The following is a 57,671-nucleotide window of genomic DNA, read 5'->3' as shown; positions in this document are numbered from 1 at the left end:
AGTAGTATTTCAGCATTTGCAGTGATAGCATAGCGGCAGACCAGTTAGACTGCTCCATGCGTTGTTACCTAGCTACGTTTTAGGAATAATAAAAGCAAAACAGTCCAACTTAGGTTTTTTTAATCTCAAATCTTTTTTGTGAGAGTGATGCCATGTTATTCAAAAAATTTGCTGTTGCTGCTGCTGTAGCTGCTACTTTAGCTTTCGTTGGTTGTTCTAAGAAAGAAGAAGCTCCTGCTGCCGCTGCTGCTTCTGAAGCTGTAGCTGCTGCTTCTGAAGCTACTGCTGCTGCTTCTGAAGCTGCTGTTGCTGTTGACGCTGCTGCTTCTGAAACTGCTGCTGCTTCTGACGCTGCTGCTGCTGCTTCTGACGCTGCTGCTGCTGCTACTGACGCTGCTGCTTCTGCTGCACACTAATCTATAATCTAGATTAGATAAAAAGAGGACATTTTGTCCTCTTTTTTTACGTCTAAATTTTCATTTTCAATTACCAAGTCAATTCAATTTAGCCATAAGAAATGATACAGCGTGGCTATTAAAATAGAATTATATAAAAACCATTTTAATATAGATAAAAAAAAGCAGATCAATCGATCTGCTCATTTCCAACGCGCTGTCTAAACTTTTGACCTGCTCTAAAGGTCACTACCCTACGTGCTGAAATTGGAATTTCTTCACCTGTTTTAGGGTTACGTCCTGGACGTTCGCGTTTATCTCTTAACTCGAAATTACCAAAACCAGAAAGCTTAACCTGCTCTCCTGCAATAAGTGCTTGACTAATTTCGTCGAAGAACAACTCGACCATTTGTTTTGCTTCACGGCGATTTAAGCTGGTTAACTCACTTAAATGATCAGCCATGTCTGCTTTAGTTAATGCTGTCATGAGGCCCTCAATGTCGCTTGATAAGTGTTTTCTAACACTTTGATAATATTGTCCATACCAGATTTAATTTCAGCATCTTCAAGCGTACGTGAAGGATGTTGCCATAATAATGCAAACGCTAATGAGCGCTTACCTTCTTCGACACCCTGCCCCGTATACACATCGAATAACCATGTAGAGTCTAAAAGCTCCCCACCAGTTTGTTCGATTAACTGCTGAATATCTCTAACATTTATATTATCAGAGATTAAAAGCGCAATATCACGTCTAACCGAAGGAAAACGTGATAATTCTGTAAAATTAGATACATAAGATTGCAAAACAGCTGTTTGATCAAGTTCAGCAACCCATGTAGTACTTAAATCAAGCTCATTTTCTAGAGATGGATGCAAACGGCCTAAATAGCCAATTGATTTACCCTCTACTAAAATTTCAGCCGATTGTCCTGGATGTAACCACGGACGTTCTGAACGAACATATTCAACTTTTACACGTCCAGCGGCTAAGATCTCTTCAATCTCACCTTTGAAATCAAAGAAATCCATTGGTTGTGGCTTAGTATGCCAAGATTCTGGTTCTTGCGAACCTACTGCAACTAGAGCCAATGTAGGAGTCTGTTGTAAGTCTTCAATGTTCTTAGCATTTTGATAATCAAAACGAAGCCCGAATTCAAAGAAGCGAACACGACTTTGCTGACGGTTAAGATTATATTGTACGCAAGGAATTAAGCTAGAAAGTAAAGTACTACGCATTGCAGCCAAATCACTTGAAATTGGATTTGCTAACATCAAAGGCTTAACTTCGGGATTTAATTGCTTTTCAAGTTTCGCATCAGCAAAGCTAAAGCTAATTGCTTCTTGGTAACCTAAAGCCACGATCGTTTGACGCAGCTCAGTGAGTTCAAAGCGATCTTGGTATTTAGCAAATTTAACATCCATGCTTGGTAAGCTAATCTGAATATTGTCATAGCCATCAATACGTGCTACTTCTTCAATTAAATCTTGATAAATAGCCATATCGTAACGATGTGATGGTGGCACTACACTCCATTCACCTTCAGCATTAACTGTTACCTTACACCCTAGTCGAGTTAAAGCTTCTGCAATGAACTCACCCGCGACTTGATATCCCAACAACTGGTCTACCTGAACTTGTTTAAGTTCAATTGCTTCACGTTTTGGCAAAATTTCTGCTTTTTCAGCTACAGTAATTGGCCCAAACTCGCCACCTGCTAACTCTTGAATAAGTTGAGAAGCACGATTCATCGCAATTAAAGGTAATTCGAAATCTACACCACGTTCATAACGCTGTGAAGAATCGGTATGCAAACCAAAACGACGAGCACGACCAGCAATTGCAAGTGGAGCAAAGAAAGCACTTTCTAGGAAAATATCAGTCGTATCATCGGTTACACTTGATGCTAAACCACCCATAATTCCAGCAATTGCTAAAGCTTTTTGGTCATCAGCAATCACCATTATATCTTCTTGCAACTCAACTTCTTGATCATTCAAAAGTTGTAGCTTTTCTTGCTGTGTTGCTTGACGAACATGTACAGTCCCTTCGATTTTAGATAAATCGAATGCATGCATTGGTTGACCCAATTCCATTAAGACATAGTTGGTCACATCAACCAAAATACTATGGGTACGAATTCCTGAACGTGATAAAGCCTGTTCCATCCACTCAGGAGTAACAGCTTTTACATTAACGTTTTTAACCACACGTCCTAAATAACGCGGAGCACCTTCAGTACTGATAACTACTTTTCTCTCATCAGCAATAGTGGCATCAACCGTGTTAATTACAGGTTCATTCATTTGTAGCTTATTAATAACTGCAATTTCACGCGCAATACCACGAATACTAAAACAGTCACCACGGTTTGGCGTGATACTGATATCAATGACATGATCATCAAGTTTGAGGTATTCACGGATATTTACTCCTACTGGAGCATCAGCTGGCAGTTCGAGTAAACCATCGATTTTATCTTCAAGATCAATCTCAGAAGCACCACAAAGCATTCCTTGTGACTCAACTCCACGAAGTTTACCTTTTTTGATTTTAAAATCGCCAGGCAATACAGCCCCAATGGTTGCAACTGGAGCTTTCATTCCAGCGCGAACGTTCGGTGCGCCACATACAATTTGCAAAGGTTCACCTGAACCAATATTAATTGTTGTTACACGCAGACGGTCTGCATCAGGGTGTTGCTCAACAGTGAGCACCTCACCAATTACAACACCTGTAAATGGTTTAGCCACAGGTGCCAACTCATCAACTTCAAGACCAAGCATCGTCAACTGATCAGATAAGGTAGCACTATCAATTGTTGGGTTAACCCATGTGCGTAGCCAATTTTCGCTAATCTTCATCTTTATAAACCTTTTTTAATCCTGAAAAACTGTTAGGCAAATTGGCGTAAGAAACGCACATCATTTTGATAGAACATGCGCAAGTCATTAATGCCATAACGCAACATCGCAAAGCGCTCTACCCCTAAACCAAAAGCAAAGCCTTTGTATTTATCAGGATCAATACCCGCAGCACTTAATACATTTGGATGTACCATGCCACAGCCTAAAACCTCTAACCAACGGCCGCGTTCATCCATAATATCTACTTCTGCGCTTGGCTCAGTAAACGGGAAATATGATGGACGGAAACGTACCTTTAAATCTTTTTCAAAAAATTCATTAAGCAGATTAATCAACAAACCTTTTAACTCAGCAAAGCTGGTGTTTTCGGCAACGTATAGACCTTCGATCTGATGGAACATTGGCGAATGCGTCTGATCTGAGTCGCAACGATAAACACGCCCTGGACATACGATACGAATTGGTGGCTCACTTGTTTCCATTGTACGAATCTGCACACCAGACGTATGCGTACGCAATAAATGAGTGGCATCAAAATAGAAAGTATCGTGCATGGCACGCGCTGGATGGTGACCAGGAATATTTAATGCTTCAAAATTGTGATAGTCATCTTCAACTTCTGGACCAGTCGCAACTGTAAAACCAGCTTTAGTGAAGAACTGACAAATTCTTTCTTGTACTTGAGTAACAGGATGTACTGTACCGACACGTTGACCGCGGCCCGGCAAAGTAATATCAATCGTTTCACTTGCTAGCTTTTGCTCAAGTGCTGCCTGTTGTAATGCCGCTTGACGTTCTGTTAAAGCAGTATTAATTGTTTCTCGAACAGCATGAATCGCAGCACCTTGTACTTTGCGTTCTTCAGGGTCCATTTTCCCTAATGCTTTCGATTGTTCTGCAAGCTGGCTTTTTTTCCCTGTAAATTGCACACGTACCTGATCAAGTGCAACAAGGTCTTGAGCTGCTGCAATGGCAGCAAGCGCTTCTGTGGTCAGGGCTTCCAGTGACATATTAACTCTCAAAGCAACAAATTAAAAAAATATAATAAAACACTGCATTCTAACAGTTTTTCATCAGATTGATGAAGTTTATCCATCATGAAAAATGTATTAGGCAACAAAAAGATAAAACGTATAAAATAATACCATCGTCAATGAGATCAACTATTATGGCGCTCAATCAAATTTGGAAACAACAACTTACGCTTGTGGCGTATGGTAATGAATACCTCCGCCAAAATTTAAGCTTTACCCAATGGCGACAACATCACATTTTTGACCACCATAGTTTTCAGTTTCGTGACTTAGCTTCTCAGCATTTACTCGCCCAACATTTTCAAGTTTGGCTAGAAGCACTAAAAAAACAAGGTACCACTCAGCTCAGTTTACATTTATCAAGCCTTCTCAATGAAGAGCAAAACCCAAACAATAATGTTGAGCTTTTACCTTACACCCACTTTATCGTTAGCCATCAAAATGATAAGAAATTTGCATGGATTTTTGGCCATGAACTTGCTGAATGGTATAACAATGACAATGAGTTTGAAGCCCCTCCCTTACAAACCTGTGAGCTTCGTTTAGAAACGTTCTGGCGTTTTGAACTAAATGAAAAATTATCGAAAAAAATTGAAGCTGATTTGAAAAATCCACCCTGGCAAGAAATAGCTGACTTTATGGATAGTGAATTATTTCGTAGCAAATATGCAACAGGGTTTGAAGAACCAGAATTTCAAAAAGCTCATTTTGATGGTACAAGCATTACGAGCCAAGAATCAAGACTTGCTTTAATTCCAGAGAATTATCCTGCCGATTATGCTCATCAGCTTTTATCTCGTACTCAAGCATTAGCCAATTATTTAGAACAAAAGAAACGTCTTGCAAATGATCCGTTAGGAGAAGAGCTAGACCAAGAACAACTCATCAATTTAAGAAATTTTACGCAAAAAACTGATGATTTGTTTGCCAAACTTATTGTGAAAGTTGCTAACCATTATCAGACAGCCCAGGTCGTACCTGTAATTAAAGCCTCCCCATTCGAGCAATCAAATGAAAATCCACAACATTTGAAATCTCACCACCATAAAGGCACTGGTTCAGGCGTTATTAAGCTGATTATTTTGACCATTATTATTTGTGCTTTGGCTTATTATTTCGGGCTTTAATCAAGATTACAGTTCCCATTGATAAAGTAACTCTGTTATTTCGAAGCCGAGCTCAGGAAGTTCGGCTTCCCCTATTAATTTGGCTCCCATTTTTTCATAGAAAAAACGACTTGGATTTTTATTAAAAACTTTAAAACGAATAAAAGAGTATCCTTTGTTTAAAGCACATTGATAGAATTTTTGAAACAGATCACGACCTACACCCTGCCTTTGAATTTCTTTCAATAGATAAAAAGCAAAAATTTCAGCAATATTATTATCCGGGTTTAAGTATCCATCGAGAAAGCCTTTCACTATGCCATTTTCAGTATAAACAAATAACTTATGATCGGGACTCGTGACTACTTCTTTCCATAACATTTCTTTATCTAATACATTAAGCCCATCTAATATTTCTTGCTTAAGCATACCTGTATAGGTTTCTTTCCAACACTGGACATGCACTTCTGCAATAGATAATGCATCCTTAAAAGTAGCTATACGAATTTCTCTTTCATTTAGTGATTCCAATTCGTTCCCCTCATGTCACTACTTTTAAAGTGAAGCACCAATTTTTTTCATACAAACTTATTGAGCTAAAAGCTGCTCTCGAACATGCATTAAAGCAAAACCTAACAAATTTAAGCCTTGCCATTGAGATGGATCTTGAATGTGTACATGGTCTTGCGCCAGGCCAATTCCCCAAATTTTATCGACTGGAGATGCTTCAACCAAAATACGGTCTTTCGTTGCTAATAAGAAATTTTTCAATTCAGGATGTTGGGAGAATTTAGCAAAGTTCGCCTGTACTACAATATCAAAACGTTTTTCTTGCCATAACTTTTCATCATAATTACGCACTTTGCGGCCTAGCTGTTTCGCTTCATTCGGATGTTTAACTTGCAAAATCCGTGCAAAAATTTCTTCATCATTAAATAATTTTGCTTTTTGCGCCATCATATAGTGCTCGGCAGTAAAGTATTCATCACCCTCAACTTCAAATTGCGCAGGAAACCACTGGCTAAAACAGCTTTTATCAACAAGATTTGTCTGCTTAGGAGTATGCCCCCAGAAATATAAATATTTAAACTGGTGACCTTGCTGCACTTTTTGAATTAAATCATTTAAAAAATTTTCGTCTTCCATAATTTATCTCTGATTATTATCTCTTTTTAAAATAGAACCATAAAATAAAAAAAGACCGCTAAAAAGCGGTCTTTTTTTGAATCTCTAAGCTTATGCAGCTAATGCGCCTTTAGCTTTTTCAGCTAAAGCAGCAAATGCTACTGCATCATGCATAGCGATGTCAGCTAATACGCGACGGTCGATGATCACTTGAGCTTTTTTCAAGCCATCGATCATACGGCTGTAAGACAAACCGTTTTGACGAGCACCAGCATTGATACGCGCAATCCATAAAGCACGGAATTGACGTTTCTTTTGACGGCGGTCACGATAAGCATATTGACCAGCTTTGATTACCGCTTGGAACGCTACGCGGTAAACGCGTGAACGAGCACCATAGTAACCTTTAGCGCGAGCAAGAATTTTTTTGTGACGACGATGAGCCACTACACCACGTTTTACACGAGCCATTTATAATCTCCTTAGATGTATGGGCACATACGACGAACTGAGTTCACGTCAGAAACATGAACCATTACACAGCCGCGTAATTGACGGATACGTTTAGCAGATTTTTTGGTCAAAATGTGGCGCTTAAATGCTTGTTTGCGCTTGAAACCGTGTGCAGTCGCTTTGAAGCGTTTAGCAGCACCGCGGCGAGTTTTCATCTTAGGCATAACAACCTCTTTTGAACACCTGTTCGGAACGTTTGCACCATTGCAAAAACGACCTGCAGGTAAGGGAGCCGATATTCTAAAGCATCCCAACTTAAAACAAAAGTAAAATGCTCATTTTTTGATAGTAAATTGTCTATTTTATATAAACGTTATTTTCTATAATCAATTATCAAATTACGAGAAAATCCACAAAATCATCGCCTATAATAAGTACAATCTCTTAAATTCAAAAGAATATGAATATACAAAATGATGCTTTCGCTGCATTAAGGTATCGAGACTTCTCTATCGTTACGATCAATCAATTTTGCTTAACGCTCGCAATTTTGATTCAAGAAATTATTGTTGCCTATTCATTATATCAAATCACCAAAGACCCACTGACTTTAGGTTTAATCGGACTTGCAGAAGCCATTCCTTTTATTGCCCTTTCTCTTTGGGGAGGCTATTTTGCAGATAGGTTTAATAAACAGATTATTATGAAAATCTGTTTATTTTTCTCGGTTCCCCTGCCCTTGATTTTATGGTTACTTTTCCACTTACATGGTTTAGGGCATATCAGTGTTAGCTTCCTTTCTTGGGGCATTTATGCTGTTATTTTTGGTTTAGGAACAATTCGCGGTTTCTACAATCCTTCTGCAACATCTTTAAAACCATTTTTAATTCCACGCGAACTTTATGCAAATGGTGCGACATGGACAACCATCGGCTGGCAAAGTGGTGTAATTATTGGACCAATGCTGGGTGGTTTTATGCTTGCTTATTTAGGCAGAGAGACCAGCTTATTTAGCGTTGCTGTTTTGCTTGGTATTTGCTTTATTTTAATTAACTTATTGCATAAACGTGATTTCCCCAAAATTGAAACGGACAATATTTTAGAAAGCCTAGGAGACGGTTTCCGTTTTATCTGGAAAACCAAAATTGTTCTTTGGGCGATTTCTCTTGATTTAGCTTCTGTTTTATTTGGTGGCGTTATCGCGTTATTACCAATTTTCGCAGAAGATATATTAAAAGTCGGTCCGGAAGGGCTTGGATATTTGCGAGCTGCTCCATCTATTGGCGCACTTATTACCATGATTGCTTTGACTCGCTTTCCACCAACTCAGCATGCATGGCGTAACATGTTACTTGCTGTAGCAGGTTTTGGAATATTCACGATTCTATTCGCCTTTTCGAACAATATGTGGTTATCACTCTTTGCTCTTGCTATGACCGGTGCTTGTGACAGTATTTCTGTTGTTGTAAGACAAACAATTTTGCAAATTTTCCCACCAGAAAATATGCGAGGTCGAGTTGCAGCTGTAAATGGAATGTTTGTGTCTTCGAGCAATGAATTAGGAGCTTTTGAGTCTGGTTTAGCGGCTAAATATTTAGGCACAATTACCGCTACAATTTTTGGAGGCTGCATGACTCTAGTTGTTGTGAGTTTCTGTTGGCTTAAAACTAACGATCTATTTAAGGTAGATATTACCAAAAGCTCGGAAGATTAATTATTGATAAATCAAAGCATCTTCGGATGCTTTTTTTATTTTAAATAAAACCCATTACTACCCAGTAAATAAACAAATAGCGCCCTGCTTTGGCAATAATAACTATGCCAAGGAAGCGCCAAAAATTTTCTTTGAATAGGCCTGCAACCAAAGTAATGGGATCGCCAATGATCGGTGCCCAACTCAAAAGTAAGGAGTAAAATCCATATTTATGATAAAAGCTTTGCGCTTGTTGTAAACGCTTTTTAGAAACGGGAAACCACTTGCGATGTTTAAATTGTTCTATCTTTAAACCTAGCCACCAATTGACACAGGAACCCAATACATTACCCAAAGTCGCTATGCTAATTAAAAGCAAAGCTGAATATTGTCCCTTTAACAATAAGGTTACCAATACCGCTTCAGACTGTAGAGGCAATAATGTCGCAGCGCCAAAAGCACTAATAAAAAGCAAAAAGTAACTCAGCATAATCAATTATACCAAACGACTTTTTGCTTTAAGTATTTACTAGATCCAAGCAAGAAATTAAACCACTTTAATTGATAGTGCTTTCTGAACTGCAGGGCGTGCTGTTAAGCGCACAATATATTCTTGTACGTATGGATAGTCTTCAATCTGAATACCTTGCCATTCATAACGTAAAATCCACGGTAAAATCGCCATGTCAGCAATAGAGTATTCACCAGCAACAAACTTCTGACCAATTAACTGTTTGTTAAGTACACCATACAAACGTTTAGTCTCATTTACATAGCGCTCTATCGCATAGGGAATTTTTTCTGGGGCGAAACGATTGAAATGATGATTTTGCCCTAGCATAGGTCCTAACCCCCCCATTTGCCACATAAGCCATTGCTCAACTTCAACTCGCTCTTGCTCATCAGCTGGGTAAAATAATCCAGTTTTTCTACCTAAATATTGCAAGATAGCGCCCGATTCAAATATAGAAATTGGCTCACCACGAGGTCCATTTTGATCAACAATTGCAGGAATTTTATTATTTGGAGAAATTTTCAGGAAATCTGGTTGAAATTGATCATTTTCTAAAATATTAATTGGGTAAAGGGTGTAATCCAATCCCATTTCTTCTAAGGCAATTGTGATTTTATGTCCATTGGGAGTTCCCCAATAATATAGATCAATCATTCTATTTTCCTATTCATCGTTATCATGACTGCGTCTTGCGTTATATCATGTTTTCAGAGAGACGATGAGATTTCCAACACTAAAAAACACATAAAATTCGTGAATTGAATTTTTTAAAAAATATACTAATTGTCTTAAATAAAACTAAACAAAGAAAAGTTAAATGATCTTTTTTTATTGATATGGGGATAAAAAAAAGCACTGCTTTTGCAGTGCTTTTTTTGAGTATTACTTTTTCTTTTTCGGTCCAAGTAACATACCCATTTGACGGCCTTCCATTTTTGGTGCTTGTTCCACAACCCCAAACTCAGCCACATCTGCTTCAATTTTTTGTAATTGAGCTAAGCCAAGTTGTTGGTGAGCCATTTCACGACCACGGAAACGTAAAGTAATCTTCACTTTGTTTCCTTCTTCAAGGAATTTCAAAATAGCACGAAGCTTAACTTGATAATCACCAACATCAGTTGCAGGACGCAGTTTGATTTCCTTCACTTGCACTTGATGCTGTTTTTTCTTCGCATCTTTTTGCTTCTGCTTCAGGTCAAACAAGTGCTTGTTGTAATCCATAATTTTACAAACAGGCGGCTCGGCGTTTGCAACGATCTCAACAAGATCAAGTTCTACCTCTTCAGCAGCACGCAGTGCTTCACTTAATGAAACAATTCCTTTTTGCTCACCTTCAGCACCGACGAGGCGTACTTCTTTTGCACGGATCTCATCGTTAATTGCTGGACGGTTGCTTTTTGCACCTTGTTGTTGGTTACGGTCAGGCTGTTTAATCTTTCTTACTCCACAATATACCGGCCACGTTCGGCGACGGCAGACTTCACTAAGTCAATGAATGCATCTACTGACATAGTACCTAAATTTTTTCCTGAGCGTGTACGTACATTTACTGTACCTTCTTCAACTTCCCGATCACCAAGAACTAACAGGTAAGGAATACGCTCTAGAGTACGCTCACGAATCTTAAATCCGATTTTTTCATTTCTCAAGTCAGAAATAGCACGAAGACCATTTTCTTTGAGTTTTGCTACGACTTTCTCACAAGCTTCAGCTTGAGAGTCAGTGATATTCATGACACATGCTTGTAACGGCGACAACCAAGGTGGCATGAACCCAGCGTAGTGTTCAATTAGTATACCAATAAAACGCTCAAAACTGCCAAGAATTGCACGATGCAACATAACAGGCTGATCACGATCATTGTCTTCAGTCACGTAAGACGCATCTAAACGTTCTGGTAAATTGAAGTCACACTGAATAGTACCACATTGCCACACACGTCCGAGACAGTCTTTCAATGAGAATTCAATTTTCGGACCGTAGAACGCACCTTCACCTGGCTGTAATTCCCACTCCAGACCCGCTGCATCTAAAGCATCTGCTAAAGATTTCTCAGCCATATCCCAAAGTGCATCATCACCCACACGTTTTTCTGGACGTGTAGAAAGTTTCATTTGCACTTCTTCAAAGCCAAAATCTTTATAAACATCTAAAGTGAGCTTAATAAAGTCTGCAACTTCTTGACCGATCTGTTCTTTAGTACAGAAGATATGAGCATCATCTTGTGTAAAGCCACGTACACGCATAATGCCGTGTAAAGAACCAGATGGTTCATTACGATGACAAGAACCGAATTCTGCTAAACGAATTGGCAAATCACGGTATGACTTCAAGCCTTGGTTAAACACTTGCACGTGACATGGGCAGTTCATTGGTTTAACAGCATAATTACGACTTTCTGAATGAGTCGTAAACATGTTGTCTGCGTAGTTCGCCGCATGACCTGATTTTTCCCAAAGCGTAAAGTCTACGATTTGTGGAGTTTTAATCTCGAGGTAACCATTGTCTTGCTGAACTTTACGCATGTATTGTTCAAGAACTTGGTAAATCGTCCAACCATTTGGATGCCAGAACACCATACCCGGTGCTTCTTCTTGCATATGGAACAAGTCTAAGGCTTTACCAATTTTACGGTGGTCGCGTTTTTCAGCTTCTTCGATACGCTTAATGTATGCAGCAAGCTGTTTCTTATCAGCCCATGCTGTACCATAAATACGTTGAAGCTGTTCATTCTTCGCATCGCCACGCCAGTAAGCGCCAGAGATTTTTGTTAATTTAAACGATTTTAAGAATTTGGTGTTTGGTACGTGAGGACCACGACACATATCCAAATAGTCTTGATGGTAGTACAAGCCCATTTGAGTTTCTTCAGGCATGTCTGCAATCAAGCGTAATTTGTATTCTTCGCCACGTGCAGTAAATTCAGCAATTACTTCATCACGCGGTGTCATTTTTTTAACGACATCATAATCTTGATCGATGAGCTTTTTCATGCGCTCTTCGACAGCTGCCATATCGTCTAATGTAAAAGGACGAGGCATCCAGATGTCGTAGTAAAAACCTTCTTCAATGACTGGACCAATCACCATCTTAGCTTCAGGGAAAAGCTGTTTAACAGCATGCCCTACAAGGTGTGCACAAGAATGGCGAATGATTTCAAGACCTTCTTCATCTTTTGGAGTGATAATTTGTAAGGTCGAATCTTCAGTAATTAAGTCACATGCATCAACTAAGCGATCATTAACTCGTCCGGCAACAGTATTTTTTGCTAAACCGGGCCCAATACTCTGGGCAACTTCCATAACAGATACGGCGTGATCAAAATTCTTTTGATCGCCATTTGGCAATGTGATAATTGGCATAAAAAAATCCTTAAGGAGTGATGCCCTATACGAAGGAGCATTTCACCGCGAGATTATGATCGAGGCGAACCTCAAAATATAAAAACGGTGTAAAACAAAATTAAAAAACCTGAAAGATTTTACACTTGTTCAAGCAAAGTGAAAACCTTTGATCCCATAAAATCATAAATACATTTTGCTTATCAGGTAAACAGCAATAAATGACTTAAAAAATATATTGGGAAGATTTTTTAAACACGTTCAACGCAAGTGGTTTAAGATGAAGAAAATAGCATTTCTGCTCATTTCCTGACTGAAGGGTCTTTCTCTTTAAGACTAAAGCATAGATGCGTTGATTAGTATTAAATCATATTTTCAAAGAATGAATTAAAAATAGAACACGGAGTTGTTTCCCATGGTTAGTGCTTATGATGAATTACCACGCACACCCGCAAACTTTGTTGCATTATCACCTCTACGCTACTTAGAACGTGCAGCTTATATTTATCCAAATCATGCTTCGATTATTCATGGTAAGCGCCAAATTTCATGGAGAGAAACTTACCAACGTTGCTGCCAGTTTGCATCTCAACTTAAACAACTGGGAATTGAAAAAAATGATACGGTATCGGTCTTGTTGCCAAATATTCCAGCCATGATTGAAGCACATTTTGCAGTTCCAATGGCGGGAGCTGTACTCAATACGCTCAATACACGTTTAGATGCAAAAACAATAGCTTTCATGCTAGAACATGCTGAAACTAAAGTGCTTTTGGTCGATCCAGAATTTGTTAATTTAGCAAGAGAAGCTCTCTCTCTTATTCCTGACCAACATATTATTGTGATTGATGTAGCTGATGATGAATATGACGGTGAAAACCAGTTTATCGGCTCTTTTGAATATGAAGAATGGATAGCCCAAGGCGACATTGATTTCGTATGGAATTTGCCCGAAGATGAATGGGATGCGATTAGCTTAAGCTATACATCAGGCACAACGGGTAATCCTAAAGGGGTGGTCTACCATCATCGTGGGGCATATCTCAATGCTGCAAGTAATATATTGGCCTGCGGAATGAAACCTCGCGCTGTATATTTATGGACTTTACCGCTTTTCCATTGTAATGGCTGGTGTTTTGCATGGAGTATCGCAGCCAGCGGTGGAACCAATATTTGTCTACGCAAGGTCGATCCAGAGTTAGTCATGCAACTCATTGCAGAACATAAAGTTGATTATTTCTGTGGTGCGCCTATTGTTCTTTCAATGATTATTAACTTACCTAAAGAAAAACAAACTAACTTTGATCACCATGTTGAAGTAATGGTTGCCGGGGCAGCTCCTCCCGTTACTATCATTGAAGGTATGCGAAATATGGGAATTAACGTAAATCATGTTTATGGTTTAACAGAAACGTATGGTCCTTCAGCTTTATGTGCTTCGCAATCTGGATGGAATGAGCTTTCAATTGCAGAACAAGCTCAGCTTCATTCTCGTCAAGGCGTACCCTATCCATTGCAAGACAGTATGCGTGTGTTAGACCCCGAAACAATGCAACCTGTACCGAATGATGGACAGACCATGGGAGAAATTATGTTCCGTGGAAATATTGTCATGAAAGGATATTTAAAGAACCCCCAAGCAACTCAAGAAGCTTTTGCTGGTGGATGGTTCCATACAGGCGACTTAGCCGTTTGCCACCCAGATGGTTATGCAAAAATTACTGATCGCTCGAAAGACATTATTATTTCGGGTGGAGAAAATATCTCATCTCTAGAAGTAGAAGATGTGTTGTATAAGCACCCAGCTGTTTTAACTGCTGCGGTAGTTGCTAAACCCGATGCTCGTTGGCAAGAAGTACCATGTGCATTTATTGAATTAAAGATGGGTGCGACAGCAACGCCTGAAGAAATTATTGCACATTGTGAAAAAGAGTTAGCGCGCTTTAAAGTTCCTAAAGATGTGGTTATTACAGAAATTCCTAAAACATCGACCGGTAAATTACAGAAGTTTATTTTGCGTGAATGGGCAAAAGAACGTGCTGAGAATATATAAATAAAAAAGCGACGCCTTGAGCGTCGCTTTTTTATTTAAGCGCATTTAGCCTTGATCGGACAATAAGGCAATTTGCTGCACATAGTTAACAAATTTAACTTTTGATGCTTCAATATCTGCTTCACTCGCCTGTTGAGTTTTATCACGGTTGATTCTCAACACATGCTGACGCAAGGTGTGACGTTCCGATGCATTATAAATTTTACTAAATTCAGTAATTGCAGGATCACCCTGTTCAATCATGCGGTCAACCCAACGCATTAATTGAGCCTGTTTTTTTGCGCCTTGCTGCGGAGTTAAATAAGACAAAATAATGGTCTCATCTTCATTGCGCAATAACTTACCAATACGTTGAAATTGGCGACGACGTGCCTCAAAAGAACTAATGTTCTGCACTTCCATTAAAGCATCAATTAAACGCTCATCAACTGGAAGTTTCTGAATTTGCTTAATAGAAAGTTGTGCTAATTGCTCACCTAAAGCAGCCATGCGTTGCACTGCTTTTTTCTGTTCGGTTTTACTTGCACGTCCTTCTAAAGAACCAAAATCTTCTTCAGTATAACGTTGGGAACCACGTGCCACGATTAATCTGCCTCATAAAATTTTGCTGCGAATAACGCCTGTACTTCACTTAATGCCTGTTCTTCGTCGGTACCATCAATGACCAATCGCAAAGTGGTCCCTTTACCGGCACCTAACATCAGCAAAGACATAATATTTTTTGCATCTACCAAATGATCGCCTTTTCCAATCTGGATCGACGAACGAAACTTTGTAGTGACCTCTATCAGTTTTCCTGATGCACGAGCATGTAAACCGAGTTTATTAATTACATCAACAGTTGTGTCTATCATGACCAGTGCTTCATTTCTCTGTGTAAGACCTGAACAGACCATTCTGCCTCAAGTGCTTGTTTTAGTCTATCTACGATATAAACCGAACGATGTTGACCTCCAGTGCAACCAATAGAAATCGTCATATAGTGACGATGTCCTTCAGCAAATGCTGGGAGCCATTTTTTTAAGAAGTGAAGAATATCATCAAACATTTCGTTTGCTTGCGGACTTGCTTCTAAAAATTGTTTTACTGGCTCATCCAAACCAGAAAAACGTCTTAATTCTAAATCCCAATGCGGATTTGGTAAATGCCGTACATCAAAAACATAATCTGCATCTAAAGGAATGCCATGTTTATATCCAAAGGATTGCAATATGACAATAAGCTTATCTGACTGCCCTAATTTAGACAGTAGAATATGCTTTAAATCATGAACGCTTTTATCTGTTGTATCTATATGAACCGTAGCACGGAACTGAATTGGAAGCAGTAACTGCTTTTCTTCATGAATACATTGCAACAGACTTTTAAAACGATTGGCTAATGGATGTGGACGACGAGATGCACTAAAACGCGCAATCAAATCTTGATCTTGCGTAGTCAGGTAAATAACATCAACAGTCCCATGTCTTTGTAATTGCTCAAAAACATGATCGAACTCTTGCATATCGGCCCGAGTACTTCTCACATCTACACCTAAAGCCAATTGCTCCAGATTATTTTCATGATCTAGCTTTGCCACAATTTCAGGCAGCAATGCCAAAGGCAAATTATCAATACAGTAATAGCCCAAATCTTCTAATACTTGGAGGGCTGAAGATTTTCCTGAACCAGACTGTCCTGTCACGATAAGTATACGCTTCATGGCATGGCTGTCCTTTGATCTCTTTATTGGGGTGTAAAGGCAACTTCTAAATTATCAATCAAACGGGTTGCCCCCAGTTTTGCCGCGACAAATAATACAATGTCACGATCAAATTGAGTAGCAGGCAACAGATTTGTCTGACGAGCTTCAACATAATCAACAACAAGACCATTGTCTGTCAACTGAGTTTTGATATCTTCTACAACTTGTTGCAAATCTTTGCCTTGATGCAACTGTTGTTCAGCCTGTTTCAAACTTTGATAAATAACCGGAGCGACCTGACGATGCTCAGGGCTTAAATAACCATTTCTCGAGCTAAGTGCTAAGCCATCTGGTGCACGAACAATTGGCACACCAATCACTTCTAACGGAATATTTAGATCTTGTACAAACTGGCGGATAACTGCTAGCTGTTGATAATCTTTTTGTCCAAAGAAAGCATAATTAGGTTGCACAATATTAAAGAGCTTAGTTACAACCAAAGCCACACCATCAAAGTGTCCCGGACGTGAACTACCGCATAAAGCGTCTGTAATCTGGCTTACACTGATGTTCGTTAAACGCGGTTGTGTACCGTACATTTGTTCAACTGATGGTGCAAAAATAATGTCGCAGCCTACATCAGCAAGTAGACGACTATCTTGCTCTAAAGTACGAGGATAGTTATCAAAATCTTCGCCCGGTCCAAATTGGGTCGGATTTACGAAGATGCTCACAACCACAACATCACATAGCTTTTTCGCTTCACGAACAAGTGTGAGATGTCCTTCATGTAGATTTCCCATTGTTGGGACAAAACCAATAATTTTACGTGCAGCTCTAGCCGGATTTAAAGAAGCTGCAAGACCTTGTATGGTGGTTTCTGTTTTCATGAATTACAGCTCAACGTGAAAAGTATGTTCTTTGGCAGGGAATGACTTATCCTGCACAGCAGCATGAAAAGCTTTAAAAGCATCTAAAATGGCAGTTTCACCAGATTGTTCTTTCATAAAGTTGCGTACAAAACGCGCAACTCGACCAAAAGTTAAACCTAACATGTCCTGCACTACAAGCACCTGACCATCAGTCGCATTACCCGCACCAATACCAATTACAGGTGTATTTGGGAATAATTCAGCAATTTCTTGTCCTAACTGAGCAGGAACACATTCAAGCAAGAGAACTGCTGCACCCGCTTCAACCACTGCTGTACAGTCGGCAATAAGCTGATCTGCAGCTTCACGCGTTCTAGCTTGTAATTTATAGCCACCAAATACGTGTACCGATTGCGGTGTTAAACCTAAATGTACACAAACAGGCACGCCATTACGGGTTAAAACCTGTACGGTTTCACTTAACCATGCGCCGCCTTCAATTTTTACCATTTGAGCGCCAGCCTGCATGACTGTTCGTGCATTTTGCAAAGCATCATTTAAGGTTGCATAACTCATAAATGGCAAGTCAGTCATAATTAAGGCATGTTGGTTACCACGACGAACTGCTGCCGTATGATAAGCCATGTCTTCAACAGTTACTGGTAAAGTTGAGTCACGACCTTGAATTGCCATTCCAAGAGAATCACCAATTAAGATAGTATCAATTTCAGCAAGTTCCATTGCTTTTGCCATGCTTGCATCGTAACAAGTTAGACAAGAGAACTTACGTCCTTCGGCTTTAAATTTTCTTAAGTCACTTAGACTAATCATGATGGTATCCTCTACAGGAGTTCGCAGAACATAATGAATCGAGAGCTTAAGCCCAAGACTCATCCGCAAGTACAGTCAGCATCGGCTGCTGTATCAGTTCTAAATTTTTAAGTGGCTGATCATTAATATGTAAATCAGCATCTAAATCTAATAAAGGAATTACAACGAAATCTCGCTCTAGAATTCCAATGTGAGGCACTGTTAAGCGCTCATTTTGAATTTTTTCATTGCCATATATGAGCAGATCCAGATCTAAAGTACGCTCGCCCCAACGACGAAGACGCACGCGACCCGCTTCTTGCTCAAAACGTTGTAAATGATCCAGCAAATCTAAAGGCATGAGATCCGTATTTAATTCTGCAACTGCATTTAAATAATTTGGCTGGTCTTGAGGCCCCATAGGTGGGCTTTGATAAAGTCTAGAGACTTTCACCGCACCTAAAGTTTTAAGCTTAGCAATAGCTTCAGATAAGATTTGACGTGAATCGCCCAAATTACTACCTAAGCCAATATACGTCTTCGTTGTCATTGCGTTGGCCCAAAAACAACTTGGCTTAAATCGCGTTGTACCCGCTTACGTTTTAAAATTGGATGATCGCCTGTCACACCTGCTTCAGAAGTAGTCGCTTTTTCAACAAATCGGCCTACTGCCTGATCTTGTCTAGTACGTTCTTTTTTCCCACGGCGAGTACGTGGTTCCGGAATATCAACCAAAGGTTCAATTTCCGTCTCAACTTTATTATTTTCAATAGGTTCAGCAGCTACCTTACGGCGACTTCTAGCTTTCTGACGATTATATTGGCTAATAACAGCTTCTTTTTCGTCATTTGACATTTCTTGGTAGGCTTCCCACCAGCTTCCCATTCCTTGTGTTGCGTCATCACCTGACTTTTCACGAAGTAATAAGAAGTCAAAACCAGCACGGAAGCGAGCATGTCCTGCCAATGCTTCTATTTGTTGTGGTTTTGGATTGAGCAAACGAGTCTGCATCTCCCAAACTTCACGAATAAAAGTTTCTGCAAAGCGAGGAATCACGGTACGTGTTGCTTGGCGTTTTAAGACATCTAAACCAGCCTGCGCACGTGCTTCAGCCGGCACAATACCTTTAGATAAATAGAATTCACAACGCTCTAAAAATGGTTGCCATAATAAAACTGCATAGAAAAATGCAGGATTAATAGTTTTACCCACTTGTATGCGTTGATCTGTATTCTTTGCTGCTCTTAGAATAAATGGGGTGAGATTAGGCTGAATATCGGCAAAAAGTTGCTTCCAGACTCCAAACTCAATCAACATTGGCAAAACACGCGCCAAATGTCCCATTGTGAATAGCTTTTGAGATTCATCATATAAACGATGCGGAGAGACATCACGCAATAATTGCGTCATTTCAGCATCAAATATATCGAGAATATTTGAATCAATTTTGAAATTTAACTTGGCTGCAAAGCGTAGAGTTCGCAGCATACGTACTGGATCTTCTTCAAAACGCTGTGCTGGATCACCCAATAAGCGCAAAGTTTTGTTTTTAACATCGTCAATCGCTTTGCAGAAATCGAGCACAATACTCTTACGCGGTTGGTAATATAGCGTATTGATAGAAAAGTCACGTCGAGCAAAGTCTTGTTCGATTGTACCCCAGTTATTGTCACGTAAAATCATGCCTGAGGCACTCGTAACTGCTTTTTTAGGAGGTGCACGGAATGTTGCAACTTCAATTAGCTCACGCCCTGAATAGACATGTGCCAATTCAAATCGCCGACCAATAATTCGGCAACGTCGGCCAAAAACTTCTTTAATTTGAGAAGGTGTCGCATTGGTGACTGCATCGAAATCTTTAGGATTAAACCCTAGCATTAAATCACGGACACCACCCCCAACAATATAAGCTTCATAGCCAGCTTTAGTCAGGCTATCGATCACATCTAAAATCGAAGAAGGAAGTTGGGCTGTGGACAAACCACATTTTGACGCTCGCAAGGTTTGCAAAAGACGCTGTCTCCTACGTCAGGACGTAAATAACAAGTTGTCGCTAATCATAGCTCTAACGCACACAAAGGGCAATTTGATTCTCTGTAGTTTGCGCATGAAATGACAATTGACAAACAGAGGATTTATAAAGCCAAACGTGTTTTATTCTTTTCAAAAATGGCTGGACCAATGCCTTTTACGTTTTTAAACTCATCAATATTTTTAAAACCACCGTTCTTTTGGCGGTATTCTACAATCGCCTGAGCCTTTTTCTCACCCACTCCTTTTAATTGCTTAAACTCATTTACGGTGGCCTTATTCAAATCAACTTGCTCTGTAGAGTTATTAAATTTCTTAGTCTGAGAAATTTTAGAACCATGAGAATGAGAAGACTTAGAGACGTTTAACTTTTTATCGTATATCTGCTGTTTAGCCTTCCACTCCTTAAAATTTTGATCAAAAGATTGAGCCTGAACAAAGGTTGAAGAAATCAGGCTCCAAAATAAAACAATAAAAATATAAGACTTATTTTTCCAAAGATTCCTGCTGAGTTGCATGCGTTTTTTCCCCTAACTTGAACTGCCGCTTTGCTTGATTCCACAATTCATCCATTTCAGACAAGGTCATGTCCTCTAATGTTCTTTGCTGTTTTTTCGCTTGGTCTTCAATAAAAGCAAAACGGCTTCTAAATTTATGTATTGTTGATAAAAGTGAAATTTCACTTGAAAGTGCAAGTTTACGTCCTACATTCACCAATGAAAACAGACAATCCCCAAATTCTTCTTGTATTTCATCCTCATTTTGATTTTTTAGCGCCTGCTTGAACTCATCCAATTCTTCTTCTAGTTTTGTATAAGCATCTTGTACCGTTTCAAAATCGAAGCCGACTTTTGCTGCATTTTTTTGAATCTCTTCAGCTTGAGACAATGCTGGTCCATGTTTAATTTCATCTAATCGTGACTGTACTTTTCCTTGTTTTTCTTGTTGCTTAATCTGTTTCCAAAGTTCTCCCACTTGTTCTGGGCTTAGATTATTAAACTGATCTGGCTGAAAAACATGAGGATGACGACGGATTAGCTTTTCACAGATTGCCTCAACAACATCATTAAAATTAAAAGCACCTTGCTCACTAAACATTTGTGACTGAAACACCACTTGTAGTAAAAGGTCGCCAAGCTCGTCTCGAATTTCCTTAAGGTCACCTTGACGAATGGCCGCCTCGACTTCATATGCCTCTTCAATCGCATATTTAGTCAGTGACATTGGGGTTTGCGCCTGATCCCACGGACATTTTTCTCGTAACTCTTGCATGATTTTAAGCAGCTTATCCATGGTAACCCTCAAATTTAAAAATTCGGTCAGTAAAACTAAGTTTTTAATTTGCTATGATCAAAATCAAAGCGAGTAAAACAGTCGCTCTATTGTACTAATAAAGAGAAAAAAAGATGAAATACAGTATTCTGATTAGTGGTGCTGCTCAAGGTATTGGGGCAGAAATTGCACGTGTATTTTACCAACAAGGATACAAAGTAGGCATTTATGATATTAATAAGTCTCTTGCCCAAGAATTAGCAAAGGACTTAGGACCCAATGCATGTGCTGGCTATCTAGATGTAAGCGATTACAGCCAGTGGCAACACACATTAAAAGAATTTACAGACTGGGCAGGCGAGCTCAATATTTTGGTAAATAATGCTGGTATTTTATATTCTGGTGCATTTGAAATGACTGATATTCAAGCTCATCAAAGAACTATAAATATTAATGTAAATGGCGTTATAAATGGTTGCCATGCTGCTCTACCCTACTTAAAACAAGCCTCTTTTGCACGCGTTATTAATCTTTCTTCCGCTTCTGCAATTTATGGACAGGCTGACCTAGTTTCTTACTCAGCCAGTAAGTTTGCAGTTAGAGGAATTACTGAAGGCCTAGATGTAGAATGGAAAAAATATGGGATCCGCGTTTTAGACGTAATGCCGCTATTTGTACAGACTGCAATGGTTAACAATATGAATGCCGGCAGTATTCAAAACATGGGCATTGATTTAACGCCTAATGATATTGCTCAACAGGTACTTACGTTGGTAGAGAAAAAGGCCCATTTCTGGACGCCTACTCATACTCCAGTTGGTATAAAAACCAAATTGCTTTATCAACTCTCAACAATAAGCCCACAGTTTTTAAATCGTTTAACCAATATTTACTTATCGAGAAAATAGCTTATAAAAAAGGCCGTCAATTGACGGCCCTTTCACTCAATTTAGTTAGACACCTTGAATCATACGACGTGCGCTAATAATTCCAGGTTGCTGCTCTAAGCGAGCCAACAAACGAGAAAGCTGTGCCAAACCCTTAACCTCAATTAACAATTTCATATTGGCAATACCATCTGCCTCAGAAATTGTATTGACCTGACGAATATTGATTTGGTCAGAGAAAATCACTTGAGTTAAGTCTTTAAGCAGACCACGGCGATCATATGCTTCAACGACAATCTGAACGCTTTGACCACGTGTTGGCTGCATTTCCCAATCAGCTTCAACAGCACGCTCTGGCTCTTGCTTAATCATACGCTGATAATCTGAACAAATGACTTTGTGGATACTGACACCACGGTTCAAAGTAATATATCCAGCGATTGATTCACCATGCACGGGCTGACAGCACTGAGCAATGTGCAGCTCTACATTGTCTAAACCATCAATTAAAATTCCATGAGCCGATAACGTATGGCTAGCACGCGGATTTAATGCTGGTTTAAGCACTAGTTCAGGTTCATCCTGATCTAGATGCATTTGACGGTTCACCTGATTAATCAAGGCATGTAAGCTAATATCACCGCTTACCAGACTCACCAAAATGTCATCACCCGTTTTCACATTAAAATGTGATGAATAATCATTTAGGTCGATGCTTTTTGGGTGAATCGCTAGACGAGCTAACTCTTTATTGAGAAGTTCACGGCCTACTTCAAGATTTTTACTACGATCTTGCTGTCTAAACCAATGACGCAGCTTGTCACGGGCACGAGAGGTTTTAATATAACCTAAAGAATTCACCAACCAATCTCGGTTTGGATCACGATCTTTTTTAGTTAAAATCTCAACCTGCTCACCCGTTTTTAAAGTATAGGTTAATGGCACATAGCGCTGGTTAACTCGCGCTGCGTAACACTTATTCCCTACTTCCGTATGCACATGATAAGCAAAATCTAAAACTGTTGAGCCGCGTGGCAACTCCTTAATGTCACCATCACGACTGAAAACATAAATCTTCTCAAAGCCTTCAAAATCTTGTAGTTGATCAAAGCCTTCTGTTTCATCTTCGTTTTGATGTACCGTCGTTTCATTGCGTTCTTGGTAGTGCTCTAGAACCGCACGCAACGAATGCAAACGATGGTTAAAGGAATGGTCTGTATTCTTTGAACCTTCTTTATAGTTAAAGTGCGAACATACGCCTAATTCTGCTTCGTCATGCATCTCATGAGTACGAATTTGTACTTCAAGCGATTTATTTTCGGCAATTACAGCAGTATGCAAAGAGCGATAACCATTTGCTTTCGGGTTGGTAATATAGTCATCAAACTGATGTGGGATATGACGCCATATCTGATGAACAATACCCAAAGAGTGGTAACACTCAGGAACACTATTCACCAATACACGTAAGGCACGAATATCGTAGAGCTGATCAAAACTCAGGTTTTTGCTTTTCATTTTTCGATAAATCGAATAAATGTGTTTTGCTCGACCTGTGATTTCCGCCTCAATTCCGTAAGACGCCAACTCATTTTTTAAACGGTCAATAACGAACTGAATATAATGTTCACGCTCTAAACGTTTTTCATTCAGTAATGACGCAATTTCTTTATAACGATCTGGAGCTAAATAGCGAAAAGCTAAATCTTCAAGTTCCCATTTAAGCTGAGCAATACCAAGTCGATGTGCCAATGGCGAGTAAATAGTAAGAATTTCACGTGCTACGCGTTCTTGGCGTTCACGAGATGAATTTGCCAGCTCTCGTAAAGAATAGGTACGTTCAGCAAGCTTAATTAAAACAACACGAACATCTTCGGTGACCGAAATCAGCATTTTATAAATGCCACTTAAATGTTCTCGTTGATTATTATTAAAGTGGTCTTCTAACCGCTTATTTTTTTCAATGAGTTCAGATAGTTTACCCATTGCCAAAGCGCCTTTGACAAGGTTATATACCTGATCTCCAAATTTCTTTTTTACTTCTTCTATATCAGTAATGTCTTCACGCACACTACGATAGAGCATAGCTGCCGATAGAGTATCTTCATCTACATGGAGATGTGCCAAAATGTCGGCCATTCCAACGCCAGTAGCGAAAGTATTGGAGCGATGATTAACCGTTGAGTCTAACTCTTTTTGCAGGGTTTCATTCGCAACCTTTTCAAGCTGTTCAAGCTTCGCCCCATCTAATATTTCACGCACCCGATCCAACCATGAGGCTAAACCGATTTGCGTTTCGGCGGCATGCTCTACAGTCGTTTCCTCGGACAACTCAGTTAGTTGTTCAGGTAACTGTTCACGTACTGTGACCATACCATTCTCCTCAATATGTAACTCATGTTTTTAATCGTTTATCTCTTGAATTTTTTCAAATAGTGCAATGGATTCAACATGTTCTGTATGTGTAAACATGTCCATCACCGCTGCTTTTTTTAACTGGTAACCATGTTGGACCAAAACACCCGCATCCCTTGCTAGTGTAGCTGGATTACATGATACATAAACGATTCTTTTTGCTCCAAAATTTGATACATACTGCATAATTTCATATGCACCAGCACGAGGAGGATCTATCAATAATGCATCAAATCCTTGATTTGCCCAAGAATGATGCGAAAAATCTTTTGTTAAATCTTGTGAAAAGAAGGTTGCCTGCACCAAACCATTGCATTTTGCATTAGCTGTTGCCCGTTGCACCATTTCTTCACTCCCTTCCACACCAACAACCTGACCACTCTCACCAACACATCGTGCTAATGGGAGCGAGAAATTACCTAAACCACTAAATAGATCAAGTACTTTTTCACCTGATCGCAATTGAAGCAATTCACATGCCAATTGAACCATTTGTTCATTTACTGTGGCATTGACCTGCGTAAAATCCAATGGCGAAAAAGCAAAATTTACATTAAACCTCTCTAAAGCATAATGTAAACGCGAAGCACCTTTTTCATCATCAATACGATGAATACTTTCCGGGCCCTTAGGTTGCAAATACAACTGCCACCCCTTGTCTAACGCAAATTGCTTTAATTGGTTGACATCAGAATTGTTTATTTTTTCTACATGACGAACCAATAAAGAAATTTCATGATCACCTTTTGCTAATTCTACATGACCAATGTGTGCTTTGCCTTTTAGACTTTGGAGTAAAAGACGCAACTCAGGCAAACTATTTGATAGTTTTTCATCCAAAACACTACAACTATGGATAGAGATTAACCGGTTACTATGATGTTCACGAAAACCCATAATTAAGCGATCAGGCTTTGGCAAATAGCGCACACCTATTCGTGCTCGACGACGATAATCACTTTGTAAAGACCGAATCGGCTCTAGCCACTGTTCAGGTTGAATACCTGCAAAGTGCTGTAAATGTGACTGGAGCACACTTTGCTTTAAACGGATTTGTTCATCAGGATGGATATGCTGCATGCTACAACCACCACAGATACCATAATGAGGACAAATTGCTTCTACACGATGAGTTGAAGGTTCTCCTAACAACTGCACCATCTCGGCTTCTTCAAGACGTTTCGCTTGATGGGTAATCTGAGCCTTTACAGTTTCTCCGGGCAAGGCATAACGAATAAAAACTTTTTTGCCATGCTTATCTGCCGGATGATCAGGGTGAGAACCATAATGCGCAATTCCCCGCCCCTCATGAGAAAGTGTTTCAACTTGAAAAATATATTCAGGTTGTTGGGGCTTGCGAGATTTGGCGTGTTGTTTCAAAGGATGAACCTAAAAATCTGAAGGATTAAAATAGTGAGAAGTAAATTCAGTATGTTTCGAAGTACGTTCCCATACTTCAAGAAAATCAGACTGCTGTGGCATGGTCTGTAAATATTCAATACTTGAGCTAATCCAGTGGTTATGTTCATCTGCATTCAATTGGCCTTTTAGCACGAGCCAACGCAAATAAATAAACCATGTATTGAGTACATCTCCCTCACAATAGCTAGTCAATTTTGACCACTGCTGATTACGGACATATTCTGGTACATGATAACCCGATTCACCACGTTTACCCGGTAAACCTAAAATACAGGCAATATCATCAAGCTTTTGAAAATTACGACCATTAAACATTGCCATGACATCCATTAAATCAATGTGGCGATGGTGATAACGGTTTTGGTAATTATTAAAACGCTTCTGGCTATCGATCTCACCTTGATCAAATAAGCCCGGTGCAGAAAGCCCATGATACATCGCGCGAAATAGAATAACGGGTAAATCAAATTGCGAACCATTCCAACTCACTAAAGTCGGATGACGCTTATCAAAAATTGATAAGAACTTCTGCAAAATCTCAGCTTCAGAATATTGTTCCCGACTAAAAGAAAACAATCTAAAACCCGACTCATCAATCCAAAGGCCAGAAATACACACAATTTCATGTAAAGGTAAGCGCTGAAAATCCATGCCTGAGTCTTGACGGCGCAGTTTAGTCAATGCTTGCTCTACATCAGCCTCTGGTAAATCAAGATGATATAAATGCGCTCCCGCTTTTAAATCAGTTAAAGTTTCAATATCAAAAACTAAGGTTGGGAAACGCATTATTTCTCTCAATTATGAATTATCGTCCTGCACTGAAAACAGTCCTGTAGACAAGTAGCGGTCGCCACGGTCACAGATAATGCAAACAATAACAGCATCTGGATTTTCTTCTGCAATCTTGATGGAGGCCCATACTGCACCACCTGAAGATGTACCAGCACTGATGCCTTCCATACGTGCTAATTTACGCATCGTTTTTTCAGCATCAATTTGTGGAATATCAATAGTACGATCCACACGGCTACTATCAAAAATAGTCGGTAAATATTCTTTTGGCCAACGGCGAATACCAGCAATACTTGATCCATCTGCTGGTTGCAAACCAATAATCTGAATATCTGGGTTTTGTTCTTTTAAATATTTAGAAACACCCATAATGGTACCAGTTGTACCCATTGAGCTTACAAAATGGGTAATTTTCCCACCTGTTTGTTTCCAAATCTCAGGCCCAGTCGTTAAGTAATGAGCTTCAACATTATCAGGATTACCAAACTGATTTAAAACGTAACCCTTTCCTTCTTTTTCCATTTGCAAGGCTAAATCACGTGCACCTTCCATACCTTGCTGTGGCGTTACTTCAATTAGCTCTGCACCATAAGCCATCATCGCATCTTTACGCTCCTGACTCATATTGTTCGGCATAATAAGTTTCATTTTATAGCCACGCATTGCAGCAACCATTGCTAAAGCAATACCAGTATTCCCACTGGTTGCCTCAATCAAGGTGTCTCCGGGCTTAATTTGACCACGTTTTTCTGCCTGCATAATCATGTTATATGCAGGACGGTCTTTTACAGAACCTGCCGGATTATTACCTTCCAATTTTGCTAAAACTGTCGCTTGCGTATGAGAAGCTAATCGCTGCAAACGAACTAGAGGTGTCTTACCTACATAGTGATCTAACAAAAATTCGTCGGCTAAAAAATCAGGTTGTGTATTACTCATGATCAACACCTATATCGAGGTGGGCCTATTGTATGAAAAAATGCTCGGTACTGCACCCATTTCAATATGCTTTTTCATGAAAGCGATTAAAGCTCGGTCATTTATAAAATGCCGTCTGTTTTAAAATAAAGCGTGATAAGATGCCGAACAGAGAGATAAATCTGATGTAGCCATGTCTAATTTCAATAAAGCCTTATCGAAACGCTTACGTCTGAATCATGCATACGGGCAATTGATTGCTCTAATTTTTGTGCCGATTATGATTTTAACAGGAGTCGGTGCTTTTCTGGTTTTAACTGAAACGTCACATTCGGTAAAACAACAACAACTACATCATGCCTCAGCAATTTTAGCTCGCTACAATCAAATTGCGAAAGATTTGTACACACTGGTCGAACTACAGCCCGATCAATACGATCATGCCCAGCACATCATGCAAAGCATGTTTAGCGAAAAAAATGTAAAACGCGCGGTACTAATCGATAACAATGGACAGACTTATTTAAGTATTGGTTATCGTGACAATCGTTATTGGCCTAGCTTTCCAAATAGTAATAGTTTTTTTGGCCCTATTTCCCATAATAAAAATAACATTTATGGTCTTCGTATCATTAACAGCCCAGGAAAAGCGCCAGTCTGGTTAGTGATTGAAATGGATAACCAACCTCTCGAGCTGGCACGTTATCGTATTCTGATTGCTCTCGTCATTACTGGATTAATGACCTTACTGTTACTTTTACTTTGTTTGAATTTTTATTCTCGTCGCTGGATTGCACCGATGTATGAAATTCGGATGCAGTTACAACGTTTAAATGCCGATACTTTAGACCAACATCTCGTCATTAACAGTACTGGGGAGTTACGCTTACTACAGCGCGATATTGCAAATGTTGTTAAGCGATTGCACTTTAGCTTTTTAGAGCTAAAAGAACACACTGAACAAACAGAAGAAGACTTACGCAGAACACTCGACACCTTAGAAGTCCAGAACATTACCTATCGTCAAGCACGTGACCAAGCGATTTCATCAAACCAAGCAAAGTCAGTTTTCCTTGCCAATATTAGTCATGAGCTTCGAACACCTCTAAACAGTATTGATGGCTTCATTCATTTATTACTCCGTCAACAAAATTTAAGTAATGAACAAAATCTTTATTTACAAACCATTCGCAAGTCATCTGCCCATTTATTAGCATTAATTAACGATGTATTAGATTTCTCAAAAATTGATGCAGGTAAATTAGAACTTGAAACAGCACCTTTTGATTTAGAAGAAGCCATTTTTGATGTCATGGATATGCTATCTCCTTTGGCCGCTCAAAAACATATTGCCATGGCTTTTTACTATGCGGACAATATTCCACAACAAGTGATTGGCGATGCCTTACGCTTCAAGCAAATTTTGACCAACTTAATTTCTAATGCAATCAAGTTCACTCCAGATGGTGAAATTATTGTTCGTGTGCGTATGGAACATGATGATATTGGGCAATGTCTACTTCATTTTAGTGTTCAAGATAGTGGTATTGGTTTAAGTGGCACAGACCGTAAAAAATTATTTGAATCATTCTCACAAGGCGATGCATCAGTTACACGTCAATTTGGCGGTACTGGTTTAGGTCTTGCTATTTCTAAACAGCTTGTTCATCTCATGCATGGTCAAATTGGTTTTGAAGATAACCAAGAACGTGCACCAACAGAAAAAGGCTCAACCTTCTGGTTTACCGCACAATTTGTAGTAGATGAAGATTACGAAATCGAACACCCACACTTTGAGCATTTACAAGTCGTGTCTTATCTTGCTCATCCAGCTACAGCAAGTGTTTTACGTTATTATCTTGAAAATTATCAAGTTCCTCATATCGAAACACAATCGATTCTGGACTTGTTTAGCCGTTTAAAACATCTTGATCAGAAAGATAATACATGGCTTATCGTTGATCATAGCGGTGACACGGAAGCGTTATTAAAAGAAATCCGTAGCCGTTATCAAGGCAATTTAGCAGTCTATGGCTATCAAATGACGCTTGAGCCAAACATGCTCAGTGAATACCGTGCTCGCCCTCTCTATCAACCATTAAGTCGAAGTGGACTCATTCAATTATTAAATGATCAACCTATTTTTGAAGAAGAACAACAAGACTTCAATGGTCAAGGGCTGCACATTCTGGCAGTGGATGACCATTTGCCTAACTTAATTGTTTTAGAAGCCTTGTTAGGCGAACTAAACGTTAAAACAACTAAAGCAATCAGTGGACAAGACGCACTTAACCTCATTCAAGAGCGAATTGATCAAAAACTTAAACCATTTGATTTAGTGTTCATGGATATTCAAATGCCTGTCATGTCAGGCATTGATACAACTCGTGCTATTCGTTCTTTAGAGTCAACTTTAGACGGTGAAATGCAGCTACCAATTATTGCACTAACCGCCCATGCGCTTGCTGATGAAAAACAAAAACTCCTTAAAGTAGGCATGAATGACTATGTCACCAAGCCAATTCAAATGGAGCAAATCATCCAGATCTTAACGCAATGGACCAAAAATAACTTTACAGCAAAAGCCTTAGATAAAGATCACCATGTCGTTGCAGAAGCTTTAGATCCACAAATTTTAAACTGGCAACAAAGTTTGCAGCTCGCAGCAAATAAAGAAGACTTGGCACAAGATCTACTTAAAATGTTAGTTGATAGTTTTCCAACTGAGCTAGACGAAATGCAGCAGCTCATTGAGCTTGAAGACTTCCCTCAACTTGAGCATGTTTTACATCGTCTGTATGGTGCCACTCGCTATGTAGGCGCCCCGAAACTACAGCAAGTGACTGGTGACTTTGAGCAATTTATTTCAATGCTACGTAAAGAACGCCGTATAGCAGATGAAGGCTTCATTGAAGAGGTTATGCAGCGCTTTGATGAATTAGGTCTTGTCGTTAAAGAGGTTGAAAGTGCTGCTCACCAGATCTTGGTAATACCTGACTAACATATCTATTAAATAGGTATGACTGAGCTGTCATGTTTCCAAATTACAGCCATGTTATGCTCCGTTCATCTATAAAAAAAGAAGCGGGAATCTCATGGCACTCTTACGTATTGAAAAAAATAATGGCATTGCAACGGTATATTTAAACCGTCCAGACAAACGCAATGCGATGAGTTTTGCCTTATTAAAAGAGTTAGTTTTAACTGCAAAAGCAATTAAAAAAGATAGAGATATTCGCTGTGTTATTTTGGCAGGTGAAGGAAATGTGTTTAGTGCTGGCATTGATTTATCTGACCTCAACAATCCCAAAAACTCTGCTTTTGCAATTTGGGAACTTGTAAAACCTGGACAAAGCCTTTTTCAAAAAGCATTTCTGACTTGGCAGAATTTACCTGTACCTGTTATTGCAGCATTAGAAGGATATTGTTTCGGCGCTGGTATGCAACTTGCCTTGGCTGCTGACATCCGAATTTCTCACCCAGAAACAAAAATGTCGATTATGGAAAGCCGTTGGGGTCTAGTCCCTGATATGGGACTTACTCGCTCATTAAAAGGTTTAATTAGCTTTGATCTTGCAAAAGAACTCACCTTAACTGCCCGTGTTTTTGATGGGAATTATGCAAAAGAAATTGGTCTTGTGACCCATTTAAGTGACTCTCCTCTAGAGAGAGCACGTGAGATTGCAGCTGAAATGTTGCAACGTTCACCTGATGCCCTCACTGCAGCAAAACGTGTACTTGACGCCATGGAACACCAACCAGAAAAATCGTTACGTCTAGAAAAAATCTGGCAACTTAAATTATTACTTGGCAAAAATAGCAAACTTGCTCGTAAAAAAGACAAACATCCTGAAATTAATTTTTTACCACGCCAATATAAATAAGAGCTTAGATTATGAATTTTGATCGCAACACTCCTATTGCTTTTTTAGGTATAGGGCTGATGGGAAGTCGGATGGCAACCCGCCTTATTCAAGCTGGCTTTCAAGTTGCCGTTTGGAATCGAACCTTCTCTGCCTGTGAAGAACTTATTGATATCGGGGCACAAGCTTTAGAACTTTCAAATGTTGGTGAATATCCAGTTATTTTAATCTGTCTGGCAGATGACAAAGCAGTAGAAGCGGTATTTGAAAAAATTCAGCCTAACTTAAAAGCGAATCAGGTTATTGTTGATTTCTCAAGCTTATCTGTTGCTATAACAAAAACGCTTGCTCAAGAAGCGGCTACACACCATGTGACATGGATTGATTCACCTGTATCAGGCGGAACTGCTGGTGCAGAACAAGGCACACTTGTCATTTTTGCAGGCGGTGATAGTCAAACTATTACCAACCTCACTCCTATTTATAATGTTCTATCCCAGCGTGTGACTCGAATGGGGGGCACAGGTACTGGCCAAGCCACCAAAATTTGTAATCAACTTATTGTTGCAGCCAATAGCGCTCTGATTGCAGAGGCTGTCGCACTTGCAGACCGAACTGGTGTAGACACGACTTTACTGGCTCCTGCTTTAGCTGGTGGATTTGCTGACTCCAAACCTTTTCAAATTCTTACCCCACGCATGGCAACTCACACATTTGAACCAGTTCAGTGGAAAGTTCAAACATTATCTAAGGATCTTAACAACGCAGTAACATTGGCTAACAATGTTAATTTAGATATCCCCGTTGCACAAAAAGCTCTATTACAGCTACAAACTCACCAAAAAAATGGCTTTGCTGAGAAAGATTTAGCTACTATGATTCAATTAATAGAGCAAAAATAAACGGAGTTTGAGTATGAGTCGTCTTGCAGTCAATTTATCCATGATTTTTACCGAAGTTCCTTTAATTGAACGCTTTGCTCTAGCCCATGCACAGGGCTTCGAATATGTAGAAATTCAATTTCCTTATGAATTGGCTATTTCAGATATTCAAACTCAACTCGAACGCTACAACCTTGGTCTCTGCCTAATCAATGTGCCCGCGGGTGATCTGATGCAAGGTGGAAATGGTTTAGCAGGCATCCCCGGTCAAGAAACAGCTTTCCGTGAAGCCTTAGAATTAGCGATTAGCTACGCTACTGCTTTAAAAGTTCCTCGCATTAATATTTTGGCAGGTAAACAACCTCTTGATGCTGACTTACTACCTTGCTTAAAAACATTAGCAGCTAATTTAAAACTTGCCAGCAACTTACTCGATGAACACGGCATAGAACCCGTTTTTGAAATGATTAACGGTACAGATATGCCACGCTTTTTAGTACAGAATATTGCGCAGGCACAAGAAATGCTAGAAGCAGTTAATCACCCATCTCTAAAAATGCAATATGACTGCTACCACATGGCGATGATGGGCGAAGATGTGCTTGAGGGTTTACAAGAGAATATTAACTCAATTGGTCATATTCAATTTGCAGACTGTCCGGGTCGCCATGAACCAGATACAGCTCAAATTCCATATGAGCAAATTTTTTCTTGGTTAAAGCAAAGTTCTTATCAGAACTACATTGCAGCGGAATATAAACCAGAGAATGGCTCAAATCAGTCATTTACGTGGAAGAAAAAATACTTTTCAGATGATGTAAATATATAAACTGTTACGACTTCTGTTTGAAATTTAGCGCAAAAACCACTATATTAGATAGTGAGTAATTGTCAGGAAAATATACCCTATATGAATTTAGAACCATCGCCCAGCGTGTCTAATTCTCACGATTTCGCAATGAATGCCTCAAATAAAGACGTACAAACTTGTCTCAAAGTCGTCCACGACGCTTTAGTTGATGTAAAAGCAAAAGATATTCTCCAGTTAGATGTTAGCTCAATTAGCAACGTCGCTGATGCTATTGTAATTGCGAGTGGTACTTCTACTCGCCATGTCAAAGCACTTGCAGACAATGTTGCAGAAGAAGCTCGAAAAGCCGGTTTCCGCCCGATTGGTGTTGAAGGTGAACGAGATGCAGAATGGATCTTGATTGATCTCGGCTTTGTTGTAGTACACGTGATGCTACCAACTGCCCGCAAATTCTATGATTTAGAAAGCTTATGGCGCACTGCTCCAGAGTCAGTGGCATAAAATTTTGCTTTTTAAAAAAGCGGCTCTTTTGAGCCGCTTTTTTATTTGTATACAAATAGAGAAATATTCCGATTAGCTTTACTCTTTAAAGCAACAGAACTCCAAACCTTCCCAAAACCTGATATCTAAAACCAGTCATCACCCTTTTCCAAATTTGACATGACAAATTGTCAGATTTGAAGCACTATACATATTCTTGAAGTCCCCACCAATAAATAGCATAACCGGAGTACAGAAAGTGAAGATATTAATTACGGGTGCCAACACAGGGATTGGTTTCGCCACAGCAGAACAACTCGTTAAACAAGGGCAACATGTTATTTTAGCGTGCCGAAATCCAGCAAAAGCGCAAGATGCGCAAAACAAATTACTTTCGCTTAATCAAGGACAAGTCGATTTAGTTTCTCTCGATCTAAACAGCCTTGAGTTAACCCGAAAAGCAGCCAATGAAATTGCAGATCGATACGGTAGTCTTGATGTACTCATTAATAATGCTGGGTTATTTGCTAAAACGAAACAACTGACTACTGAGGGTTTTGAGCAACAATTCGGGGTTAATTATTTAGGTCATTTTTTATTAACTCAAAAACTCCTTCCAGTTTTAAAACAATCCCCCAAAGCACGCATTATTCATCTAGCATCTATTGCACACTGGGTTGGCTCAATTAAACCCAATAAATTTCGTGCAGAAGGTTTTTACAATCCCCTGTTCTATTATGGGCAATCGAAGCTTGCAAATTTATTGTTTAGCAATGCGTTAGCAGAACAACTAGCAGATAGCACAATTACCAATAATGCATTACATCCGGGTGGAGTTGCTTCCGATATTTATCGTGACTTACCAAAACCTGTTTATGCCGCCATGAAATTAGGCTTAGTACCCACTTCCGTTCCAGCAAACCTTATTACAGAAATGGCAATCGGAGATGCATGGCAGAACCGTAATGGTGAATATGTCAGTGCCCACATGCCAAACTGGAAATCTGCGCACGCCAAGAATCAACAACTGGCACGCAATCTTTATCAGCAATCCATGGATCTGGTTGAAAAGTTTCTTTAAGAATATGCCTCCAATAAAAAAGCCACCCGAAGGTGGCTTTTACAATCCTGATTAAGGTCAGATTAGTGACCACCACCATTGATTGCTTTCGTCATATCTTCAACAACTTTCTTAGCATCACCAAAGATCATCATTGTTTTTTCGTTATAGAACAAGTCATTGTCTAGACCTGCATAACCTGTTGCCATAGAACGCTTAATCACCATGATTGTACGTGCTTTATGTGCTTCAAGAATCGGCATACCATAAATCGGTGAAGTTGGATCATCTTTTGCAGCAGGGTTAACTACATCGTTTGCACCAATTACAAGTACAACATCTGTTGCAGGGAAGTCTGAGTTAATCTCATCCATTTCCAAAATGTCTTCATATGCTACGTCCGCTTCAGCAAGTAATACGTTCATATGACCAGGCATACGACCAGCAACTGGATGGATTGCAAAACGAACGCGAACACCTTGCTCTTTTAGAATCTCACACAATTCTTTTACAGCATTTTGTGCACGACCTTGTGCCATACCATAACCTGGTACAATCACAACGCTGTCGGCATTTGACATCAAGAAGCCAGCATCATCGGCAGAACCTGAACGATGGTTACGCTGAACTTGATCACCTTTGGCTGCTGTAGCAACTGCTGCACCACCCATTGCACCACCAAACAATACGTTGATGATCGAACGGTTCATTGCTTTACACATGATGTACGACAGAATCGCACCAGATGAACCTACAAGCGAACCTGCAACGATCAACATGTTGTTTTCAAGAGTAAAACCAATTCCTGCTGCTGCCCAACCAGAGAATGAGTTAAGAAGCGATACCACTACAGGCATATCACCACCACCTACTGGTGCAATCCATACCCAGCCAAATGCAAGTGCAAGTGCTGTCATTGCCCAGAATGCAGTCATGTTGCCAGTCGTGAAGAAGTAAAAACCACAAGCCAACATCGCAATAAAGATAAGCGCTTGAACAGGTTTAACCCATGCACCAGAAATTGTTTTCGCCCATTTTTTTGCAGCTAATTTACCGTACGCAAATACAGATGCAGTAAAGGTAATCGCACCTACGAAACAACCAACGAACAATTCAAATAAGTGAACACTACTCATGTGCACATGTTGTACACCAGCAGCTGTTAAAGCAGCTTCATTTTGAGCAAACAATTCAGCAAGTTGGTTGTTATGCAAAATTGCAGCAATTGCAATTAAAACAGCAGCCAAACCAACCAAAGAGTGCATGAGTGCAACTGTTTCTGGCATTTGAGTCATTGGTACAGTGCGTGCACGAGCAATACCTACAATTGCACCTAACACCATTGCTCCAACAATCATCCAGATCACTGGGTTGTTTGCAACAAAGAAGGTCGTTACAACCGCAATCGCCATCGCGATCATACCGTAACGGTTACCCTGAATTGCTGTTTTAGGACCAGACAAGCCACGAAGCGTCAAGATAAAGAGAATTGCGCCAACAAGGTACAACCAGTTTGCATTTGCTTGAATAAATTCCATGTCAAAGCCCTCTTATTTCTTTTGCTTAGGCTTGAACATTTCCAGCATGCGTGCAGTTACTGCAAAGCCACCGAAAATATTAATGCTTGCCAAAAATACTGCAATCGCACCAAGTACGCTCACCACATTCACACTTTGAAATGCAACGTTAGCATCTACGCCCAAAATAGGTAGACCCACAGTTTGCAACATCGCACCCACTACAATAATAGATGACAACGCATTCGTTACCGCCATAAGTGGCGTATGTAAAGCTGGTGTAACACCCCAAACTACGTAATAACCTACGAAGATGGCAAGGACGAAAATTGTAATAGTTTCAACCATGAAAAATCTCCTTAACCACGCTTAAGCAGTACTTGACCGCCATGAGTGACCAATAGGGCTTTTTGGATTTCGTCTTCTTGATTAATCGCAAAGTTTTTCTCTTTGTCGAATAAAGTCTCTACGAAATTAAAAACGTTACGTGCATATAATGCAGAAGCTTCTGTCGCTACAGTTGCTGGAATATTTGGAACACCCAAAATTTTCACGCCATTTTCTGTAAAAACAGTCTCACCCACTTTAGAGCCCTCAACGTTACCGCCAGTTTCAACAGCCATATCTAAAATGACAGAACCCGGTTTCATCTTGGCAACAGTTTCAGCCTTAATTAAACGTGGCGCATCACGACCTGGTAGCAACGCAGTCGTAATCACGATGTCAGCGTTAGAAACAGCCTTATCAACAATCGCAGCTTGGTCTTTGATGTATTGCTCACCCGGCATCCATCCATAACCATTTTTAGCGGCATCTGCTGCGCGTTGTTTTTCCTCTTCAGACATTGGTACGTCTAGCCACTTACCGCCTAAGGATTCAACCTGATCTCTTGCTGTAGGACGTAAATCAGTTGCTTCAACAATTGCACCTAAACGTTTTGCCGTTGCAATTGCCTGAAGACCTGCAACGCCCACGCCCATAATAACAACACGAGCAGGTTTTACAGTACCAGCAGCAGTCATAAGCATTGGGAACATACGTTGATATTCAGCAGCAGCAAGCAAAACTGATTTATAACCAGAAAGGTTTGCCTGAGAAGACAATACGTCCATGTTCTGCGCACGAGAAAGCGTACGAGGAAGCAATTCCAATGCAAAAGCAGAAACTTGCTGATTCGCAAACTGATCTAGCTCGGTATTACGATAAGGATCAAACATTGCTACAACAGCAGTATTTGCTGCAAGTTTTTGAATTTCCCCGCCTTGTGGCGCACGAACTTTCAAAATAATTTGACTACCCGTATAGGCATCATCCGTAATGGTTGCACCGACCTGTTCATAAGCACTGTCAATGTACGCAGCCTTTACACCGGCACCACGTTCAATCACAACGCTATGACCAGCGCTAATCAACTTCTTTACTGTCTCTGGCGTAGCAGCTACACGATTTTCACCGACGACAGTTTCGGTTGGGATTCCGATCTGCATGAGCGTTCCTCAAGCTAATTTCTCATTGTCAAAAACATTGCAAGCTGCAATGTTTCCCCCATGTGTATTCTTTGTACAGAATTTGGATTCTAATTGAACTTTTTTAAAATACCACCCAATATTTATTTAATAAATACCCATATTTTGAACTGATGATTCACGATATTTGATTTGAGGTGTAATATAGGAAGCTTTTTATTTTTTTACAGACAATAGTCTCTCTTATACAGTCTTGTATATGAAAATTTCTTTATCTTCGTTTCAAATCGGGTCTTTTTTTGCTCTTTGCTCTGCTTTTCTATTCAGTACAAAAGCTATATTTATTAAACAGACTTATGCCCTCTCTCCATTAGTAGACGGTACCGTCCTGATGGCTTTACGCATGTTAAGCGCTTTACCGTTCTTTCTCTTAATTTGCTGGTTTAACAGGCATCATAATCAGGGCATAAAAAAGAAGGATTGGCTAATTTTAATTTTTGCCGGTCTCTTAGGCTACTACTTTGCTAGCTGGCTCGATTTTATGGGTCTTATGTTTATTAGTGCCTCACTTGAACGAATTATTCTATTTCTATATCCCACACTCACCGTCATAGCATCGAGTCTGCTCTACAAACAAAAATTAGATGCAAAAAGTTTGTTCGCCATTTTCCTTAGTTATGGTGGAACTGTATTGGTTATGCTGCAAGAGCACAACAACGCACCAATTCAGGGCAACTTCTGGTTGGGTACAAGTTTCGTGTTTGCAAGTGCCGTGGCTTTTGCAGGATATTTATTACTAACTCCTCCACTCATAAAAAAATTTGGTTCTTGGAATTTCACAGGTTTAGCTTTAACAGTCGCTTGTATTTGTACTTTGACGCACTACACGTTAAGCACTCCCCACCCAATTCAACTCTTCTTGCAATTACCCTCTAATGTAATTTGGTATGGCGTCAGTTTAGGTCTTTTTGTCACTGTTTTACCCACCATCATGCTCATACAAAGTATTGAACGACTGGGTGCTTCACAATCTGCCATGATTGCCTCAATTGGACCTGTTTTAACCATTTTGCTTGCAGTTAGTTTTCTAAATGAACATCTCAATATGTGGCAATGGTTCGGCTGTATTTTAAATATTATTGGGGTGATGATGATTACACTCAGAAAGAAAAGACTAAAACATTAAATTCTCTTGACCTCAACTTAAGTTGAGGTTGGATACTCATCTAAATTTTACTGAACGGTTGAGTTCCATGAATAAACAAACTTTTAAAATTATAAATCCATCAACTTTATATGACCCTACCCCAAATGCTTATAGTCATGTGGCTGTAGTAGAAAATTTTAAAAAGATTATTCATATTGCAGGTCAAGGAGGCGAAAACTCAAAAGGTGAATTAAGCCCAAATTTTGAAGAACAAGTTATCCAAGTCATTAATAACATTCAACATGCCTTGAAAGCAGCAGACGCAAAAATCACAGATATAGCTGTTTTAAGAGTTTTAGTTGTTGACCACTCGGATGAAAAACATCACATTTTGATTAAAATTATGCAAAATTTATGGAAAAATCATCCTTTTCCAGCCTGTACACTCATTCCTGTACCACGCCTTGCATTAGAGCACATGCTCATTGAAGTCGAAGCAACCGCATACACCTAATAAAATCGAGAGAACATCATGTCTACCCCTGAAGATATCAGTCAAAATAAACCTTTGCTTTGGTTGATGGCAGCAGCATGTGGTTTATGTGCAGGTGTAAATTATTATTGCCAGCCCCTTATTCACTCGATTCAACAAGACTTTGCCGTGACTCAAGGCCAAGCCGCCTTAACAGTGACATTTGCTCAGGTATCTTACGCCCTCGGCCTACTCTTTATTGTTCCAATGGGCGATATCGTCAATAAAGCCAAGGCTATTCCGTTTTTGATGGTACTTTGTGCAGTTGGCCTATTTATTTCTGCTTTTGCTGTTAACTTGCCTATGCTCTGGATCGGTACAATTTTAGCGGGCTTGTTTTCGGTTGCAGCTCAAGTGCTGATTCCACTTGCCACAATGACTGTAAAACCTGAAAAAACTGGCGAGATCATTGGTTTTTTAATGAGTGGCTTATTGGTCGGGATTTTACTCTCCACCAGTCTGGCTGGTTTATTCTCTAACTTATTCCACTGGAAAGTGGTTTATATCGTAAGCGGCATATTAATGCTTCTATTGGCATATACCTTAAAAAGTCGCTTGCCATATGTCTTACGTATGAAAATGAACTATGGACAGATCTTTAGTTCCATGGCTCAGCTTCTCAAAGAGGAAAAGCGTTTATTATTAAGAGCGCTTACAGGTGGCTTTGCATTTGCATCAGTCAGTATTCTGTATTCCACCATCGCATTACTTTTAACCTCAGCACATCATTTACCTGATCTCTTTATTGGACTAGTGCCTTTAGTCGGTATCTTTGGTGCCTTATCAACACGCTACATTGGTAAATATGCAGATCAAGGACATACTGGGTTACTCACATGGATGGGTTGCGGACTATTCTTATTGAGCTGGCTCTGCTTCTATTATGGACAGACTTTGCTTTCAAGTTATATTGCTGGTTTTGCTCTAATTCAGCTAGCACTCGCACTTGTACACACCAGCAACCAGAGCATTATTTTCCGTTTACGTCCAGATGCAAAATCTCGTATTAATGCCATTTATATGACCACATACTTTATTGGTGGTGCAGGTGGTTCGGCATTAGGAATTTTTGCGTGGAACCATGGCGGATGGCCCATGACTTGCCTTGCAGGTATCGGGTTAGTTGTTCTTTGTATTTTATTTGGCATGTTCGATACGATCTTACAAAAAAAGAAAATGGTTTCTCAATAAGGTAACTTGTTATAAATCATTCCCCTATATTCACCACAAGGGTGGTTAGAAATTACTCGGTTAAATGCCCCTGTCGATTCAAGCATAAACCCCGTATAATGCTGCCCTTTCATTAATTTAGCGACTTTTGGGCTATTGGTTATGCAATCACTTCAATCGTTACAACCTCGTATTTCTGTCGCACCTATGATGGACTGGACTACAAAGGATTATCGATTCTTTGCACGCTTGTTTAACCCAAATGTTGTGCTATATACCGAAATGGTCACCACAGGCGCGATTCTTTTTGGCGATGCAAAACGTCATTTGGACTATAGCGCTCAAGAGCACCCTATCGTATTACAGTTGGGCGGTTCAAATCCGCGAGAGCTTGCGACCTGTACAAAAATGGCTGAAGACTGGGGTTACGATGAAGTTAACCTCAATGTAGGCTGCCCAAGTGACCGTGTACAGAACAATAAAATTGGTGCTTGCCTAATGGCAGAGCCAGATTTGGTTGCTGAATGCATTCATACCATGCAAAAAGCGGTAAATATTCCTGTAACGGTAAAACACCGTATCGGGATTGATGACATGCACTCTTATGAAGAGATGCTTCATTTCGTAGACACTGTTGCTGCAACAGGTTGCACTCATTTTGTAGTGCATGCTCGTATTGCTATTTTGAAAGGCCTATCACCAAAAGAAAACCGTGAAGTTCCACCTTTACGCTATGAAGATGTCTATCGTTTAAAGCAAGACCGTCCGCATCTCACCATTGAAATTAACGGCGGGATTAAGACCTTTGCTGAGACTCAAACACATTTACAGCACGTTGATGGCGTCATGATTGGCCGTGAAGCCTACCATAACCCGTACTTACTCGCGGAATTAGGGCAGCTTTGGAATTTAGAGTCTCCAAATCGATTCGATATTATGGAACAAATGCTACCTTATATTGAACAACGTATGGCTGAAGGAGCTCCGTTATCAATCATTACACGTCATATTTTAGGTTTATTCCAAAATTTACCAGGTGCGCGTAAATGGCGTCAGGCGCTAAGCGGCGGAAATGCAAAGACTTTAGCTGATGTAGAACAGGCTATTAGCAACATGCAAGCAGCTTTAATTCGTACTGAAGAATATTTACAAGAGCATCAAGCTTAAACGTGTGATGTCTTCTTAAATTGTAAGAAAATGTGGCATTTTAAATCAGAGACTTAGATTTTGAGTATATTCGCAATTACTGAATTAAAATATTCAAATTTAAGATCTGATTAATTATTTTTAAATAGTAATATCAAAAACTTAAGTTAAATAGTTTTTAATTTTCATTTTAATGAATATCTTTTTGCCTCTCAGCAGCAATATTTGAGAAAAAGATACGTTATTACATAACATAAACAAAACTTTTAAGGTACGCCTATTAGTATCTCTGAACGCCACAGGTAGGTGGTGATTTTTTAAATATGGATATAGATAGTACGGTAGAGATTTCACGATGATTATTTATGACGGACAAGTAGCTGATAATTATATGTATCAGGATTCAAATCAGGCAGCCATTGTTGTATCCCACAGCACTCCAAGCCTCCCTTATCCTTTCACCATGAAACCCAATCGTCATCAGACAGAAACTTCCGGTACTCCCGCTATAGATATTGATAAATTTGTAGAAAAATTAGAAAGTGTTACCTCTAGACGCAGTAAAGCACGTTGTGCACGTAGTATCCGTCTTGCTCTAGAATCTGCTGGTGCCAACGTCGAAAACCACCCAATCGCAGCTTCTGACTGGGGTGACACTCTCAAAAAGATTGGCTATAAAGAAATTAACCCAGCCTTTGATGAACCTCAAGAAGGTGACATCTATATCATTCACAGAACCCGTAACCACGTATATGGACATATTGCTGGATATACAGGAAGTGAATGGGTCTCTGACTTCAAACAAAATAGCTATGATGTCTATAAAGACGATAGCGTTACTTATACTTATTATAGATTAGCTGCCTAATCAATTTTTCAAGGTGGATTGAAAGGTTTGATGAATAAGCTCGGCACAATGTTGAATAGTTTCATCGTTCTCTTTTCTATAGACTAAAACGACCTCTGAAAATAATAGATGATCTGCCAAAGGTAACAATTTTACATTGGCAGGCAAAATCTGCTGAAACTCCTCAGGCACAATGCTCACACCTAAATTTGCAGCCACAAGCTGTAATTGTGAAACCTTGCGTGACTGAATCGCAGCCTTCCGAGGTGTAAACCCAGCAGCCAAGCATAGATTTGAAACAAAATAGCTTAAACCACCTCTTTCGGCATGAGGTGTAGAAACGAAATATTCATCTTTCAAATCTTTGACTTTAATCTCTTGTTTATTTTTAAATTTAGCATGATCGACATGTACAGCCACCATCAAAGGTTCTTCATACAGCTTAAGAACATTGATGTCATTTAATGTATGGCGCACTGGTGGTCTAATCAAACCCATATCAATTTCTCCATTCATCAAAGCTAAAATCTGATGCTCAGATGACAAGGTGTTTATCTCAAAATTGATCTGCTCTGCTAAACTAATTTTTTTTAATAGCTGAACCTTTTTATCATCCATAACAATACTGCTCGAGTGAGCAATTTTAATCTGGCGATTTTTCCCATCTGCAATATTTTTAGAAAGACCAATAATTTCATTTAAGTAGTCCAGATGGTCTTTTGTTTTCTTATAAAAGACCTCACCTGCAACTGTAAGCCTGATTCTTTTATCAGTGCGATCAAAGAGCTGAAAAGCAATTTCCTCTTCTAATAATTTAATCTGCCGACTTAAAGCGGATTGAGCAATAAAGAGCTTTTCTGAAGCTGCTGTAAAGCTTCCCTCTTCAACAATTTTTATAAAATATTGGAATTGCTTTAATGTGAGCATTATCATCTCAAAATTAGATCATTAGGCCTATTTTCTATATTAGATTAGATAGATAGCCTTCGCTAGAATTTTATTAAGACCATTCACTTGATTGAATTATTCATGAAGTATTTAAAAGGGTTCGCTCTATTCACCCTCATTATTTTAGTTTTATGGTGCTTTAAATTTTATGATCAACAGCTTCCAATACAGCCAGAACACGACACTATAGAGTTATATGATTAAATCGGCTTTCAACCGTGTTAGACAGGTTCTCTCAAAAAGAAAAGGCATGCCTAAACATAAAAGCATGCCTTGCAATATTTAAACTAGGCTTTCTTTAAATCGAGTTTCTTTAAAACTTCCGCTACGGCAATCATGGCAAAGCTTGAAGTCACGACCACGGCTGAACCATAGCCACCACAGCGCAATCCAGCCGATGGGCAAACATCTGCACTTGAAAATGGATTGTCGATTGAGTAAACACAAGTAATTCCAAATTTCTCTTTTGGCTTTTTACAGATGCCTCGAGCTCGAAGCTGGCTACGTAATTTTGCCAACATCGGGTCTTGTTCTGTTTTTGATAAATCGGCAACACGAATTTTAAGTGGATCAAGCTTACCGCCTGCCCCACCCGACACAATCAAAGGAATTTTGTTAAAACGGCAATGTAGCATTAAACCCAACTTGGCTTTAACGTCATCAATACAGTCTAAAACAATGTCTGGTACAGGGTTTAACAGCTCTGCCACATTATCGGGTGTTAAAAAGTCATCAATAATATTGACTTTAATACGCGGGTTAATCTGGCGACAGCGCTCCGCCATAATTTCAACTTTTTCACAGCCCAAGGTAGATGTCATAGCGGGTAACTGACGGTTCACATTTGATGCCGCAACCACGTCCATATCCACTAACGTAATCTCGCCAATACCTGTACGCGCTAAAGCTTCTACAGCCCAACTCCCCACCCCACCAATACCAATCACCATCACATGACTTTTTTCATAGTGTTGAAACGATGAATCACCATAAACTTTGGCTACACCTGCAAAACGACGTTCATATTCATCTTGTTGGAGATCGGTCATTGCTACTCTTTGGGGATATAAAACACGGTGGCTATTTTACTGCTTTTCAGAAGAAAGTGTATTTCATATCAAAGAAAACTTGGGATTGAGATATTTGAGTTCACAGTAAGTCTGTCATTATAATTTATATTATTTAAGATTTAAGTCATTATTTACTAACGTGACAGGCGGCACGGATGCCGCCCGGTTGGGCTGCGGTATAAGGACATACCGTCAGCCCGACAAAGGATTTTTGTTACTTTTTATCCTTAAAAAGTAAGGATATGCCTATAAATCTAATATTGGCTCATACACATTCATTATATGGCCATGCTGAGTTTATCCAATTTATGAAGCAATCAAATTCCGTAGTACATAATGCAAAATACCACCAGCCTTAAAGTACTCAACCTCATTTAACGTATCAATTCGACATAACACATTAAAGTGGCTAGCAACCCCATTTGGCCCCTTTACATCAACTTCAAGAATTTGATGAGGTTCAATCCCATCCGATAAACCACGGATTGATATCACCTCATGTCCAGTCAAGTTTAGTGATTGTCGAGTTTGTCCATCAACAAACTGTAGTGGCAACACGCCCATACCCACCAAGTTAGAACGGTGAATACGCTCAAAGCTCTCGGCAATCACTGCTTTCACACCTAATAAATTTGTTCCCTTAGCAGCCCAGTCTCGTGAAGAGCCTGTTCCATATTCCTTACCAGCAATAATCACAAGCGGTGTGTGTTCTTCTTGATAACGCATTGCTGCATCATAAATTGCAAGCTTCTCACCGCTTGGAATATAGATCGTATTACCACCTTCTTCACCGCCCAGCATTTCGTTTTTAATACGAATGTTGGCAAAAGTCCCGCGCATCATGACTTCATGATTACCACGTCGAGAACCATAAGAGTTAAAGTCTTTTGGCTCAACGCCCTGCTCTTGTAGATATCGACCTGCTGGGCTGTCTTTTTTGATATTCCCGGCTGGGGAAATATGGTCTGTCGTTACCGAGTCACCTAAGATAGCTAAAATACGTGCCTGTTCAATATTTTTAATGGCTTTTGGTGGTTCGCCAATGCCTTCAAAGAACGGCGGATGACGAATATAAGTTGAATCATCAGCCCACTCATAAGTTTTACTTTGTGGAATTTGAATCGCTTGCCATGTGGCATCGCCATCAAACACAGCCGCATATTCTTTGTGGAACATATCTGTATTTACTTTTTGCAAGACTTCATCAATTTCTGCCTGACTTGGCCAGATATCTTTTAAATAGACAGGTTGCCCATCTTTGCCTTGCCCAATAGGTTGTGTGGTCAAATCGGTACGAATATTACCAATCAAGCCATAAGCCACCACAAGCGGCGGAGAAGCAAGCCAGTTTGTTTTAACTAATGGATGCACACGTCCTTCAAAGTTACGGTTACCCGAGAGCACAGATGCAACATTTAAATCATGGCATTGAATTGCTTCTTCCACTGGTTCAGGTAATGGACCTGAGTTACCAATACAAGTCGTACAACCATAGCCCACCAAGTTATAGCCTAGTTCGTCTAGATAGGGTGTGAGGCCAGCAGCCAGTAAGTAATCGGTAACGACCTTAGAGCCGGGTGCGAGAGAGCTTTTCACCCATGGTTTCCGTTGTAAGCCTTTTTCAATCGCTTTTTTAGCAAGCAGACCAGCTGCCAACATCACACTCGGGTTAGAGGTGTTCGTACAAGAGGTAATTGCTGAAATAACAACATCCCCATGATTGAGTGGATATTCTTGCCCTTCAATCACGCAAGATGGATTTTCATGTTGAATATTTGCTTTTTTCGCTTCTACGGCTGTACCGCCACCGCCTTCATTTTCTAAACGTTCTTTGGCTTCTTTTGCTGGTTTTAAAGTTAACTCCATCAGCGCATTAAAAGTTTTAGGTACATCTGATAAAAGCACACGATCTTGTGGACGTTTTGGGCCGGCCAAACTTGCTTGGACAGTACTCATATCTAAACTTAAAGTATCTGTAAATACAGGTTCATCCCCCGCATTTCGCCATAGACCTTGTGCCTTACTGTAGGCCTCAACCAATTCAATGCGATCACTTTGACGGCCAGTTAGCCGTAGATAACCCAATGTCACTTCATCAATCGGAAAGAAACCACAGGTAGCACCATATTCCGGCGCCATATTGGCAATAGTTGCGCGGTCAGCAAGAGGCAAATCGGCAAGACCATCCCCGTAAAACTCTACAAATTTACCCACTACACCTTTTTGGCGAAGCATTTGAGTAATGGTAAGCACCAAGTCAGTTGCCGTAATACCTTCTGGTAATTTGCCTGTAAGTTTAAAGCCAATTACTTCTGGAATAAGCATCGAGATAGGTTGGCCCAACATAGCCGCTTCGGCCTCAATACCCCCTACACCCCAACCCAACACACCCAAACCATTAATCATGGTGGTATGTGAGTCTGTTCCTACTAAGGTATCTGGAAAAGCAAAAGTCTGCCCGTTATCTTCGCCTAGCCAAACGGCTTGAGCTAAATATTCTAAATTGACCTGATGGCAAATCCCTGTACCGGGAGGCACAACACTAAAGTTATTAAACGCAGATTGTCCCCAACGCAAGAATTGATATCGCTCACCATTACGCTGCATCTCAATGTGTACATTTTCGTCAAAAGCCTGATCATCAGCAAAATAGTCGACCATCACAGAGTGGTCAATTACAAGATCAACAGGAGATAACGGATTAATTTTTTCAGGGTCGCCCCCCGCTTGAGCCATAGCCGCACGCATTGCCGCTAAATCAACTACCGCAGGCACACCTGTAAAATCCTGCATTAAAACTCGTGCAGGTCGATATTGAATTTCCTGATCTGAGCTTCGTTTTTTTAACCACTCTGCTAAAGCATGGATGTGTTCTGTTTTAACACTATGCTGGTCTTCGAACCGTAATAAGTTTTCCAATAATACTTTTAAAGATTTCGGCAGTTTGGCAATATCCCCTAGCGTTTTCTCTGCTTGGGCTAAGCTAAAAATCTGATAATTGCTGGAACCTACTGTTAGCGTCTGTAAAGCATTAAAACTATTGATATTGCTATACTTAGCCATTGGGTTATCCTCCCATGTCTGGCAATGTTATTTTTCACGTTTTTACATGTTGTTTTCTTACTTTAAGCTTCTTTTCTAATCGCTGTGTTTTGTTTTAGTTACTATTTCTAATCTTTGATTTTTATTACGATAATTTCAAAGCCGAGAGCGAGTTTTCCCAAAGCTGTACGGCCAAATCCGACTCTGATATTTTTAAGTTTTCTGCCAAACTTTGTAAAACATAAGGCAAATTAACTGGGGTATTACGGGTACGTTGTTCTGTTGAGGTTTGACAACAAAGTGGTGTCATATCTGGACAATCCGTTTCAATCACCAAGTGCTCTGCACCTAGAGCTTGTACAACCGTATGAAGCTTTTTCGCATTCGGGTTGGTAATTTGCCCAGTCACACCAATTTTAAATCCGAGCTTAATGAGACCTTTTGCTTCTTCCACTCCACCACTAAAAGCATGAGCAATTCCGCCCAGTTTAAATTTTTGAGCTTTTAATATTGCCAATACATCGCCATGTGCTTTACGAATATGAAGCAATACTGGTTTCTGATATTGCATTGCCAGTTCTAGCTGTTCGGCAAAATATTGTTTTTGTTTTGCATATATATCTGGGTGCTTATGCTCTTTTAAAAAAGTATCTAAGCCAATTTCACCCACAGCCACACAGTCTTGTTGCTGCAAAATTTGCTCAAGGTGAGAAAGATGGTCTGGTTGATGTTGTTCTATATAAAACGGATGTAAACCAGGTGCTAAATATGAAGAAGGCACATTATCCCAGTTATTTAACTGATGATGCGTTTGTAATAACTCATCAAAACGTGACTGCACAAAACCAATTAATACGAGTGCATCTACACCAGCTTTTTTAGCATCAAGTGCTAATTGTTGCCGATCTTCATCAAAATCGGCAACATCAAAATGTGTATGTGTATCAAACAGATGCATTAGCTTCCACTTTTTGCAACTGGAGCTGAAGCTGGTTGCGCTTTAGGCTGTGGCAAATACTCTTTTTTCAAAACTTCCTCTAATTGATTATAAGGAATCACTAGGCGTGGCAATCCTACAACATATGGACCAATATCATATTCACCATATTGCAAAATCAAACCCTGCTCACCCAACAAGAAATTATTAGTCAATTTAAATGGCCATGCTTGTTCATAATCAGCGACATTGTCAGCAAGCTTGGAATCAGTCACCCAAATCTTAAAGGCTTCATGCGCTAACTTTTCTAATGCAGCTTTTTTCTCGGGACGCAACAAATCTTCAAGCTCAATCTGTTTTTGCTCTTTTAAGTCAAAGTTATAGTAGTGCTGCCCTGCTGAACCATGAGCGCCACCTAAATAACTACTACTATTAAGTACAACAGTGACGACTTTCCCTTGAGCCTGCAAAATTTTTGGCTTAACTAAAAGATTAATTTGATGATTACTACTTAAAGCTTTTAATTCATTATCCAAACCAACAAACGAATTTGCATAGCGTTGAACTTGTGCATCAAAACTATTTTTTTGCTCTGTTTCAGCAACTGCTGAAGCTTCTGACTTTTTGTCCGATTGCGCTGCTTTTGCATCAGGTTTTGCAATCGCTAATATTTGATCGAGAGTTTTTAAAATTTGCTCATCTATAACTTTATCAATAAACGGAAAATTACTCTGTAAACGCGCAACTGTAAATTCTGGACAATTTTTACCATCACAGTCAGGTAAAACAACTTTACTTGGAATTGTTTCGCCCTTCAAAGTCAACTCTACAGGCTTTTGTTGTTCAACTGCTGGTTTCTGCTGCTCTTGAGAATCCTTAGGATCGGCTTTAGGTTGGCATGCCACCAAAAATATAGCAGAAGCAAGCAAAGTTAATCGCAGTGAAGCTTTAGAAGATAACATCATATTTTGCCTTTTATTCTAAGGAGATTACGCAGTGCCTTTTCTAAGAAATTAGCGCATATAAATAGAGGTTGCAAATTCTGCTACCATCTTAAAACATTTGTTCATAAACCTCAGGTTGTAATATTTTTTTTGTTTGTTCTGTAGATAAATAAATATCAAGCTGAGATGCCTCTTTAGTAATCTGGTTCGCCTGATAATGCAGTCCAATCCCTTCACCATCAAAGAACCAATCAGCTTGCCCCCAATATAAAGTTTTGGGCGCTTCTTTTCTTATCTCAACAGGCTGCTTTTTCAACCAGTCTTGATATGCAACCTGCACGATTTGATGCATAGCTGTTTGCTGATCCTTTTTTAAAACATCGAGCAAACTTAAACTTTTATGCAATTTTCGGTCAGCTACAAAAAAGTAATAACGATCTTTTATCGTGATCTCTTCTTGTTTACTGTCCAAGGCCAATTGCAACAACACATACTGATTACGCTGTGAAGCAATGCGTGTATGAATGTGTAATTCATAAGCACGGTTTTTAGAATATTTTTCTTGCCATTCATCTGACTTTTTAACGTAAGCATTTATGGCTTGTTGCAGACTTAAATCTTTTTTCAAATCAATTTGAGACTGAATAACTTTGGCCTGACTTTTTTCAATCCAGCCATTTAACCATGTGTCTTGAGTTTTTATAGTTTGAATATCGACATCAATACAGTTTTTCTTTTCACAAAAAGGCAGCGCATAATTTGCCTTGGTTTCGGTCAAGTTTAAATACGGTAAAACCTCTGCCTTCGTAGCAGGATGCTCTTGGGCAGAAGCTGCATTTTTTTGAGAAGATGATGAGGATTGAGAACCTTTCCAGACAAACATAGAAATAGCAGAAATTAATGCGATGACTGCGACCACAAGCCCAATAATTGCCTTTTTACTCAAATTCATTTCATCATCCTTTCTTATTTTTCAAAACAAAACAGCTTCTATTCGAAGCTGTTTGTCACATAAAAATGATCAGTGTTCACGTGTATTACGGAACTGAATATCAGGCCAACGCTCTTGCATAATCTGCAAGTTCACTCGGCTTGGAGCCAGATACGTTAAGTGTCCACCACCATCTATCGAAAGTTGGTCATGGGCTTTCTTCTTAAATTCATTCAGAATTTTTTCGTCATCACAATGAATCCAGCGAACTGTGTTAACGCTTACAGGCTCGTAAACACAATCAACCTTATATTCTTCTTTCAAACGATAAGCAACCACGTCAAACTGAAGTACACCCACTGCACCCACAATCAAGTCATTGCTAATTTGTGGCATAAATACCTGAGTCGCCCCTTCTTCTGACAACTCTTTCAAACCTTTTTGCAATTGTTTTGACTTTAATGGATCTCTTAAACGCACACGACGGAACATCTCTGGCGCAAAGTGAGGAATACCAGTGAAATGTAAATTTTCTCCACTGGTAAAAGTATCACCAATTTGAATCGTGCCATGGTTATGTAAACCAATAATATCACCCGGCCACGCTTCTTCTAAATGTTCACGCTCACCAGCAAGGAATGTCAAAGCATCGCTAATGCGAACATCTTTACCAAGACGAACGTGGTTCATCTTTAAACCTTTTTCATATTTACCAGAGCAAATACGCATGAAGGCAATACGGTCACGGTGTTTCGGATCCATGTTGGCTTGAATTTTAAATACAAACCCAGAGAAACCTTCTTCTTTCGCATCAACTACACGTTCTTGTGTAGGGTGTGCTTTAGGTTCAGGTGCCCACCCCATGAAAGCATCAAGTACATGGTCAACACCAAAGTTACCTAACGCTGTACCAAATAGAACTGGCGTTTGTTTGCCTTGTAAAAATAAATCGCGGTCTAATGGCTCATTCGCCATTTGTACAAGCTCAAGCGACTCTTCAAAAGATGCCCAAGCCAACTCACCTACTTTTTCACGAATATCAGCATGATCATATCCATCACGCACTTCAATATCTGTAATGGTTGAGCCAAAACCTGCTTTGTAGACATACAATTTATTTTCAATAATGTTGTATACACCAGCAAAATCACGCCCCATTCCTAATGGCCATGTAAGGGGTACACAGCGGATATTGAGGACATTTTCAATTTCATCAAGTAACTCAAGTGGCTCACGAATCTCACGGTCCATCTTGTTTACAAATGAAATGATAGGCGTGTCGCGCATACGACAAACTTCCATCAATTTGATGGTACGTTCTTCGACACCTTTTGCACCATCAATCACCATTAACGCAGAGTCAACTGCGGTTAGGGTACGATAAGTATCTTCCGAGAAATCTTCATGTCCCGGTGTATCGAGCAAGTTAATGGTGTGACCTTTATAAGGGAACTGCATAACAGACGTGGTAATCGAAATACCACGCTCTTTTTCCATTTCCATCCAGTCAGATGTAGCTGCGCGGTCAGATTTACGGCTTTTTACCATCCCTGCAACCTGAATTGCTTTACCCCATAACAGTAATTTTTCTGTCATGGTGGTTTTACCGGCATCGGGGTGGGAAATGATGGCAAATGTGCGGCGTTGAGCAACCTGTGCCGCTAACTCATCTTTAAAACTCATGAAATACACCTACTGCGGAGATTGCAGTGCCAAAGACCTAAAGTCGATCAAAATAAAAATTGGCGTAATTGTAGCAGATTTATGGAAGTGTTTAATGATTGTTGATAAGCCATGAGTTACTCATAAGCTTTTTAGATATTTTTTGAGAATGTAGCTTAGCATCTTAGAAATTTTACAATTAAAAAAGCCCATACAATCGTAGATGGGCTTTCTTCGGGTTTAACAGAATATCTTATGCCAGTTTCTTTTCTTCAATAAACTGGACATCGGCAATTTGCACATCCCAGAACTCATTCCATAAAGCACAATAATCAATACATAGCTTCGTTAAGCTCTCATAATCATCTTCTGTAATTGCTTGCGCTAATGTAAACCAAAGGTCATCCTGATGGTCATCATCAGCCGCCTCAGACGTTTCATCAGTAGATACACCATGCACATGGTAATAGCCACCACCTTCAACATCGATATTCACAAATTTAGTCGCTTCTCGTAATGGCGGACTAAAAAGAATAACTTCTTCTTCGGCAACTGCTAACAATGCAACTACATTGATATAACTATCATAAGAAGATTCTAAAAATGAACGAACCTGATCTGCAACTTTTGAAGGTTTATAATTACGACGATCGGCTTCTGTCAAACCATAATCATTAAGTAAATCTTCATACAAAGGATAATGAGCATATTCAGGATTCCCCAAATAATAATCATCTTTACCTAATCCCGGTCTAAAACCGAATTCATCAAGTATATTTAGGCTTAACAATACACGTGGAAACATTTTAGCTCCAGAATGGAGTTTTGGTTCCAGTTGTTTTGTTTGGAACTGTGCTTGTAATAAAGCATCAGTAAAAATCTGTACAATTGCATGACGATATTCTAAATGAATATGAGTTAAAGTGCTCTTATCCAAATATCCATGATTTAATATTTCAATTGCAGGATGTTTACAAACTGGTAATTCCGCAATTTTATTTCTTAACTGTTTGAGAAACTTTAAATTTTCATCCCATTGTTGTGCAGGAATACTATTTCTCATCCCCTGCAATGCTTTTTCTCGTGGATTATTAAAATCTTCAAATTTTTTTGACATAATCATTCTCATAAAAAGTTTTTTCTTATAGTTAAGTTGGGGATTCCCTTTATTTCAATTTGCATTCAATTGCTAAAATAAAATCCATATACCCATCCTTAACAAGCTGATATTATGTCTATTAACTCAATAAATCAATGGATTAATTAATAATATTTAAAAAAGTAAATTATTGCCAACTCAATACATAAAATATTACTTTTTAAGATTAACCAAACTATTGAATAAATATAATTTTTTAAATATTATAAAATAAGTTTTATTTAAGCTTTAACACTTACAATTGCAAAGTTAATCAAAAATATTCGCGACGGTGCACCCGATGACAAAAAGAGAAAATATTATAACAACCGCAACATCCCTTTTTAACCAAAAAAGCTATACATCTGTTGGTGTTGATAAGATTATTGCTGAGTCCAATGTTGCAAAAATGACTTTTTATAAGTACTTTTCGTCTAAAGAAAATCTAATTGAAGAGTGCCTTAATGTAAGAAATTTAGAAATTAAATCCTCAATATTTGAAAAAATAAACAATATTAACAACCCCTTAGTTAAAATTAGAAGCATTTTCAATTGGTATGTTGATTGGATTAATACAGATGATTTCAATGGTTGTTTATTTAAAAAAGCGACTATTGAAGTTCTACAGTTGTACCCATCTATTAAGAATCAAGTTAATGAATATCGAGAGTGGATTTACAAATTGGTTTTCTCAACATTTCTAGAATTAGAAATCAAAGATGCCCATACGCTTACCAGTCTTTTCCTTAATATTATTGATGGTATTATTATTGATGGCACAATAAATAAATCAAAAATTAATTCTGAACAAACATGGTCTTACATAAATAAACTTATTAATTTTGAAGCAACCCAAGCGTATGCAGCCGCTTAATATATCAATTTAATAATTTTTAGATGTTTTGTAGAAGAATTAAAGTATCATTAAAAAAACGAGTAGAGCATGAATTACAGCTCTACTGATAAAATCTATCTGACTTATTTCTTCAACCCTTTAAAAGCAAAGCCCTTGCTATTTTAAATGCATGAGCTGCTCTCATCTTTTCTATTTTAATTTTAGAACCTATATAAAATTGAGTAGTTTCAATAAGATCTTTATTAAGAATAACTAATTTTTTCCTACATATAAACATCTACTTTAATAGATTATTAATCTACAGCGATACTCTTTAAAACATACTCTAACAATACATCTCTATCATCCACACTGTTATCCCCCAAAAGTTGAACCATTGCCCCATCAATCACAAATAAAAACATGTATGCATCTTTTTTTGAGGCATTTGGAATCGTATTCAAAAGCAATATATAGATTTCATTAATCAGCCAGTTTCGATATTCAACCACGACCTGATAGGCTTTTGGATATAGCTTTTCAATTTCAAAAATAGCCCTAAATAACAAGTAATAGTTGCCAACTAAGTTAGTATGTAAAAAGAAAATCTTTTTTAACTTTTCACGCAAGGCTAAATCTTTTTGTATGTAAATGATTGAGATGACTTGTTCTTTTAGAGCATCTTTTTGAAAGCTTAGGCACATTTCAATCAGCCGCTGTTTGGAGTGGAAATAGTTATAAAATGAGGCTTTCGGCACCTCTGCTTCACTCACAAGGCGGTCGACACCGACGTTATGAAAACCATGTTTACTAAAAAGATAGCGAGACTTATGCAGCGCACTTAACGCGCGAAATGAGAGATCTGAATATGGCATATATGTACCGTTATAAAATAATTTCTTGTTGTGTCTAAATGAGAAAAACGGCTGCAACTTTTGCTTTAGGCAAAAAAAGCATGCAAAGGCCCCAAAGACTGCCCTAACCCATCTCAAGTTTTATTGTTGATATGATTTTTTAGTCGTGACGAACTAAAGTCTGAAAACTCAAAAGTAATCAAACCCTGCTAAAGACTAATCTGGTGGTGTAAAAATAGTATGCATAGCCAACTCCTTATATGGGGAGTTCTGCCAAAGCATTAATTTAGAATTATGGTGGCAGAACGAAAGAGGGTTGACAGACTGGTACGACGCCAGCACACCCGAAGGTGTCCCTCTCCCGTCCTACCGCTACGGGAGGAGACGAGGAGCTTACACACAGAACTATCCCTCAGAAGGGAAAACTCTGATGCGGTCGTATGTGGTCTGTCAAAACCACCTGGCAATGTAGGCCAGCAGGCAAAGCATAATCTGAGAGTTTAGAAGTGTCAATGTTGAATTTATGACAAGATTTTAAATTTCTTATTATTTTTCATTAGATTAACTTAAATATTATTTTAGATATTATATAAACAAGTATTTTCAAATTTAACCCAATGTCTAGATTAAGCAAAATGAGCGCCTTGCGATTGAAGGAGTTGCCCCACATTAACAGGCATTCCCAATAAATAGCCTTGGAACTGCTGGCAACCTAAACGCGTTAAAATCTCAACTTGCTGTTGGGTCTCTACTCCTTCTGCTGTAACGGTTAAACCTAACTTTTTGGCTAAATGAATAATACTTTCTAAGATAACTTCTTCTTTTGAACCCGGTTTTAAATCAACAATAAACCCACGATCAATTTTAAGCTCATCTACAGGTAAATCTTTTAAATATAAGAAGCTTGAATGCCCTGTCCCAAAATCATCAATCGCAACACGAATTCCCATGTCTCGCAGTCGCTCACACGCTCGGATACTCAAGTCGATATGCCGCATTGCAGTTGATTCAGTAATCTCAACAGTTAAGTGGTGGGGTTGAATTTGATATTTTTTTAATAATGCTTCGAGCGTACTAAATAACTTTTTATTTTCAAATTGGAGTGCCGACAAGTTTACAGCGACTGGATAAAATGGTGTGTTACTGCGTTCCCAAGCCTGAATTTGCTGACACGCTTGCTCAAGCGCCCAATACCCCATTGGAATAATCAAACCCGTTTTTTCCGCACCTTCAATGAACATGTGCGGAGTAAGTATTCCTAAAGCTGGGTGATTCCAACGGATTAATGCTTCAACCCCGCAAACATCAAGATTAGTATTAAATTTTGGTTGGTAATATAAGATGAATTGTTTTTCTTCTACGGCTTTATAAAGGTCATTGATTAGTTTTGATTGACTTCGCGTTTCTTGTTGATGGGTTGAATAACTAAAGATGGTATATGTATTCCGACCTTGTTCTTTAGACATCAACATGGCCCCATCAGCGTTCATCAGTAAGTCCTGAACATTCTGCCCATGCTCAGGAAAGAGTGCGACGCCCAAACTTGCAGAAATATTAATTTCCTTACCCAAAATTTGATAACTTTCCTGAATCAATTGTAAAACTTTCTCGGCTAAAACAACCGCTTCTTCGGCATTAGTATTTTCCGCAATCAGTAAAAACTCATCGCCACCAATTCTAAGCAATTTACATTTTTCATTGAGTTGCCAATGTAAGCGATTTGCCATTTGAATGAGGAGTTGGTCACCTACATGATGTCCAAAAGCATCATTCACCGATTTAAAACGGTCTAAATCAATATATAAAAAAGCAATTTTCTGTTCTTTATATCGATGGTCTGAAAGTAATACTTCTGCATAATCAACCAAGTAAAGTCGGTTTGGCAGCTTAGTTAAATTATCTTGTATAGAGAGATTCGCTAATTCTTTATTTGCCTTACGTAGCTCTAAGTTTTGTTGAGTGAGCCGCTGCTCTAACATCGCGACAATAAAGCTTGCTACGAGTACCAGACACGTGACTAAAATAATCGTAAATAATAATAAGTCATGCTCAGCCTGATATTGGCTAATAAATTTGTCTGTAATATTGGTGGCAATCAGAGCAGTATAGTGCATTCCCATAATACTTAAGGTCATCATGATCGCGAATGCTATTTTTAGGTTTAATCGATGATGCTCTGTTTCTTTTAATTTATAAGATAATAAAAAAGCCAACCCTGACCCACTCATAGCAATGAGTACAGAAAATAATAGCAAGAAAGCAGTGTAGTCTTTTTTATAGATATTAATATTCCAACCCAACATAGCAATATAATATGAAGCTGAAATTCCGATTCCCATGACAACCGAACTTAAAATAAGCCGGAATAAAGGTAACGTAAAACGAGAAGTTAACCACATTGCGATGTAAGATAATAAAGCACTTATGGCAAAAGAAACGGCAATTAAAGGAGTATTAGAATTTACTGTTCCAAGTAAATGGTAGGCTTGTATTCCAACAATATGAACGATACTAATTGCTGAAGCGAGCAATAAACTATTGATAAGTAAAATTAAAGATTCAAATTGTTTGAAGGTCTTATTGAATAATAATTGCTCCATGGAAATCACAATATAGCAAATAATGCCGGCTGCAAAAAAAGAGCCGACGATCAATGTGCTATCGTAATCAACATGACCCATATTGGACTTCCATGATTATTCAAT

Annotated in this window: 56 protein-coding genes (1 of these 56 running past the window's edge); 18 read left to right on the top strand and 38 right to left on the bottom strand. The window is 39.1% G+C overall.

What is annotated here, in order from left to right; translation table 11 throughout:
• Positions 1-58, bottom strand: partial view of a hypothetical protein gene (locus tag I5515_RS09285; RefSeq protein WP_199966043.1) — the 5' end (the start) only. It extends 77 nt beyond the left edge of the window; 58 of the gene's 135 nt are visible here — the first part of the coding sequence; it begins with the start codon at positions 56-58; its stop codon lies beyond the left edge, outside the window.
• 94 nt (positions 59-152) lie between these two features.
• Between I5515_RS09285 and I5515_RS09280 the strand changes: the two genes are divergently transcribed.
• Positions 153-416: a hypothetical protein gene (locus I5515_RS09280; RefSeq protein WP_151749967.1), complete on the top strand. Its 264-nt coding sequence runs from the start codon at positions 153-155 to the stop codon at positions 414-416.
• A 169-nt stretch (positions 417-585) separates the two neighbouring features.
• Here the strand turns inward: I5515_RS09280 and I5515_RS09275 are convergent, their stop codons facing one another.
• The 3 genes from I5515_RS09275 to pheS are packed head-to-tail and all read right to left on the bottom strand — an operon-like array spanning position 586 to position 4,273.
• Positions 586-882 (bottom strand): integration host factor subunit alpha, encoded by a 297-nt coding sequence (locus I5515_RS09275; RefSeq protein ID WP_000126166.1) that lies wholly within the window; start codon positions 880-882, stop codon positions 586-588.
• Complete coding sequence (gene pheT / locus I5515_RS09270; RefSeq protein WP_199966041.1) at positions 879-3,260, bottom strand: phenylalanine--tRNA ligase subunit beta; 2,382 nt, start codon at positions 3,258-3,260, stop codon at positions 879-881. The genes I5515_RS09275 and pheT overlap by 4 nt, the downstream gene beginning before the upstream one ends.
• A 32-nt stretch (positions 3,261-3,292) precedes the next feature.
• Positions 3,293-4,273: a phenylalanine--tRNA ligase subunit alpha gene (gene pheS, locus I5515_RS09265; RefSeq protein WP_004794529.1), complete on the bottom strand. Its 981-nt coding sequence runs from the start codon at positions 4,271-4,273 to the stop codon at positions 3,293-3,295.
• 158 nt (positions 4,274-4,431) lie between these two features.
• Between pheS and I5515_RS09260 the strand changes: the two genes are divergently transcribed.
• Positions 4,432-5,424 (top strand): hypothetical protein, encoded by a 993-nt coding sequence (locus I5515_RS09260; RefSeq protein ID WP_199966038.1) that lies wholly within the window; start codon positions 4,432-4,434, stop codon positions 5,422-5,424.
• A gap of 6 nt (positions 5,425-5,430) precedes the next feature.
• Here the strand turns inward: I5515_RS09260 and I5515_RS09255 are convergent, their stop codons facing one another.
• From I5515_RS09255 to rpmI, 4 genes are all read right to left on the bottom strand, one after another.
• Complete coding sequence (locus tag I5515_RS09255) at positions 5,431-5,934, bottom strand: GNAT family N-acetyltransferase (RefSeq protein ID WP_199966037.1); 504 nt, start codon at positions 5,932-5,934, stop codon at positions 5,431-5,433.
• Between the two features lie 57 nt (positions 5,935-5,991).
• The gene (locus I5515_RS09250; RefSeq protein ID WP_199966034.1) at positions 5,992-6,549 is read right to left on the bottom strand and encodes an NADAR family protein; all 558 of its coding nucleotides are present in this window, start codon (positions 6,547-6,549) and stop codon (positions 5,992-5,994) included.
• Positions 6,550-6,639: 90 nt separating this feature from the next.
• On the bottom strand, positions 6,640-6,999 hold the full coding sequence (gene rplT, locus I5515_RS09245) for a 50S ribosomal protein L20 (protein ID WP_000124858.1): 360 nt from the start codon (positions 6,997-6,999) through the stop codon (positions 6,640-6,642).
• Positions 7,000-7,010: 11 nt separating this feature from the next.
• Positions 7,011-7,205, bottom strand: a complete 195-nt coding sequence (gene rpmI, locus I5515_RS09240; RefSeq protein ID WP_003655048.1) for a 50S ribosomal protein L35 — start codon at positions 7,203-7,205, stop codon at positions 7,011-7,013.
• 236 nt (positions 7,206-7,441) lie between these two features.
• Here rpmI and nreB point away from each other — a divergent pair, with 236 nt between their 5' ends.
• Positions 7,442-8,695 (top strand): nickel resistance MFS transporter NreB, encoded by a 1,254-nt coding sequence (gene nreB / locus I5515_RS09235; protein ID WP_199966032.1) that lies wholly within the window; start codon positions 7,442-7,444, stop codon positions 8,693-8,695.
• A 40-nt stretch (positions 8,696-8,735) separates the two neighbouring features.
• Here nreB and I5515_RS09230 read toward each other — a convergent pair whose 3' ends face one another.
• The 4 genes from I5515_RS09230 to thrS all read right to left on the bottom strand — a co-directional run bounded on the left by I5515_RS09230 (position 8,736) and on the right by thrS (position 12,550).
• Positions 8,736-9,164, bottom strand: a complete 429-nt coding sequence (locus I5515_RS09230; RefSeq protein ID WP_199966030.1) for a YqaA family protein — start codon at positions 9,162-9,164, stop codon at positions 8,736-8,738.
• Between the two features lie 57 nt (positions 9,165-9,221).
• Positions 9,222-9,842 (bottom strand): glutathione S-transferase N-terminal domain-containing protein, encoded by a 621-nt coding sequence (locus tag I5515_RS09225; protein ID WP_199966028.1) that lies wholly within the window; start codon positions 9,840-9,842, stop codon positions 9,222-9,224.
• A 228-nt stretch (positions 9,843-10,070) separates the two neighbouring features.
• The gene (infC, locus tag I5515_RS09220; protein ID WP_080592984.1) at positions 10,071-10,622 is read right to left on the bottom strand and encodes a translation initiation factor IF-3; all 552 of its coding nucleotides are present in this window, start codon (positions 10,620-10,622) and stop codon (positions 10,071-10,073) included.
• Positions 10,623-10,627: 5 nt separating this feature from the next.
• Positions 10,628-12,550, bottom strand: a complete 1,923-nt coding sequence (thrS, locus tag I5515_RS09215) for a threonine--tRNA ligase (RefSeq protein ID WP_003655037.1) — start codon at positions 12,548-12,550, stop codon at positions 10,628-10,630.
• Between the two features lie 394 nt (positions 12,551-12,944).
• Between thrS and I5515_RS09210 the strand changes: the two genes are divergently transcribed.
• Entirely contained in the window at positions 12,945-14,582 is a 1,638-nt protein-coding gene (locus I5515_RS09210; protein ID WP_199966026.1) for an acyl-CoA synthetase, read from the top strand.
• Positions 14,583-14,627: 45 nt separating this feature from the next.
• On the opposite strand, the gene yjgA is transcribed toward I5515_RS09210, so the two are convergent.
• The 9 genes from yjgA to mazG all read right to left on the bottom strand — a co-directional run bounded on the left by yjgA (position 14,628) and on the right by mazG (position 21,272).
• The gene (gene yjgA / locus I5515_RS09205) at positions 14,628-15,164 is read right to left on the bottom strand and encodes a ribosome biogenesis factor YjgA (protein WP_199966024.1); all 537 of its coding nucleotides are present in this window, start codon (positions 15,162-15,164) and stop codon (positions 14,628-14,630) included.
• Between the two features lie 2 nt (positions 15,165-15,166).
• Positions 15,167-15,436 carry an HPr family phosphocarrier protein gene (locus I5515_RS09200; RefSeq protein ID WP_021510640.1) on the bottom strand — a complete coding sequence of 90 codons (270 nt, stop codon included), beginning with the start codon at positions 15,434-15,436 and terminating at the stop codon, positions 15,167-15,169.
• Positions 15,433-16,284 carry an RNase adapter RapZ gene (rapZ, locus tag I5515_RS09195; RefSeq protein WP_199966022.1) on the bottom strand — a complete coding sequence of 284 codons (852 nt, stop codon included), beginning with the start codon at positions 16,282-16,284 and terminating at the stop codon, positions 15,433-15,435. Before rapZ ends, I5515_RS09200 begins: the two co-directional genes overlap by 4 nt.
• Before the next feature lie 23 nt (positions 16,285-16,307).
• A complete protein-coding gene (gene panC, locus I5515_RS09190; RefSeq protein ID WP_199966020.1) occupies positions 16,308-17,156 on the bottom strand; it encodes a pantoate--beta-alanine ligase in 849 nt (282 codons plus the stop codon).
• 3 nt (positions 17,157-17,159) lie between these two features.
• Positions 17,160-17,969, bottom strand: a complete 810-nt coding sequence (gene panB / locus I5515_RS09185; protein ID WP_199966018.1) for a 3-methyl-2-oxobutanoate hydroxymethyltransferase — start codon at positions 17,967-17,969, stop codon at positions 17,160-17,162.
• 46 nt (positions 17,970-18,015) lie between these two features.
• Positions 18,016-18,498: a 2-amino-4-hydroxy-6-hydroxymethyldihydropteridine diphosphokinase gene (gene folK / locus I5515_RS09180; RefSeq protein WP_199966015.1), complete on the bottom strand. Its 483-nt coding sequence runs from the start codon at positions 18,496-18,498 to the stop codon at positions 18,016-18,018.
• Complete coding sequence (pcnB, locus tag I5515_RS09175; protein ID WP_199966013.1) at positions 18,495-19,958, bottom strand: polynucleotide adenylyltransferase PcnB; 1,464 nt, start codon at positions 19,956-19,958, stop codon at positions 18,495-18,497. The genes folK and pcnB overlap by 4 nt, the downstream gene beginning before the upstream one ends.
• Before the next feature lie 125 nt (positions 19,959-20,083).
• Entirely contained in the window at positions 20,084-20,497 is a 414-nt protein-coding gene (locus tag I5515_RS09170) for a ComEA family DNA-binding protein (RefSeq protein WP_199966011.1), read from the bottom strand.
• Positions 20,466-21,272 carry a nucleoside triphosphate pyrophosphohydrolase gene (gene mazG, locus I5515_RS09165; RefSeq protein WP_199966009.1) on the bottom strand — a complete coding sequence of 269 codons (807 nt, stop codon included), beginning with the start codon at positions 21,270-21,272 and terminating at the stop codon, positions 20,466-20,468. Before mazG ends, I5515_RS09170 begins: the two co-directional genes overlap by 32 nt.
• A 113-nt stretch (positions 21,273-21,385) precedes the next feature.
• Between mazG and I5515_RS09160 the strand changes: the two genes are divergently transcribed.
• Positions 21,386-22,159 (top strand): SDR family oxidoreductase, encoded by a 774-nt coding sequence (locus tag I5515_RS09160; protein ID WP_199966007.1) that lies wholly within the window; start codon positions 21,386-21,388, stop codon positions 22,157-22,159.
• Positions 22,160-22,204: 45 nt separating this feature from the next.
• Here I5515_RS09160 and I5515_RS09155 read toward each other — a convergent pair whose 3' ends face one another.
• Genes I5515_RS09155 through cysM form a run of 4 tightly spaced genes read right to left on the bottom strand, consistent with a single transcriptional unit; the run spans position 22,205 to position 27,706 of the window.
• Complete coding sequence (locus I5515_RS09155) at positions 22,205-24,511, bottom strand: RelA/SpoT family protein (protein WP_199966005.1); 2,307 nt, start codon at positions 24,509-24,511, stop codon at positions 22,205-22,207.
• 30 nt (positions 24,512-24,541) lie between these two features.
• Positions 24,542-25,933 (bottom strand): 23S rRNA (uracil(1939)-C(5))-methyltransferase RlmD, encoded by a 1,392-nt coding sequence (gene rlmD / locus I5515_RS09150; protein ID WP_199966003.1) that lies wholly within the window; start codon positions 25,931-25,933, stop codon positions 24,542-24,544.
• 9 nt (positions 25,934-25,942) lie between these two features.
• On the bottom strand, positions 25,943-26,761 hold the full coding sequence (locus I5515_RS09145; protein ID WP_199966001.1) for a 3'-5' exonuclease: 819 nt from the start codon (positions 26,759-26,761) through the stop codon (positions 25,943-25,945).
• A 12-nt stretch (positions 26,762-26,773) separates the two neighbouring features.
• Complete coding sequence (cysM, locus tag I5515_RS09140; RefSeq protein WP_199965999.1) at positions 26,774-27,706, bottom strand: cysteine synthase CysM; 933 nt, start codon at positions 27,704-27,706, stop codon at positions 26,774-26,776.
• A gap of 172 nt (positions 27,707-27,878) precedes the next feature.
• Here cysM and I5515_RS09135 point away from each other — a divergent pair, with 172 nt between their 5' ends.
• The 6 genes from I5515_RS09135 (at position 27,879) to I5515_RS09110 (ending at position 34,801) form a co-directional block, all read left to right on the top strand.
• The gene (locus tag I5515_RS09135) at positions 27,879-30,686 is read left to right on the top strand and encodes an ATP-binding protein (protein ID WP_199965997.1); all 2,808 of its coding nucleotides are present in this window, start codon (positions 27,879-27,881) and stop codon (positions 30,684-30,686) included.
• A 94-nt stretch (positions 30,687-30,780) separates the two neighbouring features.
• A complete protein-coding gene (locus I5515_RS09130; RefSeq protein ID WP_199965995.1) occupies positions 30,781-31,569 on the top strand; it encodes a crotonase/enoyl-CoA hydratase family protein in 789 nt (262 codons plus the stop codon).
• A gap of 11 nt (positions 31,570-31,580) precedes the next feature.
• Positions 31,581-32,450: an NAD(P)-dependent oxidoreductase gene (locus I5515_RS09125; RefSeq protein WP_199965993.1), complete on the top strand. Its 870-nt coding sequence runs from the start codon at positions 31,581-31,583 to the stop codon at positions 32,448-32,450.
• A gap of 13 nt (positions 32,451-32,463) precedes the next feature.
• Positions 32,464-33,258: a hydroxypyruvate isomerase family protein gene (locus tag I5515_RS09120; protein WP_199965991.1), complete on the top strand. Its 795-nt coding sequence runs from the start codon at positions 32,464-32,466 to the stop codon at positions 33,256-33,258.
• A gap of 81 nt (positions 33,259-33,339) precedes the next feature.
• A complete protein-coding gene (gene rsfS / locus I5515_RS09115; protein WP_034678192.1) occupies positions 33,340-33,741 on the top strand; it encodes a ribosome silencing factor in 402 nt (133 codons plus the stop codon).
• 238 nt (positions 33,742-33,979) lie between these two features.
• The gene (locus I5515_RS09110) at positions 33,980-34,801 is read left to right on the top strand and encodes an SDR family NAD(P)-dependent oxidoreductase (protein ID WP_199965989.1); all 822 of its coding nucleotides are present in this window, start codon (positions 33,980-33,982) and stop codon (positions 34,799-34,801) included.
• A 62-nt stretch (positions 34,802-34,863) separates the two neighbouring features.
• Here the strand turns inward: I5515_RS09110 and I5515_RS09105 are convergent, their stop codons facing one another.
• Genes I5515_RS09105 through I5515_RS09095 form a run of 3 tightly spaced genes read right to left on the bottom strand, consistent with a single transcriptional unit; the run spans position 34,864 to position 37,784 of the window.
• The gene (locus tag I5515_RS09105; protein WP_199965986.1) at positions 34,864-36,318 is read right to left on the bottom strand and encodes an NAD(P)(+) transhydrogenase (Re/Si-specific) subunit beta; all 1,455 of its coding nucleotides are present in this window, start codon (positions 36,316-36,318) and stop codon (positions 34,864-34,866) included.
• Between the two features lie 12 nt (positions 36,319-36,330).
• Positions 36,331-36,645, bottom strand: coding sequence for a proton-translocating transhydrogenase family protein (locus I5515_RS09100; RefSeq protein ID WP_003654992.1), 315 nt, complete (start codon positions 36,643-36,645; stop codon positions 36,331-36,333).
• A gap of 11 nt (positions 36,646-36,656) precedes the next feature.
• Entirely contained in the window at positions 36,657-37,784 is a 1,128-nt protein-coding gene (locus tag I5515_RS09095; protein ID WP_199965984.1) for a Re/Si-specific NAD(P)(+) transhydrogenase subunit alpha, read from the bottom strand.
• 238 nt (positions 37,785-38,022) lie between these two features.
• On the opposite strand from I5515_RS09095, the gene I5515_RS09090 reads away from it, so the two are divergent.
• From I5515_RS09090 to I5515_RS09070, 5 genes are all read left to right on the top strand, one after another.
• The gene (locus I5515_RS09090) at positions 38,023-38,949 is read left to right on the top strand and encodes a DMT family transporter (RefSeq protein ID WP_199965982.1); all 927 of its coding nucleotides are present in this window, start codon (positions 38,023-38,025) and stop codon (positions 38,947-38,949) included.
• Between the two features lie 67 nt (positions 38,950-39,016).
• Positions 39,017-39,424 carry a RidA family protein gene (locus I5515_RS09085; protein ID WP_199965980.1) on the top strand — a complete coding sequence of 136 codons (408 nt, stop codon included), beginning with the start codon at positions 39,017-39,019 and terminating at the stop codon, positions 39,422-39,424.
• Between the two features lie 18 nt (positions 39,425-39,442).
• Positions 39,443-40,633: an MFS transporter gene (locus I5515_RS09080; RefSeq protein WP_199965978.1), complete on the top strand. Its 1,191-nt coding sequence runs from the start codon at positions 39,443-39,445 to the stop codon at positions 40,631-40,633.
• Between the two features lie 141 nt (positions 40,634-40,774).
• The gene (dusA, locus tag I5515_RS09075) at positions 40,775-41,779 is read left to right on the top strand and encodes a tRNA dihydrouridine(20/20a) synthase DusA (protein WP_199965976.1); all 1,005 of its coding nucleotides are present in this window, start codon (positions 40,775-40,777) and stop codon (positions 41,777-41,779) included.
• 334 nt (positions 41,780-42,113) lie between these two features.
• The gene (locus tag I5515_RS09070) at positions 42,114-42,626 is read left to right on the top strand and encodes a hypothetical protein (protein WP_199965974.1); all 513 of its coding nucleotides are present in this window, start codon (positions 42,114-42,116) and stop codon (positions 42,624-42,626) included.
• Here I5515_RS09070 and I5515_RS09065 read toward each other — a convergent pair whose 3' ends face one another.
• A complete protein-coding gene (locus I5515_RS09065) occupies positions 42,627-43,532 on the bottom strand; it encodes a LysR family transcriptional regulator (RefSeq protein WP_199965972.1) in 906 nt (301 codons plus the stop codon).
• A 102-nt stretch (positions 43,533-43,634) separates the two neighbouring features.
• On the opposite strand from I5515_RS09065, the gene I5515_RS09060 reads away from it, so the two are divergent.
• Complete coding sequence (locus I5515_RS09060) at positions 43,635-43,757, top strand: hypothetical protein (protein WP_199965970.1); 123 nt, start codon at positions 43,635-43,637, stop codon at positions 43,755-43,757.
• Between the two features lie 83 nt (positions 43,758-43,840).
• On the opposite strand, the gene I5515_RS09055 is transcribed toward I5515_RS09060, so the two are convergent.
• The 7 genes from I5515_RS09055 to I5515_RS09025 all read right to left on the bottom strand — a co-directional run bounded on the left by I5515_RS09055 (position 43,841) and on the right by I5515_RS09025 (position 53,256).
• Positions 43,841-44,602, bottom strand: coding sequence for a ThiF family adenylyltransferase (locus tag I5515_RS09055; protein ID WP_199965968.1), 762 nt, complete (start codon positions 44,600-44,602; stop codon positions 43,841-43,843).
• A gap of 327 nt (positions 44,603-44,929) precedes the next feature.
• Positions 44,930-47,686, bottom strand: a complete 2,757-nt coding sequence (acnA, locus tag I5515_RS09050) for an aconitate hydratase AcnA (RefSeq protein ID WP_199965966.1) — start codon at positions 47,684-47,686, stop codon at positions 44,930-44,932.
• Positions 47,687-47,810: 124 nt separating this feature from the next.
• Positions 47,811-48,623 (bottom strand): TatD family hydrolase, encoded by an 813-nt coding sequence (locus I5515_RS09045; protein WP_199965964.1) that lies wholly within the window; start codon positions 48,621-48,623, stop codon positions 47,811-47,813.
• Positions 48,623-49,564, bottom strand: coding sequence for an RsiV family protein (locus tag I5515_RS09040; protein WP_199966083.1), 942 nt, complete (start codon positions 49,562-49,564; stop codon positions 48,623-48,625). Before I5515_RS09040 ends, I5515_RS09045 begins: the two co-directional genes overlap by 1 nt.
• A 91-nt stretch (positions 49,565-49,655) precedes the next feature.
• Positions 49,656-50,498 (bottom strand): hypothetical protein, encoded by an 843-nt coding sequence (locus I5515_RS09035; protein ID WP_199965962.1) that lies wholly within the window; start codon positions 50,496-50,498, stop codon positions 49,656-49,658.
• A gap of 69 nt (positions 50,499-50,567) precedes the next feature.
• Positions 50,568-52,160, bottom strand: coding sequence for a peptide chain release factor 3 (locus tag I5515_RS09030; RefSeq protein WP_199965960.1), 1,593 nt, complete (start codon positions 52,158-52,160; stop codon positions 50,568-50,570).
• Between the two features lie 232 nt (positions 52,161-52,392).
• The gene (locus I5515_RS09025; RefSeq protein WP_199965958.1) at positions 52,393-53,256 is read right to left on the bottom strand and encodes a hypothetical protein; all 864 of its coding nucleotides are present in this window, start codon (positions 53,254-53,256) and stop codon (positions 52,393-52,395) included.
• A gap of 322 nt (positions 53,257-53,578) precedes the next feature.
• Between I5515_RS09025 and I5515_RS09020 the strand changes: the two genes are divergently transcribed.
• The gene (locus I5515_RS09020; protein ID WP_199965956.1) at positions 53,579-54,151 is read left to right on the top strand and encodes a TetR/AcrR family transcriptional regulator; all 573 of its coding nucleotides are present in this window, start codon (positions 53,579-53,581) and stop codon (positions 54,149-54,151) included.
• Positions 54,152-54,426: 275 nt separating this feature from the next.
• Here the strand turns inward: I5515_RS09020 and I5515_RS09015 are convergent, their stop codons facing one another.
• Together I5515_RS09015 and I5515_RS09010 are read right to left on the bottom strand one after the other, a co-directional pair.
• A complete protein-coding gene (locus I5515_RS09015; protein WP_199965954.1) occupies positions 54,427-54,987 on the bottom strand; it encodes a TetR/AcrR family transcriptional regulator in 561 nt (186 codons plus the stop codon).
• Between the two features lie 605 nt (positions 54,988-55,592).
• Positions 55,593-57,647 (bottom strand): EAL domain-containing protein, encoded by a 2,055-nt coding sequence (locus tag I5515_RS09010; RefSeq protein ID WP_199965952.1) that lies wholly within the window; start codon positions 57,645-57,647, stop codon positions 55,593-55,595.
• Positions 57,648-57,671 lie beyond the last annotated feature (24 nt).

It is taken from the genome of Acinetobacter calcoaceticus (genome assembly GCF_016508255.1).
Lineage (GTDB): Bacteria > Pseudomonadota > Gammaproteobacteria > Pseudomonadales > Moraxellaceae > Acinetobacter > Acinetobacter calcoaceticus_E.
Note: the sequence above shows the minus strand (reverse complement) of the source record. Positions and strands in the feature narration are given on the sequence as shown.

Bases quoted from the DNA above. Each gene is read 5' to 3' on its own strand.
- I5515_RS09280 (WP_151749967.1), top strand. From the start codon at position 153: ATGTTATTCAAAAAATTTGCTGTTGCTGCTGCTGTAGCTGCTACTTTA.
- I5515_RS09275 (WP_000126166.1), bottom strand. From the start codon at position 882: ATGACAGCATTAACTAAAGCAGACATGGCTGATCATTTAAGTGAGTTA.
- pheT (WP_199966041.1), bottom strand. From the start codon at position 3,260: ATGAAGATTAGCGAAAATTGGCTACGCACATGGGTTAACCCAACAATT.
- pheS (WP_004794529.1), bottom strand. From the start codon at position 4,273: ATGTCACTGGAAGCCCTGACCACAGAAGCGCTTGCTGCCATTGCAGCA.
- I5515_RS09260 (WP_199966038.1), top strand. From the start codon at position 4,432: ATGGCGCTCAATCAAATTTGGAAACAACAACTTACGCTTGTGGCGTAT.
- I5515_RS09250 (WP_199966034.1), bottom strand. From the start codon at position 6,549: ATGGAAGACGAAAATTTTTTAAATGATTTAATTCAAAAAGTGCAGCAA.
- rplT (WP_000124858.1), bottom strand. From the start codon at position 6,999: ATGGCTCGTGTAAAACGTGGTGTAGTGGCTCATCGTCGTCACAAAAAA.
- rpmI (WP_003655048.1), bottom strand. From the start codon at position 7,205: ATGCCTAAGATGAAAACTCGCCGCGGTGCTGCTAAACGCTTCAAAGCG.
- nreB (WP_199966032.1), top strand. From the start codon at position 7,442: ATGAATATACAAAATGATGCTTTCGCTGCATTAAGGTATCGAGACTTC.
- I5515_RS09230 (WP_199966030.1), bottom strand. From the start codon at position 9,164: ATGCTGAGTTACTTTTTGCTTTTTATTAGTGCTTTTGGCGCTGCGACA.
- I5515_RS09225 (WP_199966028.1), bottom strand. From the start codon at position 9,842: ATGATTGATCTATATTATTGGGGAACTCCCAATGGACATAAAATCACA.
- thrS (WP_003655037.1), bottom strand. From the start codon at position 12,550: ATGCCAATTATCACATTGCCAAATGGCGATCAAAAGAATTTTGATCAC.
- I5515_RS09210 (WP_199966026.1), top strand. From the start codon at position 12,945: ATGGTTAGTGCTTATGATGAATTACCACGCACACCCGCAAACTTTGTT.
- I5515_RS09200 (WP_021510640.1), bottom strand. From the start codon at position 15,436: ATGATAGACACAACTGTTGATGTAATTAATAAACTCGGTTTACATGCT.
- rapZ (WP_199966022.1), bottom strand. From the start codon at position 16,284: ATGAAGCGTATACTTATCGTGACAGGACAGTCTGGTTCAGGAAAATCT.
- panC (WP_199966020.1), bottom strand. From the start codon at position 17,156: ATGAAAACAGAAACCACCATACAAGGTCTTGCAGCTTCTTTAAATCCG.
- panB (WP_199966018.1), bottom strand. From the start codon at position 17,969: ATGATTAGTCTAAGTGACTTAAGAAAATTTAAAGCCGAAGGACGTAAG.
- folK (WP_199966015.1), bottom strand. From the start codon at position 18,498: ATGACAACGAAGACGTATATTGGCTTAGGTAGTAATTTGGGCGATTCA.
- I5515_RS09170 (WP_199966011.1), bottom strand. From the start codon at position 20,497: ATGCAACTCAGCAGGAATCTTTGGAAAAATAAGTCTTATATTTTTATT.
- mazG (WP_199966009.1), bottom strand. From the start codon at position 21,272: ATGGATAAGCTGCTTAAAATCATGCAAGAGTTACGAGAAAAATGTCCG.
- I5515_RS09160 (WP_199966007.1), top strand. From the start codon at position 21,386: ATGAAATACAGTATTCTGATTAGTGGTGCTGCTCAAGGTATTGGGGCA.
- I5515_RS09155 (WP_199966005.1), bottom strand. From the start codon at position 24,511: ATGGTCACAGTACGTGAACAGTTACCTGAACAACTAACTGAGTTGTCC.
- I5515_RS09145 (WP_199966001.1), bottom strand. From the start codon at position 26,761: ATGCGTTTCCCAACCTTAGTTTTTGATATTGAAACTTTAACTGATTTA.
- cysM (WP_199965999.1), bottom strand. From the start codon at position 27,706: ATGAGTAATACACAACCTGATTTTTTAGCCGACGAATTTTTGTTAGAT.
- I5515_RS09135 (WP_199965997.1), top strand. From the start codon at position 27,879: ATGTCTAATTTCAATAAAGCCTTATCGAAACGCTTACGTCTGAATCAT.
- I5515_RS09130 (WP_199965995.1), top strand. From the start codon at position 30,781: ATGGCACTCTTACGTATTGAAAAAAATAATGGCATTGCAACGGTATAT.
- I5515_RS09125 (WP_199965993.1), top strand. From the start codon at position 31,581: ATGAATTTTGATCGCAACACTCCTATTGCTTTTTTAGGTATAGGGCTG.
- I5515_RS09120 (WP_199965991.1), top strand. From the start codon at position 32,464: ATGAGTCGTCTTGCAGTCAATTTATCCATGATTTTTACCGAAGTTCCT.
- rsfS (WP_034678192.1), top strand. From the start codon at position 33,340: ATGAATTTAGAACCATCGCCCAGCGTGTCTAATTCTCACGATTTCGCA.
- I5515_RS09105 (WP_199965986.1), bottom strand. From the start codon at position 36,318: ATGGAATTTATTCAAGCAAATGCAAACTGGTTGTACCTTGTTGGCGCA.
- I5515_RS09100 (WP_003654992.1), bottom strand. From the start codon at position 36,645: ATGGTTGAAACTATTACAATTTTCGTCCTTGCCATCTTCGTAGGTTAT.
- I5515_RS09095 (WP_199965984.1), bottom strand. From the start codon at position 37,784: ATGCAGATCGGAATCCCAACCGAAACTGTCGTCGGTGAAAATCGTGTA.
- I5515_RS09090 (WP_199965982.1), top strand. From the start codon at position 38,023: ATGAAAATTTCTTTATCTTCGTTTCAAATCGGGTCTTTTTTTGCTCTT.
- I5515_RS09085 (WP_199965980.1), top strand. From the start codon at position 39,017: ATGAATAAACAAACTTTTAAAATTATAAATCCATCAACTTTATATGAC.
- I5515_RS09080 (WP_199965978.1), top strand. From the start codon at position 39,443: ATGTCTACCCCTGAAGATATCAGTCAAAATAAACCTTTGCTTTGGTTG.
- dusA (WP_199965976.1), top strand. From the start codon at position 40,775: ATGCAATCACTTCAATCGTTACAACCTCGTATTTCTGTCGCACCTATG.
- I5515_RS09070 (WP_199965974.1), top strand. From the start codon at position 42,114: ATGATTATTTATGACGGACAAGTAGCTGATAATTATATGTATCAGGAT.
- I5515_RS09065 (WP_199965972.1), bottom strand. From the start codon at position 43,532: ATGCTCACATTAAAGCAATTCCAATATTTTATAAAAATTGTTGAAGAG.
- I5515_RS09060 (WP_199965970.1), top strand. From the start codon at position 43,635: ATGAAGTATTTAAAAGGGTTCGCTCTATTCACCCTCATTATTTTAGTT.
- I5515_RS09055 (WP_199965968.1), bottom strand. From the start codon at position 44,602: ATGACCGATCTCCAACAAGATGAATATGAACGTCGTTTTGCAGGTGTA.
- acnA (WP_199965966.1), bottom strand. From the start codon at position 47,686: ATGGCTAAGTATAGCAATATCAATAGTTTTAATGCTTTACAGACGCTA.
- I5515_RS09045 (WP_199965964.1), bottom strand. From the start codon at position 48,623: ATGCATCTGTTTGATACACATACACATTTTGATGTTGCCGATTTTGAT.
- I5515_RS09040 (WP_199966083.1), bottom strand. From the start codon at position 49,564: ATGTTATCTTCTAAAGCTTCACTGCGATTAACTTTGCTTGCTTCTGCT.
- I5515_RS09035 (WP_199965962.1), bottom strand. From the start codon at position 50,498: ATGAATTTGAGTAAAAAGGCAATTATTGGGCTTGTGGTCGCAGTCATC.
- I5515_RS09030 (WP_199965960.1), bottom strand. From the start codon at position 52,160: ATGAGTTTTAAAGATGAGTTAGCGGCACAGGTTGCTCAACGCCGCACA.
- I5515_RS09025 (WP_199965958.1), bottom strand. From the start codon at position 53,256: ATGTCAAAAAAATTTGAAGATTTTAATAATCCACGAGAAAAAGCATTG.
- I5515_RS09020 (WP_199965956.1), top strand. From the start codon at position 53,579: ATGACAAAAAGAGAAAATATTATAACAACCGCAACATCCCTTTTTAAC.
- I5515_RS09015 (WP_199965954.1), bottom strand. From the start codon at position 54,987: ATGCCATATTCAGATCTCTCATTTCGCGCGTTAAGTGCGCTGCATAAG.
- I5515_RS09010 (WP_199965952.1), bottom strand. From the start codon at position 57,647: ATGGGTCATGTTGATTACGATAGCACATTGATCGTCGGCTCTTTTTTT.